We start from the raw sequence: 54,712 nt of genomic DNA, 5'->3' as shown, positions 1-54,712 counted from the left end.
GTACCCGCCGGCCGGTTGGCCGTAGCCACCCTGGTCGTACCCGCCAGCCTCCGGGCCGCCGTACCCCGCGGTCGGCTCAGCGGCGCGACCACCGTACGGGGCGGGATCGGGCTGGCCGTACGCCTGCCCCTGATCTGGCTGGTAGACGCCGGTGGCGTACGGGTCGGCCGGGGCCGGGTACTGGGTGCTGTCGCCGGTGTACCGGCCGGTCGGCTCGTCGAACCGCTCGCCGTAGGCCGCTCCGCCAGCGGGAGCCGGCGGGTAGGCGGCGGTGCCGCCCGGGGCGTCGTAGTCACGACTGCCGTAGCCGCCACCGGAGGCCGGGGCATTGCCGTAGCCGCCGCCAGAGGCGGGCGCGCCGCCGTAGCCGGCACCGGAACCGGGCGCGGCACCGTAACCGTCACCGGCCGCACCGGCGCCGTAGCCGCCCTCCGGGCCGGGAGCGCCGTAGCCGCCACCCGAAGCGGGCGCGTTGCCGTAGCCGCCGGCACCGTAACCACCGGGCGCTGGCTCGTCGCCGTAGCCGGCACCGCCCCAGCCCTGCTGGCCCGCGCTGCCGTACGCCTGCGCGGGCGCGCCGTACGGGTCCGGCGGAACGTCGTCGACCACCGGGCGGTGCATCATCGTCGGGGCCTCGCTCAGCGCCGCGCCACCGACCATCGTCGGGTCCGGCCCACCGCCGGGACGACCGCCGACCACCCGGGTCTGGTCGTCGGCACCGCGGAATCCGCCCCGCGAGGGCGGCACCACACCGCCGCCACCGGCGGCGTCCGGAGCGTCGTCGTCGCCGTTCTCGCGGCGCTTCATCCAGAGCAGCACGATCGTGCCGACACCGGCGGCGACCAGGAGACCACCGAGCAGGATGATGAGGTACGAGCCGATGCCGCCGCTGTCCTCGGTGTTCGCGGCGTTCGCCGGAGCACCCTGGCTGGCCTCCTCGGTGGGTTCCTCCTCCTCGGTGCCCTCCTCGACCGGCTCATCGCTCGGAGTGGCCTCGGGGGTGGCGGACGGGGTAGCGCTGGGCGTCACCTCGACCCTGATCGCGAGGCTGATCCGTTGCCCGGTGACGGCCTGTCCGGCGGCGGCGTTGATGGTCTTGGTGGCCACCACGTTGTCGAAGCTGGCGCCGAGATCGATCCGGCCGGGTGCGATCGGCTTGTCGGTGGTGCCGGTGAAGCGGAAGTCGCCGCTGCCGTTGCTGGTGGTGTCGAGCTGCCGGCCGGTGCTGTCACGCAGCATGACCACCGCGTTCGCGACCGCCTTGCTGTCCGCCTGCGAGATCACCTTGCCGGAGATCGACCGCACGGTCTGGTTCTGCGGCGGCGGCGCCGCCTTGGCGACCAGCGTGACGGTGGTCGACGCCTCTTCGCTCTGCTTCACGACCCCGGTGGAGTCCGTGGCCTTGACGGTGATCGTGGCGCTGCCGTTGGCGACGTCATCGGCGGCCTTGAAGGTGGCGTCGAAGGTGCCACTCGATGTCACCCGGCCGCGAGAACATCCGTCAACACAGGTCAGCTTCGAGTTGCTCGAGCTGAAACTGATGTCGGCAGGCCCCGCGTCACCCTCGAAGGAAAGCCGGTAGCTGATCTTCGTGGTCTTGCCGGCCTCGACACTGCTCGGCGAAGCCGAAACATCTGTAACGTTGGGCGCGGCCATGGCCGGTGTGGCGGGGACGGCGAGCAGAGCGCCGGCAACCAGCGCTACGACCACACCGGCCCGCTGCTTCCAGGCACGTCGGTGTGTTGACACGTCCACCGCCTTCCGGGCTGACTTCCCTCTGACCGGCGGGGCGCCGGGCCGGGGATCATCACGGTACGAATACGCCGTCGGCAACTATGCCTTGTCCGACTGCATGAGCGCGACCCAGGGCCAGCGTCGCGTCTCTGGCCCGCGGGTCGTATCGTCCCGTCGTGTCCTCTCCGCACAGTAAGTCCGCTGCCGTTACGGCCGCGTTGTCGGCGCTCGACGAGGGGCGTACACCCGAACGGCCGGTGTTCCGCGAGGCGGTCCGGTCGTTGTTGGCCGTCCTCGCGGAGCGCGCCCCCGGCCGATCGGTGGAGGTGCGCGTACCACCATACGGGGCGATCCAGTGCGTACCGGGGCCTCGACACACCAGAGGAAACCCACCAAACGTGGTCGAGATGGCCCCGAATACCTGGTTGGAGCTGGCGACCGGCAGGGTTGGCTGGGCGGAGGCGGTCACCGACGGTCGCGTGCAGATGAGCGGCAACCGCGCGGACCTGTCGGCGTATCTGCCCCTCTAGTCGTCCGGATGTCCCACTCAGCGTGACGCTCAGCAGGGAAATCGTGACTATCTGTACTGACGGCGATTCGCGTACACTGTCAGGCGACGACAGTGGTCCCGGCAGAGGAGTGTGGATCCGCCCGTGATCCCCGCCCGGCCCGGTCCAGACCCAGCATGAGGGAGCGGTAGGTGCCCCGAGGCGACGGCCGGCTGAGCCACGACCTTGATCCCCAACGACCTGGCCCCCAGGATGCCTGCGGCGTCTTCGGCGTCTGGGCCCCCGGCGAAGAGGTCGCCAATCTGACCTATTTCGGCCTCTACGCCCTGCAGCACCGCGGCCAGGAGGCGGCGGGCATCGCGGTGAGCGACGGTTCCGGCGTGGTGGTCTACAAGGACCTCGGCCTGGTGGCGCAGGTCTTCGACGAGCCCACCCTGGCGAGCCTGCGCGGTCACCTGGCGATCGGGCACGCGCGATACTCCACCACCGGCGCGTCGAACTGGGAGAACGCCCAGCCGACGATCCGGTCGACCACCTCCGGGACGACCATCGCCCTGGCCCACAACGGCAACCTGGTCAACACCGCCGAGCTGGAGAAGGAGGTCGCCGAGCGCGGCCTCGTCGCGGACGGTTCGACGAACGACACCTCCCTCGTGACGATGCTGCTCGCCAGCCGACCGGATCTGTCGGTCGAGGCGGCGGCCATGGAGGTGCTGCCGCAGCTGCGCGGCGCGTTCAGCTTCGTCTTCATGGACGAGTCGACCCTCTACGCGGCCCGCGACGCCCACGGTGTCCGCCCGCTGGTGCTCGGCCGCCTGGAGCGCGGCTGGGTGGTCGCCAGCGAGACGGCCGCGCTGGACATCGTCGGTGCCAGCGTGGTGCGCGAGGTCGAGCCGGGCGAGCTGATCGCGATCGACGAGAACGGCCTGCGCTCGACGCGGTTCGCCGCGCCGGAGCCGAAGGGCTGCCTCTTCGAGTACGTCTACATCGCCCGCCCGGACGCCACGATCGCCGGGCGCAACATCCACGCGGCGCGGGTGCAGATCGGCCGGCAGCTCGCCAAGGAGCACCCGGTCGAGGCCGACCTGGTGATCCCGGTGCCCGAGTCGGGCACTCCCGCCGCGATCGGTTACGCGGAGGCGTCCGGCATCACCTACGGTGCTGGCCTGATGAAGAACCCGTACGTGGGTCGTACCTTCATCCAGCCGTCGCAGACCCTGCGTCAGCTCGGCATCCGGCTCAAGCTCAACCCCTTGCGGGAGAACGTCCGCGGCAAGCGCCTGGTGGTCGTGGACGACTCGATCGTGCGCGGCAACACCCAGCGCGCCATCGTGCGGATGCTGCGTGAGGCGGGGGCGCTGGAGGTGCACGTCCGGATCTCCTCCCCACCGGTGAGCTGGCCGTGCTTTTACGGCATCGACTTCGCCACCCGGGCGGAGCTGCTGGCCAACGGGTTGGACAACGACGGCATCCGGCGCTCCATCGGCGCCGACACGCTGGGCTTCGTTTCCCTTCCTGGCCTGATCGCCGCGACCGAGCAGCCGAAGACCCGGTTGTGTCGGGCGTGTTTCGATGGGGAGTACCCGATCGAGCTGCCGGCCGGCAACCTGATCGGAAAGCACGTGCTCGAAGGGGTGGGCCGACGCGTCGCCAACTCGACGCCGGAGCCCCTGCCCACCAACGGCTCGTCCGTCGCCACTCCGGGTGGCGTTACCGCAAACCGCCCGTAGCACCAACCGGCGCGGCCCGGCTACCGCCGGCGGCACCGAGAACCAAAGGGGAGAACCGTGACGCACGTGTCCGAGCGCAGCGGCGCAGGAAGCAGCCCGACCGGCGCCGGCGGCGACCGCCAGCCGTGGACGGGCGGCGCAGGCCGCCAAGCGCGCAAACGCTCGGTCTCGTACGCCGACGCCGGCGTCTCCATCGACGCGGGTGACCGCGCGGTGGAGCTGCTCAAGTCGAAGGTCCGGCAGACCCGTCGCCCCGAGGTGCTCGGTGACCTCGGTGGCTTCGCCGGCCTGTTCCGGCTGGACACGAAGAAGTACAAGAGCCCGATCCTGGCGTCCTCCACCGACGGGGTGGGCACCAAGCTGGTGATCGCCCAGCAGATGGACATTCACGACACGGTCGGCATCGACCTGGTCGCGATGGTCGTCGACGACCTGGTGGCCTGCGGCGCCGAGCCGCTGTTCCTGCTCGACTACATCGCCACCGGCGAGGTCGTTCCGGACAAGGTCGCCGAGATCGGCGCGGGCATCGCGGACGGCTGCCGTTACGCCGGCTGCGCGCTGCTGGGCGGGGAGACCGCCGAGCACCCCGGCGTCCTGCGCCCGGACGAGTACGACATCTCCGCGACCGGTGTGGGTGTGGTCGAGGAAGCCGACATCCTCAGCCCCGAGCGGGTCGAGGTGGGCGACGTGGTGATCGCCATGCGCTCCTCCGGCCTGCACTCCAACGGATACTCGCTGGTCCGGCACGTGCTGCTCGGCGCGGCGCGGATGCGTCTGGACATCGTGATCGACGACTTCGGTCGGCAGCGGACCCTCGGTGAGGAGCTGCTCACCCCGACCAAGATCTACGCCAAGGACTGCCTCAAGCTGATCGCCGAGGCCGAGGTGCGGGCGCTGTCCCACATCACCGGTGGCGGCATCCCCGGCAACCTGGTCCGGGTGCTGCCCGAGAACGTCGACGCGGTGGTCAACCGGTCCACCTGGAAGCCGCAGCCGATCTTCGATCTGATCCAGACGAAGGGCCGGATCGACGACCAGGACATGGAGTCGACCTTCAACATGGGCGTCGGCATGTTCGCGATCGTGTCGGCCGAGGACGCCGACCGCGCGCTGGCCACTCTGACCGGCCGTGGCGTCGAGGCGTGGCAGGCCGGCGAGATCATCGAGGGCACCGGCAACGTGCAGATGGTGGGTCAGCACACCCGAGGATGATCACCCTCCGGTGATCGTACGGGCACCTGATCAGGGCTTCACCCGAGTGGCCAATGCCGCCTAGCCTGAAGGGCACCCTCAGGCTAGGCGGAGGAGGGCGATGGCTGCTCGGGGACAGTCGTTCAGCGGGATGCGCGGTCTGGCCGCCGTCCCGTCGTACGTCGTGATGCAGCCCACGACCCTCTGCAACCTCGACTGCGCGTACTGCTACCTGCCGTTTCGGGCGGCCGACCGCCGGATGCCGGTGGCGGTGGCCGAGGCGGTCGCGGCAGCGGTGAACCCGTGGGCGGCGACCGGTCGCTTCTCGGTGGTGTGGCATGGCGGCGAGCCACTGGCCGCCGGTCGGGAGCACCTGGCCGATCTGATCGCGCCGTTCGGGCCCGAGGTCGAGCACCATGTGCAGACCAACGCCACCCTCATCGACGACGACTGGTGTGACTTCTTCGTCCGGCACGAGATGCGGGTGAGCGTGAGCGTCGACGGGCCCCGGGCGCGCAACGGCGACCGGGTCAACCGGGGCGGTCAGCCGGCGTACGACCGGATCCTGCACGGCATCGCGGCGCTGCGCCGGCGCGGTCTGCCCTTCTCCGCGCTGGCGGTGGTGTCCCGCCCGGAGCCGGGGCTCGCCACCGAGCTGTACGACTACTTCCTCGAGTTGGGCTGCGACGTGCTGGGCATCAACATCGAGGAGACCGAGGGTGTCAACACCCGCGACAACCGCCACGACCCGTTGGCGGTGTCGGCGTTCTGGGCGGAGCTGGTCGGGGCGTGGCGCCGGGAGCCCCGGATCCACCTCCGCGAGATCGAGTGGTCGTTGCGCTACGCCGCGGCGGTGCTCGACAACTCGGTGGACGGGCTGCTGCCCCGGCAACTGGACCCGATCCCGACGATCGGTCACGACGGCTCGGTGATCGTGCTGTCGCCCGAGCTGGCCGGCTTCACCGATCCCCGTTACGGCGACTTCAGCAGCGGCAACGTGCTGGCGACCCCGTTGGCGCAGATCCTCGGCGACGCGGCGGCAACGCCGTGGGTGGGGGAGTTCCTGGCCGGGGTGGAGGCGTGTCGGACGTCCTGCCCGTACTTCGGTTTCTGCGGTGGTGGTCACGCCGCCAACCGCTACTTCGAGCTGGGGCGTTTCGACGGTACGGAGACCGAGCACTGCCGCAACAGCAAGATCCGCCTATTGGAGGGAGTGTTGGAGCATGCCCGAGATCACCAGGCACCGGCGGCCTGAGCACGAAGCGGACGACGGAGTGACCAAACGGGTGCGGGACGCGGGTCCCGCGCTGGTCGCGCTGCTCCAGGAGGCAGAGGACGCACGGCGGCTGCGCGCGGAGGTGTCGGGCGGAGACGGCTCCAGCGCGGTCTGCGCATGGAACCACTTCGAGAACATCCCGACGTTCTACAACTGGAACAACCGCCCGCGCTGAGGGGAGCCGTTGTCAGGGGCCTGTCGAGCGGCCGGATGGCTCCGGTCGGGCCAGGCCCCTGATCGTCGGCGACTGCACCTGCACAGGACGTGCGTGAGCACGCGGGGGTTACCGCGTGCTCAGCTGCGTCGAGAGGTCAGCGGGTCGGACGGACCCAGGGATCCGGATCGTCGTCCGCGTGATCCTCATCATCGTCGTCGACGAACTCTTTAGAGTCGTCGTCGAAGTGGTGCTCAGACTTACCAGCACCCGCCAGTTCGCGCTGCAAGGCGGTGAGGTCGGTGTTCGGGGAGTGGTACTTCAACTCCCGCGCCACCTTAGTCTGCTTGGCCTTAGCACGGCCGCGCCCCATGGCTCGACCCCCTCGCACAGAATGCGGGGCAGCCCGAAGGCGGGCCCCGATGACGTCAGGCATCTCTCGTGGCTCTTACGGTACATGGGGATGCCAACGTTCGGCACCTCGGGTTACCGTCAGCCGGCTCTGCGCGTCGCGTCGATCCGGCCGTCACCCAGTGTACCGGGTAAGGAGCGGAACGGTTAGCGCCCGTGACACCGGACAAACCGCATCAAAATTGACCCAGGCTCAGCTTACCCAGCCATGCCGGCAGCCGGGGCCCGGAGGCGGATCTCGTCGATCCGCCTCCGGGAAGGCTCAGCGCAGGTGGATGGCGCGCAGCCGGCCGACGTCCGCCATCCGCCGCTCGGCCAGCCGGTCGGCGGCCACCGCCGGCGGCACGCCCTCCGCGTCAGCCAGGTGCAGGATCTCGCGGGTGGTGTCGTAGATCCGGGTCGCCCGCAGCTTCGCCCGCTCGAAGTTGAAGCCCTCGATCTCGTCGGCCACCTGGATGACGCCGCCCGCGTTGACCACGTAGTCCGGGGTGTAGAGGATGCCCCGGTCGGCCAGCAGCTTCTCGATGCCCGGGTGAGCGAGTTGGTTGTTCGCCGCCCCCGTCACCACCTTGGCGCGCAACGCCGGCACGGTGTCGTCGTTCAGGGCGCCGCCCAGCGCGCACGGTGCGTACACGTCGAGATCCGCGGCGACCAGCGCGCTGGAGTCGTCGACGAGGGTGACCTGCGGGTGGTTGGTGCGCACCCACGTCAGCGCCTTCGGGTTGACGTCGGTGGCGACCACCTCGGCGCCGTCCTCCAGCAGGTGCCCGGTGAGGTACTTGCCGACCTTGCCCAGGCCGGCCACGCCGACCCGCCGGCCGCGCAGGCTCGGGGTGCCCCACACGTGCTCGGCCGCGGCGCGCATCCCCTGGAAGACACCCCAGGCGGTGAGGATCGACGAGTCACCGGCCCCGCCGTGCTCCACGCTGCGCCCGGTCACGTACCGGGTCTCGCGGGCCACGACGTCCATGTCCGCCACGTAGGTGCCGACGTCGCAGGCGGTGTAGTAGCGGCCACCCAGCGACTCCACGAAGCGGCCGTACGCACGCAGCAGCGCCTCGCTCTTGATCTGCTCCGGGTCGCCCCAGATGACCGCCTTGCCGCCGCCCAGGTCCAGCCCGGCGAGCGCGTTCTTGTACGCCATCCCCCGGGACAGGTCCAGCACGTCGGCGAGGGCCTCGTCCTCGCTCGCGTACGGGTAGAAGCGGGTGCCGCCGAGCGCCGGGCCCAGCGCGGTGGAGTAGATCCCGATGATCGCCTTCAGGCCGCTCTGCTTGTCCTGGCAGAACACGACCTGTTCGTGACCTGTCGATCCCGGGTCGTCGGTGCTGGCGAATACGCCCATGGTTGGCTCCTACTGTGGTGTGCGTCCTTGTGGGGCGCGGACCTGGTGGACCCCGGCGGGGATGCTGCCGGTGTGATCGAGCCTAGTATCGGCCGCCGTGCGGGCGCTCGACACGCCTGCGCCGTCCCACGGTGCGGCGCGCGTGCTCCGGCCGCTGACCGCGTACGGGCGTGGTTCGTGGGAGGATCGCGCGGTGCCGTCGCTCTTCGCTTCTTACCTGCGCGTGTACGAACCGTTGGCCGCCTTCGATCGAGACCGGCAGAGCTACTGGCGCCGGTACGTCTCGGAGGGGCGCGCGATCGGCCCGGTCGAAGGGCCCGGTCGGCAGCGGACGGCGGTGATCGAGGCGCTGGGCGCCGGCTGGACCCGGCTGCCCGACCTGCCGGAGGAGGCGTACGTCCTGGAGACGGACGACAGCCTGCTGGTCTGCCCGTGGAACTTGCGCATCCGGGTCGCTGAGGCCGCGCTCAGCGCCCGGGACGGGGTGCCCTCGGTGCTCGCCGACGCCTTCGTGCCGCCGGTGCTCGCGGGGCAGGCCAGGGCGGTGGTGGATGACTGGCGCAGTGGCGCCCGGGTGCTGGAGCACGGGGTGCCCCGGGTGCACGAGCAGATCGCCACCTGGGGCGTACCGCTGCGGTGGTTCGTGCTCTTCGACCCGACGGAGCGGGACCTGGTCACCCAGCCGGGCCGGCGGGCGCTGCGCTACCGCACCGAGATCTCCAAGGCCCGACGCCGTTCGTCCCGGGCGTTGTCGGTGCTGCGCAAGTCGGTGGGCGAGGCGCCGATCACCGAGGCGGTGGAGGAGGCGGCCCGCTGGCTGGAGGAGTTCCACCCACGGTCCATGGTCGAGTTGGACTACGGGGGTCTGGTCGACCTGCTCTCCGACGAGACCCTGGCCGCTGACGACTCGCCCGAGCTGGTCGCCGGCGGCCTCGCCGGGCTGTCGCGCGGCGAGGCCGAGGAGGCGTCCGCCGCGTACGACAAGTTGGTGGCACGGTGGCGCGCGGTGCAGCTGCTGGAGCGGTGCAACTAGGGCATATCACCCTAGGAGCGCTCCCAAGGTGAGTTGCGCTCGTAGTTGACGCATCACGAACCGTGATCATGAGTCCCAATAAGGTACTTTCTGCCGTGTAAAAGTCGTAAAAATCGGGCATGGTTCATCCGTCCGTCTAGGGACCTTCATCCGTTCGGCCCATGTCGGACATCGGGGACTAGCCGGACCATGGGAGACGCGTCGGCCGGCGGGACCCCGGCCGATGTCTATACATGTGGAGGAGTGACCGATGGCATCGCGAACGCACGAACCAGAGCCGCTACTCACGCCGGCCGAGGTGGCGTCGATGTTCCGGGTCGACCCGAAGACGGTGACCCGTTGGGCCAAGGCTGGCAAGCTCAGTGCCATCCGCACCCTGGGTGGCCACCGTCGGTACCGCGAGTCGGAGGTCAGGGCGCTGCTGCAGGGCCAGATCCCGCAGCAGCGGCAGGGCGACTGAGCCGGCAACAGTTTTTGGTCAGGGGCGGTGGATCTCGATCCGCCGCCCCTTTCCATGCCCGCCGAGCACGACGCCGGCAGCGGATCAGCGCCGCGGCTCGGCCAACGTCACCCGGATGCCGACCGTGCCGCCCTCGCCGCGGCGCAACCGGCTGCCCAACAGGCTCAGCCGACCGATCAGGCGGTACTTGTGCTTGAGCAGGTCGCGGACCCGACCGGTGTCACCACCTCCGTAGATCGTCGCGTGAGCTGACACCTCCGCCCCGTGTGGCCGACCGCGCACGTCGCACGGCGCCACCGTCACGTCGCCATTGCGGCGGATCCGCTTCACCTTCCCCGAGTCGGCCCGGGTCCAGACCGCCAACGCGTCACCGTCGCGTACCGCCCAGACCGGGGTCGGCACCGCCCGACCGTCCTTACGGAAGGTCGTGAGCAGGATGTACTTCTCGGCCGACAGCCGGTCCAGCATGGTCACGCCGCCAGGATACGACCGGCGCGGGCCGCTGAGTGGCCAGATAGCGTGAACGTCGTGACGGTTGAGCCTCTAATCGGTGACGTGATCGGCGAACTGCTGCAGGACACGCTCGCCGTGGCCACCGGAGTGGGCCCCCGACCCCTGGTCGGTGGCCGGCTACCGCGACCGGTCATCGAGATCATCGAACGGGACGACGGGCTGATCAACGGCGCTCCGGCCGCGCACTACCTGGACGGGCCGGCGCAGTGGCAGCCGTACGACCACCGCGCGGTGGACCGGTCGCACGGCGAGACGCTGGACATCGGCACCGGAGCCGGCCGCATCGCGCTGCACCTCCAGGAACGCGGCGTACCGGTCACCGGGCTGGACACCTCCGCCGGCGCGCTGGAGGTGTGCCGGCGGCGCGGGGTCCGGCGGCTGGTGCACGGCACCGTCGAGACGCACGTCGCCGACGGCGCCCGGTACGACACGTTCCTGCTGCTCGGCAACAACCTCGGACTGTTCGAGGGGCGGGAGCGCGCCCCCGGGTTCCTGGCCGCGCTCGCCGCGCTGGCCCGACCCGGGGCGCAGATCATCGCGCAGGGCACCGACCCGTACGGCACCCGCGACCCGGTGCACACCGGCTACCACGAGCGCAACCGTCGGCGCGGTCGGCTCGGTGGCCAACTGCGGCTGCGGCTGCGCTACCGCGAGTTGAGCACCGAATGGTTCGACTACCTGGTCTGCTCGGCGGACGAGTTCGCCGCCCTGGTGCACGGCACCGGCTGGCGGTTGACCGATGTGGACGACCGCGACGCCCCCTACTACCTGGCCACCCTGCGCCTCGTCGGCTGAGCGACGGCCCCCGCGTTCCGCGGCGCGGAGGCGGGGGCCGTCGTACGTCTCAGACCTGGACGGTCGGGGGGAGCTGCTCGGGCGGCAGACCGCCGTCGCCGTCGACCACCTCGTCCGGCTGGCCGTCCTCGTCGATGTCGACCATGGTGATGTCGACCTTGCCGTCGCCGTCGGTGTCGAACTGGAACAGGTCGGCCTTACCGTCGCCGTCGGTGTCCACCACCCACACGTCGGTCTGACCGTCGTTGTTGGTGTCGGCGCGCAACAGTTCGACCCGCTCGTCGCCTCGGGTCTCCACGATCTCGCCGTCGGTGACGCTCTCCGGTGCCTGGCTCATCTCGATGCGGTCCTTCCCTCGGTTGACGGGCCGTCAGTACCCGATCCGGCGCTCCCCCACGCATGGGCCGGGTCGTCGCGCTGTCTACTGTCGCAGCATGAGCGAGCGGAGCGGGCGGGACACCCGGGCCGGCGTGGCGGCGACCCCGCGCGTCGGCGGGCGGGGCAGGGAGGCGTGATGAGCGATCGTTTCGTGGTCGTCGGGGCCGGCACCATGGGGCTCGGAATCGCGTACGTGGCGGCCGGCGCCGGACACGCCGTCGAGGTGGTCGAGGTGGACCCCGAGCGGGGCGCGGCCGCGCAGAACCGGCTCGCCGAGCTGTGGGAGCGGGCGGTGCAGCGCGGGAAGCTGAGCGCCGACGAGGCCGCCGCGAACCGACAGCGGGTGACGCTGCGCCCCACCCTCGCCGAGGTGGCACCCGCCCCCCAGGTGATCGTGGAAGCGGTGCCGGAGCGCCTCGATCTGAAGCGGGCGGTGCTGCGGGATGCCGCCGCGCTGCGCCCGGAGCTGCTGGGGAGCAACACCTCCAGCATCGCCATCGGCGCGCTGGCCGCCGGGCTGGACGCGCCCGAGCGCTTCCTCGGCCTGCACTTCTTCAACCCGGTCTGGGCGATGACGCTGCTGGAGATCGTGGTCGGCCCGGCCACCGCCGAGGAGACCACCGCCGCGGCCGTCGCGCTCGCCGGCCGGCTGGGCAAGGACCCCGTCGTCGTACGCGACCTGCCCGGCTTCGCCACCTCCCGGCTCGGGGTCACCCTCGGCCTGGAGGCGATCCGGATGGTCGCCGACGAGGTGGCCAGCCCGGCGGACATCGACAAGGCCATGGTGCTCGGCTACCGGCATCCGATCGGGCCGTTGGAGCTCACCGACCTGGTCGGCCTGGACGTGCGGCTGGACATCGCCCGCACCCTCCAGGCCGCGTACGGGGACCGGTTCGCGCCGCCGCCGCTGCTGGAGGAGATGGTGGCCGCCGGGCGGCTGGGTAAGAAGTCAGGGCACGGCTTCTACCGCTGGGAAGGCGGTGTCAAACAGTGAGCGGGCTGCGGATCGAGGAGCGGCCGGACCGGCTGGTGGTCACCCTGGACCGGCCGGAGAAGCGCAACGCCATCGACGCCGACCTGATCGCCGAGCTGCACCAGGTCTGCGCCGAGTTGGAAGCCCGTCCGCGTCTGCTGCTGCTCACCGGTGGCGCGGCGGGCATCTTCGCCGGTGGCGCCGACATCGGCCAGCTCCGCGAGAGGGGTCGCACCGACGCCCTCGCCGCGATCAACTCGGCCGCCTTCGCCCGCATCCGGGCGCTGCCGATGCCGACGGTGGCGGCCGTCGACGGCCCGGCGTTGGGCGGTGGCGCGGAGCTGGCGTACGCCTGCGATCTGCGGGTGTGCACGGGCCGGGCGGTCTTCGGGCAGCCGGAGGTGCGGTTGGGCATCCTGGCCGGCGCCGGCGCGACCCACCGGCTGCCCGCGTTGATCGGCGAGGGTCGGGCCAAGGAGCTGCTCTTCACCGGCCGGCGGGTGGACGCCGAGGAGGCGCTGCGGATCGGCCTGGTGAACCGGGTGGTGGACGAGCCCGACGAGCTGCTGCCGGTGGCGCACGCGGTGCTGGACGAGATCGCCCTGGGTTCACCGTTGGCCGTGCGGCTGACCAAGCTGGCGGTGGACGCGCCGGCCGCCGCGCACCCGCACCTCGACCTGGTCAGCCAGGCGGTGCTCTTCGAGGACGAGGAGAAGCACCGCCGGATGACCGAGTTCCTGCAGCGCCGCCGGCCGCGCTGACCCCGTACCCGAAAACGGCCGCACCGGCGGGAAGCCGGTGCGGCCGTCGTGGGCCTCGGATCCTGCTTACTGCCCGATCTGCACCCCGGCGTCGGCCAGGCCGCGGATCACCTGGGCGGACTCACCGAAACCGATGATCAGTACGGCGTCCGCACCGAACTCCTTGATCTCCTTCGCGCCGCCGCTGAAGTCGACCGGGGCCGCCTTCGCGTCGGCCGGCGGCTCGTACGTCAGCAGCTTGAGCCGGTCGTCGGGAATGCCCGCCTTGGCCAGCTCGTCGCGGACGGTGGCCTGCAGGCCCTCGCCGTAGGAGTCCTTGCGGGCGACGATGACGATCTTCTGGGACCCGTCGCGGAGGATCACGTCGGCCAGTGCCCGGCCCTGGAGGCTGTCCGGCGGGGCGGTGCGGAAGTAGAGGCCCTTGTCCTCCACATCGGTCAGGCCGCTGTCGGTGTTGGACGGGGAGAAGAGGATCTTCCCGGCCTGCACCACGTCCGGCAGCACCTCCCGGGAGATACCCGAACCACCCGCGCCGATGATCACGCTGACGCCGTCCGTCACGTGCTTGGCCACCGTCGCCTTGGCCACCGCCGGGCTGGTGCCGTCGTCGCCGTCCTTCCACGTCACCGGCTTGCCCAGGGCGCCACCCGCGGCGTTGATCTCCTTGATCGCCAGCGCGGCGCCGGCGGCCATCGGGGGATAGGCGATCGCGAGGTCACCGGTCTTCGGCAGCAGGCCGCCCAGGACCAGCGGCTCCTGGTCGGGGTCCCCACCGGCGCGCTGCTTCTTCGGCCTCGGCGGCGTCTTGGTGCTCGCCGCCGACTCGATGCCGGCGCCGACGAACTCGGTCTTGCCGTCGTTGATCTGCTGCCCGTCGAAGGTCAGCGTGGCGTAGCTCGCGGTGGCCGGCTCGCCCTTGTCGGTGAACCCCGCCCGGGTCAGCGAGACGCTGCGGTACTCGATGTCCTGCCCGTTACGGGCCAACGCGAGACAGCTGGCGGGGTCCTCGCAGCGCTGCCCGTCGTTGGTCACACCGACGATCTGCTTGGCGATGTCCGCCGGGTTGGTGCTGCCGGCCAACTGCGCGGCGAGCACGGCGATCACCACCGCGTCGTACGTCTCGGCGGAGTAGAGGTAGTCCGTCAGCGCCGGATTGACGGCCCGTAGCCGGCTCTTGAAGTCGTCGGGCAGCGGGGTGAGCGGCGTGGTGCCCTTCATCCCGTCGACGAGGCTCGCCCGTTCCTTCAACTCGGCAGGATAGGAGTTGAGCATGTTGCCGTCCGTGCCGTAGAGGCGCACCTGTTGGGCGCTTGCCTCCTCGGGCTTGTCATCCCCGCAAGCGCTCGTGGCGAGCAGGATCGTCGCGCAGGCAGCCAGTGTGGCTACCCGCGAGCGGCGTGTTACGAACATGGGTCGTCCTTCCTCCGGCGAAGGTCCGCTGCGCACATTAGCGTGCCGAGGCCGGCGGCGGGACCGTGGAGGCGGCGTAATGCGCAGGTCGCTCGCATTGAACACGGACAGTGACGGTTACTGGGGGACTTGACCACCCGTCCTACTGTGCGCTGAGTGACCGACCTACCACAGCAGACGTTCGATGACGCGGCCGCCGTGCTCCGTTCGGCGCTGACCGGCGATGGAGACGCGGTGGTGGGAGCGTTCGACGCGGTCGTCGACCGGGCCGGCCTGAGCGGCGCGTACGGGGTCGCCTGGTGCCTGGCGGCGACAATGCTCGGTGACGCGCCGGCGGCGAGCGGGGCGGCGCTCGACTTCCCGGGGATCGACCAGGCCGGGTACGACACCCGCTGGGTGGCCCGCTTCGTCAGTGCGTACGCGAATCAGGACGAACCCACCGGTGAGGCCCTGTTCGGCGCGGCGGCGGCGGATGGGCTGCTCCCGGACTGCCTGCTGACGCTTGCCGGCTCGACGATCGCCACCCTGCGCAGCCGCGCCGGCTGACGCGTCGGCCGGCCGCGGCGGGTGCGGCGTTGTCGGCGGGTCGCGGCGTCCGTCGGGGGGCGGACGCCGCGACCGCGTGGGTCGGTCAGAACGCGTGGTACGCGATCAGCGGCTCGTACTCGTAGCGCAGGTTCTCGAAACGGACCCGGAAGTTGACGCCGTCCTTGACGTTGGTCGCCACCGTGATCCAGCCCGAGTTGGCCGGCAGGTAGGTCCAGTAGTTACAGGCGCTCGTCTTGTCCACGAAGATCACGCATGCTTCGGTGGCGTACACGCTCGCGTTGCGGACGTTGATGTCGCGACAGCGCGTCGTGGTGCGGTACTGACCCGCCGAGCCGCCGTAGCGGCCCGTCTCGAAGTACGACCGGACCGCCCCGCCGTAACAGGTGGCGAGCGGGGCGAACGCGTTCGGCCCGGAGCTGACCGGTGTGGTCGGTGTTGTCGGCTCCGCCCGGGCGGGCGTGCCGGCGGCGATCAGTGCGGTGGCGGTGGCGACGGCGAGCAGGCGAGCGGTCGGGGATGGCATTCGTTCCTCCGGAAACAGGTAACTGACCGTCCGTATAGGACTGATCATCTGATCGTGACGATGATACGTATCGATCGATTCCGGCGCGGCCCCGACGATGTCCGGCCGGTGTGGTAGCTCTGTAGGCATGTCCGAGGCCATCCTCAGCAAGGTGCGCAAGCTGCTGGCCCAGGCCGAGGATCCAGCCTGCACGCCTGCCGAGTCGGCCGCGTTCACCGCCAAGGCGACCGACCTGATCGCCCGCTACGGCGTGGACCGGGCCCTCCTCGCCGCCCGCGACCCCACCACCGACCCGGTCGGCGACCGGGTGCTGGACATCGTCGCCCCGTACGCCCGCGACAAGGTCGGCCTGCTCGCCGCGGTGGCCGAGCCCCTGCGCTGCCGCTGCGTACGCCGCCGGCAGGGCAACGGGTTCACCCTGCACCTCTTCGGCTTCGCCAGCGACCTGGAACGGGTCGACCTGCTCTTCACCTCACTGCTCGTGCAGGCGGCGCACGGCCTGGCCGCCACCGAGGTGCCGGCCGACGACCACCCCGCGGCCTTCCGGCGCTCCTGGCTGGCCGGTTTCGCCGAGGTGGTGGGCGGCCGAATCTGGGCGGCCGAAACCGCGGCGGCCAGCGAGTCGGGTACGCCGTCGATGGCGCTGGTGCTGGCCGACCGGTCCGACCGGGTCCAGCGGCGGCTCACCGAGGAGTACCCGCGGCTGCGCACCGCACCGCCGCGCCGGTTGGGTGGCACCGGCTTCGGCTCGGGGGCCGAAGCTGGCCAACGCGCCAACCTCGGTGGTCGGGACCTCGGCGGCGCCGCTGCCGGTCGGCAACTCGGCCGGTGATCTCGTGGGCCGTCAGGCCGTCGTGGTGGGGCGGTGGCGCGACACCGCGGCGACGTAGCGGGTGAGCAACTCGTGCCAGCCGGCGGTGAGCGCCTTGCGGTAACCCTCGGCAGCCTCGCCGTGCCGGTCGAAGTGCCGATGCTCCAGGTCGACCCGGGTGCGTTCCGGCCCCTCGGAATGGAACAGCACCTCGACCTCGCTCGCGCGGGCCGGGTCCGGCACCGGTGCCCGATCCGGGCCGATCTGCCAGACGAAGACAAGCCGGCGGGGCGGATCCCAGGTGAGCACCCGACCCCAGTCGGCGCGGAAGCCGTACGGGCCCAACTCGTAGAGCATGCCACCGGCCCGCGGCTCCATGCCCAGCTCGGCCAAGGCGTCCGGGCCGGACCAGGTGTACTCGGTGACCCACCAGTCGGTCAGCTCATCAGTGAAGACCGCGAACGCGTGCTCGGCGGAGCCCGGGACGACAAGGCCGCACCGGAGAGAGAATTGGCCGACGTCCTGCCGGATGTCGGCCGGATCAGTCAATTCCTGTCCCATAGGCCCGGACCATACCGGCTGATGCCCGGCTGTGCAGCTTCGCGCGGTGCCCGGTTCCAGACAGAGTGTCGCCGGGTCGTCACGGACGGGATGCCGCGCCGGAAAGCGGGTAACCGCGCCCAACGGCTCGGACGACCGGGCCGGAACGCAGGCGGGGCGGGAGAGCATGAGCGAGAGCGGACAGCAGCGGGAGCCGGACCGGAACGTCGACAGCGGGAACCCGGACGTCCTGCTCGACATTCCGAAGGTCTCCGTCGACTCCATCCGACTGGCGGTCGACGGCCTGGAGGCCGACCTGTCGCTGCGCGCCCGAGTGGCCAACCTGCTCCAGGTCGACGCCGGCGTACGGGTGCACCTCAACGGTGGCGAGTTGAACGTCAACGGGGTGAACGCCGAGGCGCAGCTGCGGGTCCGGTTGGAGCAGCTGACCAGGATCCTGGGGCGAGCGCTCGACACACTCGACAACAACCCACAGATCATCGAGGCGCTCGCGCACACCGCCGTCGACGACGTGGAGCGCAGCACCCAACAGGTGACCTCGGGCGCGGCGGAGATCAAAGCGTCGAGCCGGCACTCGGACCGCCTACGCGACGAGCCGGGCCGGCAGGTGGGCGCAGCCGGACCGTCAGTCGACCGTGGTCGGCCGGCTTCCGCTCGGCAGGTTCTCGGTCAGCCGGGTTCTGACCAGCCTGAACCTGGTCGGCCGGGTTCTGATCGGCCTGCGTCTGGTCAGCCGGGGCCTGATCAGCCGGGGCCTGGTCGGCGGGGTTCTGATCGGGCGGATGCGGGTCGTGAGGATGCCGGTCGGTCCGGGGTCGGTCCGGCCGGGTCGGCACCAGATGCTGGCGGCCCCGGACCGCGAGCTGGCGGCCCCGGGTCAGCTGACCAGGGGCATCCGCAGGGACAGCGGCCGGCCGGGGAGGGCCAGGGGCCGCAACGCCCCGAGGGGTCGGCGGGGACGGCGGCCGCAGAAGGCCGCGGCAAGCCCGATCAGTCGGCTGGGGCCGGCCCGAGCCCGTCCGGGGATGGCGACGGTGGTCTGCCGGGCGCGGCGCAGGCGGCGGCCCAGAGCGCCGCGCAGAGTGCGGCCCAACTCGCCGAGCAGGCGGGGGAGACGTTGCGACAGGCCGGACGCAGCGTGTGGGAGGCGATTCAGGGCGGCGTCGCGCAGCACCGCCCGCAGGGTCGCCGCGACTGACACCGCCCCGCCGCCCGCCCCGGTCGACGTTGCCCCGCCGCCCGCCGCGACCGACTGGTAGCCGCGAGGCGTGGGTGATCGACTCGGTTTCCTTGATATCGCGGTGTCGCGCGCGCTGGGACACCGCGATGTCACGAAAGTCGAGTCGATCAAGCGGACCCGGGGTGGTGCTGATCACGCAGCCGGGTTGGGCTGGGCGTGTGGGCTGGCCGGAGGTCGTCGGCGCAAGCACCGGAAACAGCAAGATCCCCACCTGCGAATCCGCTGGTGGGGACCTTTGTAGCCCGGCGAAAGGCTATGTGGCCAGGGGCGGGGTCGAACCGCCGACCTTCCGATTTTCAGTCGGACGCTCGTACCAACTGAGCTACCTGGCCGTGCCGCTCGGCTCATGTTACCCGGCAACCGGACGAACCGGTGGCAAGGCGACCTGCTCCGATACGCAGAACGCCGCGCGGGGCGCGGCGTCAGCGCTGCGGTCCTGACGGGACTTGAACCCGCGACCTCCGCCTTGACAGGGCGGCGAGCACTCCAACTGCTCCACAGGACCTAGCTTGTGTTGCTCCGGCTTGCGCCGGTCGTGCCCCCAACGGGATTCGAACCCGTGCTACCGCCTTGAAAGGGCGGCGTCCTGGGCCGCTAGACGATGAGGGCGGCCCCGCCATCATTGCACACTCGCAACTTCAAGCGGACTTGCTCCCATCCGGCCCCGCCGGAGGCTTCGAAAGCATACGTGATGCCCGGCCGGTCGACAAAATCGGTATCACCAAGGGCTTGGGGTGGGTCATAACGGCAGGTCAGGGCGGTTCTAGTGGAGTCGGGTGATGCCGAAGCGCCGCTTCAGATCGGCGATCATCTTCGGGCAGGCGGCGAGGGTCGCGGCCCGATTTCCGCCACCGTCGTGCAGCAGCACGATGGCCCCGGGGCGGGTGGCGGCGTGCACCCGTTTGCCGATGGTGGCCGCGGTGGGCTTGTCCCAGTCCTGCGGGTCGACCGACCAGTGCAGCGGGCGCATGCCGAGGTTCTTGGCCACCCCGAGCACCTCCGACGTCCACCGGCCGCCCGGTTGCCGGTAGAACGGCACCTTCGCGCCGGGAGAGGCCTTCTGGATGGCCTTGTTGGTGCGGTCCAGGTCGGCCCGAATCTCGGCGACGGGTCGGCGGGCGAGATCGAGGTCGTGTCGCCAGCTGTGGTTGCAGAGCTGGTGTCCCTCCCGGACGATCCGTCGGACCAGCTCCGGGTGGCGCTGCACCTCCCGACCGACGACGCAGAAGGTCGCTGTCACCTTGGCGGCCTTCAGTTGGTCGAGCACCTTGGGTGTCCAGGCTGGGCTGGGCCCGTCGTCGAACGTCAGGGCCACCGGGCGTACGCCGGTGTTGCGACCCAGACCGGCGGGCAGCTTGGCCGGCAGCGGCCGCAGTGGCGGCTTGGCCGGCTTGGTGACACTGGGGTGCGGTTTCGGGGTGGGTGGCGCGGTCGATTCCGGCGGTGGGGCACCGACGGGTGCGATGGTGCGGTGCGGCTGGGCACAACCGGACAAGACCAGCGCCACGGCGAGGACGGACGCCAGGACGGCGCGGGCTTGCATCTGCTCGCTCCCGGAGGGGTCGGGGTAGGCGGACCCGCCCGACGGTAGTTCACGCCGCCAGCCGGCGACAGTGCGATCAGTCACGCCTCGACTGGTGCAGGGCGTCGCGCACGGCAGCGGAGAGTGAGACCGCCTCGGCCAGGTCCACCGGCCGCACCACCCCGGCGGGCAGGGTGTCGGCGCGCCAGCCGGGGCCGGCGGCGAGCACCAGCAACGGGCGCCGGGGTGCGGCCAGGAGCGCGCTGAGTTGGGCCGGGTCGGCGGTGGCCCGAGTGTGTGACCAGAGCACCACGGCGGCCGGTCCGGTCCGGTTGACCGCCTCGACGAGCGCGGCCACCGGCACCCGGGCGCCGAGCATCCGGTAGCTGACACCGGCCTCCGCGAGTGCTGCGGCCAGCGCCTCCAGCGGCAGGGTGTGCTGTTCCTCGTCGGCACAGGAGAGCAGGATCCGGGCCGGCCCGGTGGGGACCTTGGCCCGGCTGGCCGCCGCGAGCGCTTCCGAGACGCAGCGGGACATGAGGTGTTCCACCTCGATCAGGCCGGAGGTGGCGGCGTGCCGTTCGCCGATGCCGGCGAGGACCGGGCGCAACAGGCTGTCCCAGGTGGCGACGACGCCGTCGGCGGCCAGGGCGTGCGCGATCGTCTCGCTGATCGCCGCCGCGTCCAGGCGCATCGCCGCCCGGGCCAGTCCGCGGGCCGCCGGGCCGGCACGGCCGACCGGGATGGTGCCGCCGCCGTCACGGCCGGTCGGGTGGATCCGGGTGGGGGTGACGGTGCCGTTGGCCGTTGGATCCGGAGCCTGGCGGGCCCAGCGGGCCGCCTCGGCGGGGCTCACCCCCTCGGCGGTGAGTCGCCGCATGATCTCGAGGCGGACCAGGTCGGAAGGGGTGTACCGGCGGTGGTGACCGGGGATGTGTTCGCTGGGACCGAGCCCGTAGCGCTGGTGCCAGGTGCGGAGGGTCGTCACCGCGACCCCCAGCCGGCGTGCGACAGCGCCCGCGCTCAGCGCCTCATCGACCACCCGACCGCTCCGCCGTGTCATCCGCCGACGATCCGGGCGGGGTCATGACCGGACCGGTTGCGCCCGACCGGGACCCCGAGGGGCGGAGCAGCCGGTTCACCACCCCGCCCAGCCAGGGCGCGTACGACCGGGGGTCGAGGGACAACTCGGCCTCCAGCGCGGTGGGGTCGGCCCACCGCAGCTCGGCCACCTCGTCCGGGTCGGGCAGCAGCGGAGCGCCGGGCAGGAACTCGCCTCGCAGCACGTGGTCGTACTCGAACTCGACCCGACCGGTGGCCGGGTCCTCGGCGTAGTAGACGTAGATGCCGACCTCGGTCAGCTCGACCGGGCCCGCGCCCAACTCCTCACTCAGCCGGCGGTTGGCCGCCTCGGCGAGCGACTCCCCGGGCTGCGGGTGGCCGCAGCAGGAGTTGGCCCAGCGCAGCGGGAACCGGGTCTTGGCGGCGGCCCGACGCTGGAGCAGCACCTGGCCGTCCGGGTCCATCAGTAACACCGAGAAGGCCCGGTGCAGTTGCCCCGGGGGTTGGTGCGCGGCGGCGACGGTCGTCTCGCCGTGGGCCTTGCCGGTCTCGTCGACGAGTTCGACGAGATGTTTTTCGCGGCTGCTCATCGACCTTCTCCGGTGATTCGGCCGGCGGCGAGCTTGCCGGAGATGAGCACCATCGGTACGCCCACGCCGGGCTGGGTCCCGGAGCCGACGAACACCACGTTCGACAGGTCGCGGTGCAGGTTGGACGGGCGGAACGGGCCGGTCTGGAAGAGGGTGTGCGCGGCGGCGAACGGGGTGCCCGCCGCCATTCCCTGCTCCTCCCACTCGGCCGGGGTGACCGCCCGTAGCACCTCGACCCCGGCCCCGAAGCCGACGTAGCCGCGCTCCTCCAGGGTGCCGATCAGCTGCTCGGTGTAGCGCTTGGTCAGGTCGCCGCGCCACTCGAACGGCGACCGGTGCAGGTTCGGCACCGGGGCGAGCACGTAGTAGGTGTGCCGGTCCGCCGGGGCCACTGCGGGGTCGGTCCGGCTCGGGTTGGTCACCAGCAGCGACGGATCGGTCATCAACTCGCCCCGCCGGATGACCTCATCGAAGGTGCCCTTCCACGCGCGTCCGAAGTGGATGTTGTGATGGGCGATCTTCGCATAGGACTGTCGGGAGCCGACGTGCAGAACGACGCAGGACGGCGAGTAGGTGAGCCGACGGCGCGGCTCGGCGGGGAGCAGGTCCCGGTAGGCGACCGGCAGGTCGGGGTTGAGCACCACCACGTCCGCCGGCACCAGCTCGCCGTCGGCGGTGAGCACGCCGGTGGCCCGACCGTTCGCGGTCTCCACCCGGGTCACCGTGGTGTCGTACCGGATCTGCACGCCGTGCTTCTCGGCCGCGCCGGCCATCGCCCGGGAGACCGCGTGGATGCCGCCGCGCGGGAAGTAGACCCCGGCCACCGAGTCGAGGTACGCGATGACCGCGTAGATGGCCAGCGCGTCGTGCGGCGCGAGGCCGGCGTACATCGCCTGGAAGGAGAAGATCCGCTGGGTACGTGGGTCCCGGAAGAACTGGTTGATCTTCGTCTGGAGGCGTCGGAAGGCCCCGCCGCCGAGCAGCTTGAGCAGGTTGCCGGTGATCAGATCGGTCGGCGCGTCCAGGTTGCGCTCGATGAAGTCGGTGCGTTCCAGCCGCCACAGCTCCCGCGCGTACTCGACGAACCGCAGGTAGCCGTCGGCCTCCCGAGGCCCGCAGACCCGGGAGATCTCGGCCGCCATCCGGGTGGTGTCGGTGAGCACGTCGAGGGTCGAGCCGTCCGGGTAGTACGCCCGGTAGGCGGGATCGATCGGGGTCAGGTCCAGCCAGTCGCGCAACTCCTCGCCGACCGCGCCGAGCGCCTCGGCGATCAGGTCGGGCATGGTGAGCACTGTCGGCCCGGTGTCGAACTCGTAGCCGTCCACGCCCAGCCGGCCGGCCCGCCCACCGGGCACCGGCTCGCGTTCCAGCACTGTCACCTGTCGACCGCTGCCGGCCAGGTGCAGGGCACAGGCGAGCCCACCCAGCCCGGCTCCGACGACCACCACCCGGTCCGTCCGTCCGCTCACCGTCCGCACGTGACCACCTCCTTGCTCAAGTCGCTCATCAGGCCCGCCGGTTGGTTGCGGCGGTGGCCAGCCCGGTCAGCGCGGTGCGCGCCGTCTGGTCCACGGGTGCGGCGTCGAGCGCGGCCAGCGCGTCGCTCACCCGTTCGGCGATCATCTGCTCCACCCGGGTCACCGCGCCGGTCTCGGCGACCAGCCCGGCGAGTTTGTCGACCGGTCCGTCGGCGGCCCGCTCCAACGCGGTGAGCTGGGCCGGGGTGGCCAGCTCCCGGGCCAGCATGAGCAGCGCTGTCGGTTTGCCGGTGCGGAGGTCGTCACCGGTCGGCTTACCGGTGGCCGCCGGGTCGCCGTAGACGCCGAGCAGGTCGTCGCGGAGCTGGAACGCCTCGCCGACAGCCAGGCCGTAGCGGGTGTAGGCGGAGACCAGCGGCTCGTCGGCGGGCACCCCGGCCAGGGCGGCTCCGAAGAGCAGTGGTCGCTGGACGGTGTAGCTGGCGGTCTTGTAGCGGGCCACCCGCAGCGCCCGGTCGACCGACCAGCTGGCTGGGGCGTTCTCGCCGAGCACGTCGAGGTACTGCCCGGCGACCGTCTCCACCCGCATCTGGTCGTAGCAGCGGCGCACCTCGAAGAGTCGGTTCGACGGCACCGAGGCGTGGGCCAGCAACTGGTCGGCCCAGACCATGCAGAGGTCGCCGACGAGCACGGCGACGGCCTCGCCGAACCGGCCGGGGTCGCCCCGGTGGCCGGCGGCGAGGTGCTGTTCGGCGAGCGCGACGTGTGCGGTGGGCCGGCCACGGCGGGTGGTGGACGCGTCCATCACGTCGTCGTGCACCAGCGCGAAGGTGTGCAGCAGCTCCAGCGCGGCCAGCGCGGGCAGCACCGGCGGCAGCGCTGCGGTGCCGCCGACCGCCCCGCGCCAACCCCAGTAGGCGAACGTGGACCGGATCCGTTTGCCGCCGGCCAGGACGGCCTCCCGGGCGGTGGCGGCGAAGCTTCCCATCGATGGGTCGATGTCGTGGAGGGTGTCAACCTCGGCGGTGAGGAAAGAGTCCAGGGTCTCGTCGACCGCCGTTACCAGATCGTGGGTGTACGCGGCCAGAACGGCGCGGACCGGATCGTCCCCGTCCGCCGGCCCAGCCGGCGCCACGCGGGTCACGTCACCCGCAACTGCGTCGTTGGCCATGTGGCCGAGCGTACCCTAGGCTACGGGTTGCGTCGATTGGTGCGTCGATAAATTAGAGGAGGGCCGGTGGAAACCGATCTCACCGCTGCCTATGACCGGTGTCGTGAGCTGCACAAACGCCACGGCCGCACCTACTATCTCGCCACCCGCCTGCTTCCCGCTTGGAAACGACGGCATGTGCACGCCCTCTACGGGTTCACCAGGTACGCGGACGAGATCGTCGACCGCACCGAGGCACTGCCGCCGGCCGAGCGGGCCGCCCTGCTGGACAACTGGGCCGGCCAGTTCGTGGCCGGTCTGCACGGTGCGTCGGTCGACGACCCCCTGTTGCCGGCCGTGCTGCACACGATCGCCGTCTTCGACCTCGACCGGGACGACTTTGCGTCGTTTCTGAAGAGCATGGCGATGGATCTCACCGTCACCGCGTACCCGACCTACGACCACCTGCTCGACTACATGGAGGGCTCGGCGGCCGTCATCGGCACCATGATGCTGCCGATCCTGGGCAGCTCCGACCCGGTGGCGGCTCGGGAGCCGGCCCGACAGCTCGGCTTCGCCTTCCAGCTCACCAACTTCATCCGGGACGTCGCCGAGGACCTCGACCGGGGCCGCACCTACCTGCCGGACGAGGACCTGGCGAAGTTCGGTGTCACCCGCGAGGAGTTGGTGGCGGCCCGCGACCGGGGCCGCGGTACGCCCCGGATCCGCGAGCTGATCGAGTACGAGGTGACCCGCGCCCAGGCGCACTACGCCGCCGCCGCACCGGGCATCACCATGCTCGCGCCCGCCTCGCAGGCCTGCATGCGCACCGCGTACGCGCTCTACGGCGGCATCCTCGACGAGGTGGCCGCGCAGGATTACGACGTCTTCGTTCGGCGGGCCCTGGTGCCACAGCGGCGACGGATGGCGGTGGCCGCGCGGGCCCTGCTCACCCCGACCGGGACCCCGGTCGTCATTCCCGGGCCGGCGATCCACCCGCAGAGCCGGTGACCGCGAGTACGGCGGTCGTGCTCCTCACCCGCGACCTGCGGGTGCACGACCACCCGGCGTTGGCCAGCACCTGCGCGGCCTTCGACCAGGTGGTGCCGCTGTACGTGCTCGACCCGGTGCTGGCCGGCCGGTCCGCCAACCGCACCCGCTTCCTGCACCAGGCACTGGCCGACCTGCGCGCCCAACTCCGCGACCTCGGTGGCGACCTGGTGGTCCGGCACGGTGACCCGGTGACCGAGACGATCCGGCTGGCCGCCGAGGTCGACGCCACCGCCGTGGCGCTCTCGGCCGACGTCAGCCACTACGCCAGCCGGCGGGAGCGGCGACTACGCGCCGAGTGCGAGCGGCACCGGCTGCACCTGCGACTGTGTCCCGGGCTGACAGTGGTCGAGCCGGGTGCGTTGCGGCCCGGTGGCGGCGGTGACCACTACCGGGTGTTCAGCCCGTACCACCGGGCCTGGGCGGCCCACCGGTGGCGCGAGGAGCTGGCGGCACCGCGCCGGATCGCGCTGCCCGCCCGGGTCCGGGTGGGCCAGCTGCCGGCGCCGCCCGCCGGCGACTCGCCGGAAGCGGCCGTCGGTGGCGAGCGGGTGGCCCGGCAACGGCTCACCGACTGGCTGCCCGAGCTGACCCGGTACGGCGATCAGCACGACGACATGGCCGGCGACGACACCTCGCGGCTGAGCCCGTACCTGCGCTTCGGTTGCGTGTCGCCGCTGGCGGTGGCGAACCGTGCCGGGGACCGGTCCGGCCCGTTCGTCCGGCAGCTCTGCTGGCGGGACTTCTACTACCAGGTCACCGCCGCTTTCCCGGAGATCTCGACCACGGCGTACCGGCGGGGAGCCACCGAGCGGTGGCGTTACGACGACGACGCGTTGGCGGCCTGGACCGAGGGCCGGACCGGGATGCCGATCGTCGACGCCGGGATGCGGCAGTTGCGGACGCAGGGCTGGATGCACAACCGGGCCCGGCTGATCACGGCCGGCTACCTCACCACACACCTCGGTCAGGACTGGCGCTCCGGGGTGGCGGTGTTCTTCCGCTGGCTGCTCGACGGGGACGTGGCGAACAACTCCGGCAACTGGCAGTGGGTGGCCGGTACCGGCAACGACACGAAGCCCTACCGGGGGTTCAACCCGGTCCGGCAGGCCGAACGGTACGACCCGGCCGGCGACTACGTGCGTCGGTGGGTGCCGGAGCTGGCGGGGGTGCAGGGCAGGGCGGTGCACCAGCCGTGGAAGCTGCCCGACCAGCTCCGGCGGGCGGTGGACTACCCGCCACCGTTGTCGGTGCCCGGCACCGACCCGGTCTGGCTGCGCTGACCACCACGTCAGAGCACCGAGTGCAACGCCTCGACCAGCTCGTCCACCCGGTCGTGTTCGGCGAGGTGCGCGGTGGCGTACGCGAAGGTGTAGCCGCGCTCCGGGTCGGCCCACGCGCTGCTGCCGCCGATGCCGCCCATGCCCCAGCTGCCGTCCGGCTCGCGTTGCATGCCCAACGTCCACTGGACCGGGCGGTCCAGCACCAGGTCCGGCCCGTCGTACTGGACCCGGGTGGTCTCCGCGATCAGCGCCGGGCTGACCAGCCGGACACCGTCCAGGACACCGCCGGCCAACAGCCCGGCGTAGAGCCGGGCCAGGCTGGGCGCGGTGGCGTGCAGGTTGACCGCGGGCATCTCGGCGCCCCGCCACAGCGGGCTGTTCAGCACGGCGAGGTCCAGCCCGCCGGCCGGGTTGCCCAGCGCCCGCGCCCGCAGTGACAGCGGTTCGCCGAGCTTCCGAGCGGGCCACTGCGGGTCGCCGTACCGCAGGTCAGCGCAGCGCAGCTGGTCCGCCTCGGCCAGCCCGAAGCCGAGGTCGAGCTGCCAGGGGTCCGCGATCTCCTCGGCCAGGAACCGGCCCACCGACCGTCCGTCGACCCGGCGGACCAGCTCGCCCACCAGATGCCCGTACGTCCAGGCGTGTTCCCCGGCGACCGAGCCCGGTGACCATTCGGGGTCGGCGGCGGCCAGGTCACCGGTGAGCAGCGCCCAGTCGGCGATCGCGGTGGCCGGTCGGGGCACCGGGAAGGCCGGCAGCCCGGCGGTGTGCGACAACACCTGCCGCACTGTGGCGGGAGTACGGAACTCCGGCCAGTACCGGTCCATCGGTGAGTCGAGGTCGACAGTTCCCCGGTCGACGAGCAGCAGCAGGCAGAGCGCGGCCACCGGCTTGCCGACCGAGTAGACGTTGACCAGCGTGTCCGGCAGCCACGGCGCGGCGCCCGGCCGGTGGCCGCCGCGCGAGCCGCCGACCAGGTCCACGACCGGCTGCCCGTCGTACCAGATGGTCAGGGCGGCCCCGGTCTCCCGTCCGGAGGCGAGCAGGTCGTGGAAGTGGTCCCGGACCGGAGCGAAGCGTGTGTGCATCCGGTCACGGTAGGCGTCCGGGCCGGTGCGCGTGCCGGCTTTTCCGCCGACCTCGGTGGCCGGGGTGGTGTCGCCGGGGGATGCTGTTTGGTGTGGCGGAGCCGGAGCTGGTTGATGTGGTCGTGGTCGGGCTCGGAGTCGGCGGCGAGGAGGTGGCCGAACGGCTCGCCGAGGCCGGCCTGAGCGTCGTCGGCGTCGAACGGGATCTCGTCGGCGGGGAGTGCCCGTACTGGGGCTGCATCCCGAGCAAGATGATGATCAGGGCGGCCAACGCGCTCGCCGAGGCCCGCCGGGTCGACGGGCTCGCCGGGACGGCGCAGGTCCAGCCGGACTGGGCGCCGGTGGCGAAGCGGATCCGCGAGGAAGCCACCGACACCTGGGACGACACGGTCGCGGCCGAGCGGTTCATCGGCAAGGGCGGCCGGCTCGTGCGGGGCAGCGGGCGGCTCGACGGTCCGCGCCGGGTCCGCGTCGGTGACCAGGTGTTCGAGGCCCGGTACGGGGTGGTGCTGGGCACCGGTACCCGTCCGTCGGTGCCGCCGATCGACGGCCTGGCCGACACGCCGTACTGGACCAACCACCAGGCGATCGAGGTCGAGGAGCTGCCGGAGTCGCTGCTCGTGCTCGGCGGCGGCGCCATCGGTCTGGAGTTGGCGCAGGTCTTCGCCCGCTTCGGGGTCCGGGTCACAGTGGTCGAGGCGCTCGACCGGGTGCTGGCCATCGAGGAGCCCGAGGCGTCCGAGGTCGCCGCCGCGGCGCTGCGCGCCGACGGCGTGGAGATCCACACCGGGGTACGCGCCGAACGGGTCGAGCACGACGGGACCCGGTTCACACTGCGGGGTGAGGGCGGCGCGGAGTTCACCGCCGACCGGCTGCTGGTGGTGACCGGGCGCAAGGCCCACCTGGCCGAGCTGGGTCTGGACACGGTCGGGCTGGACGCCAGCCAGCGGTTCCTGCCGGTCGACGACCGTCTGCACGTCACCGAGCATGTCTGGGCGGTCGGCGACCTGACCGGCGAGGGCGCCTTCACCCACATCGCCATGTACCAGGCGGGGATCGTGATCGCGGACGTCCTGGCCCACGCTCGGAAGGCGAAGGCCGGGGCGGACGCCAGCGGCACCTCCAGCGTGGTCGGCGGAGCGATGGGCGCGTCCAGCGCACTGGCCGCCAGCGGTTCGAGCGGATCGGCCGGCACCGTCCCGCGAGCCGACTACCGCGCGCTGCCCCGGGTGACGTTCACCGACCCCGAGATCGGTGCGGTCGGGCTCACCGAGCAGCAGGCCCGTGAGCGCGGCATCAACGTGCAGGTGGGCTTCACCAAACTCGGCAGCTCGACCCGAGGTTGGATCCATCGGGTCGGCGACGACGGTTTCATCAAGCTCATCGCGGACGCCGACCAGGGCGTGCTGATCGGTGGCACCTCGGTCGGCCCGGCCGGCGGTGAGGTGCTGTCCGCACTGGTGGTGGCGGTGCACGCGGCGGTGCCGCTGAGTCAGCTCCGGCACATGATTTACGCGTACCCGACCTTCCACCGGGCCATCGAGTCCGCCCTGCGCGATCTGTCCTGACCCCCTGCCCGGGTGTGCGCCGCTCCGCGCCCCTGCCCCGCACCCCGCAAGATCGCGCAACATCCAGGATGTAGTGGGCATCCCGGCGTTCCGTTGCCAGTACATCCTGGATCGAGCGTGACCTTGCCGGCCGTCGACGTGGCGACCCGTACCCGATCGGCCGTCGGAGGCATGCGCCGCACGCGCGAGCAGCCGGCCAGCAAGCGCGGCGCAGTTTGCTGTTCATTTCTTTCATGCAGGTGACGTACGATTGCGGCCGTGACCAAGCGGTTGACAGAAGTTGCCAAGAAGGCGGGCGTCAGCGAGGCCACCGTCAGCCGGGTGCTCAACGGCCGGGACGGCGTCTCCGAGGCGACCCGGACGGCCGTGCTGACGGCGCTGGACGTGCTCGGTTACGAGCGGCCGACCAAGTTGCGTGGCGAACGCGCCCGGCTGGTCGGGTTGGTGCTGCCGGAGTTGCAGAACCCGATCTTCCCGGCGCTGGCGGAGGTCGTCACCGGCACGCTCGCCCAGCGCGGCTACACCCCGGCGCTCTGTGCCCGCACCATCGGCGGCGTCTCCGAAATGGACTACGTGGAGATGCTCCTCGACCACCAGGTCTCCGGGGTGATCTTCGCTGGTGGTTCGTACGCGCTCGCCGACGCCCGGCACGACCACTACCGCCGGCTGACCGACCGAGGGCTTCCGGTCGTGCTGGTCAACGCAGGTGTCGACGAGCTGGGGTTCCCCCGGGTCTCCACCGACGACGCGGTGGCGGTGGAGCAGGCGTACGGGCACCTGCGCTCGCTCGGGCACGAGCGGATCGGCATGGTGCTCGGCCCGGAAGGGCATGTGCCGTCCCGGCGCAAGCTCGACGCGATGATCCAGGCTGCGGGCTGGGGCGAGGGCGACGCTGAGTGCGTCGAGCGCTCCAGCTTCTCGATGGAGGGGGCGCGGGTCGCCGCGACGAAGTTGGTCGAGCGGGGCGTGACCGGCATCATCTGCGCCAGCGACGTCCTGGCGTTGGGCACGATCCGCGCGGCCCGGCGGCTGGGCCGTTCGGTGCCGGCCGACGTGTCGGTGGTGGGCTTCGACGACTCCGCGTTCATGACGTGCACCGACCCGCCGTTGACCACGGTGCGGCAGCCGATCGAGACGATGGGGCAGGCCGCCGTGGATCTGCTGGTCACCCAGATCGAGGGTGCCGGCGTGTTGCAGGACGAGCTGCTGTTCGAGCCCGAGCTGGTGGTACGCGGCTCCACCGCTCCCGCCCCTCGTCGCTGACCGACCCGGGGTGATCCGCCCCCGCTGAAACGACGCTTCGGCCGTCGATCGCCTCGCGCGGTCGGCGGCCTTTCGTCGTTGCCGGAACCGCGTCGGCCGGGTCCGAACCGCCGCCCGTCCATAACTGTCCAAAAGCCACCAAGTCAGGGCAGTTCCAGTGTTCCGTCGGCATCTGTCGTTAGTAAGTCGTGTCCTTTCAGAACACGATCGAAACCTTGCTGGAATGAGTCGGTCTCGCTACAGTGACTCCACTCACACCTGGCTCCGACGCAGCTACTGGGCGTCAGGTCGTATCACCGCAGATCAGCGAAGGTCATTGGAGACACCCGTTCCCGAAGGGATGGACAGATGTCCGTACCGCAATACCGAAAGGCTGCGGCGGTCGCGCTCGTGGCCGGCCTGGGGCTCAGCCTCACGGCGTGCTCCACGAAGAGTGACGACAAGGGCGCGACCGCCGGCGGCAAGGTCACCATCACGGTGGACTGCCAGCCGGTCGGTGCCCAGAAAGAGCTGCTGAAGAACTGGAACGACGACGTCGCCGAGTTCCAGAAGCAGAACCCGGACATCGTCATCAAGAGCGTCAGCGTTGGCGAGCAGTGCAACAACCCGCCGGACTTCACCGCCCGTCTGGCCGGCGGCACCGTGACCGACGTGTTCTACGGGTACATGACCGACCTCCAGCAGGTGCTCGACTCCGGTCAGGCGATGGACATCAGCCAGCACGTCAACAAGGACGCGATTCCGACCTGGGACAGCGTCGACCCGGCGCTCAAGGAGGTCTTCAGCGACGGCGGCAAGCTCTACGCCGTTCCGGTGAAGAACTACTCGATGGGCCTGGTCTACAACAAGGTCCTGTTCCAGCAGGCCGGGCTGGACGTGAACAACCCGCCCAAGACCTGGGCCGACGTCCGGGCCGCCGCCAAGAAGATCTCCGCGCTCGGCAACGGCATCGCCGGCTACTCCGAGTACAGCGCCGGCAACACCGGCGGCTGGCACTTCACCTCCCTGCTCTACTCGCAGGGCGGCCGGGTGCTCAGCGAGGACGGCAAGAAGGCCGACTTCAACAACCCGATGGGCAAGCAGGTCCTGCAGAACCTCAAGGACATGCGGTACGGCGACAACAGCATGGGCGCCCGTCAGCTGCTCCAGTGGGGCGACCTGCTGACGAACGCCGGCGCGGGCAAGGTCGGCATGTTCATCGGCGCGCCAGACGCCACCCAGGCGATCGTCAGCCAGTTCCAGGGCAAGTTCCAGGACTGGGCGATGGCTCCGCTGCCCGGCCAGGACGGTGCGGCGAAGGGGACCCTCGGTGGTGGCGAGGGTTACTTCTTCAAGAAGGACCTCACTCCCGAGCAGGTCAAGGCCGGTCTGAAGTGGATCGCGTACCAGAAGCTCACCCCGGGCAAGGGCCAGTTCGACTACGTCCGGGCCAAGCCGCAGAACTACCCGGTGGGTCTGCCCCAGCCGCTGCTCTTCGCCAACGGCAGCGACGCGCAGAAGCAGGAGCTGGAGCTGCGCAAGGCGAACGCGAACGTCGACACGGCGAACTTCGCGCTCTTCGAGGCGACCCCGGTCCCGATCAAGGGTGAGCCGCGCAACGCCCAGGCCATCTATGCGGTGCTCGACGCCGCGATGTCGGGTGTGCTGACCAACCCGAACTCGAACATCGACGCCCTGCTCAAGACCGCCGAGGAGAAGGTCAACCAGCTCCTCGCCGCCGAGAGCTGACCGCTCGTGTGGGGGTCGGGACGCCGACCCGACCCCCACGCCACTCGCACCACGCCTCGACGTCACCGACTCACCCAGGAGTTGCCTTGGCGATCACCACCGTCCCGGAGACCCCCAGGAAACCGGGCCGTCCGCCGTCGCCGTACTCGGCGAGGCCGCAGCGCACGGGCCTCGGCCGCAAGGTACGGGACAACCTCACCGGGCACGCGTTCCTGATCGGTGCGGTGCTCTGCTTCGTCGTCTTCTCCTGGTACCCGATGGTCCGCGGCATCGTCATGAGCTTCCAGCGGACCCGGCGCGGCGAGACCACCTGGGTGGGCTGGGACAACTACACCCGTCTCATCGCCGACCCGAGCTTCTGGCCCGCGTGGAAGAACACGTTCTACTTCACCGGGCTGGCGCTCGTCCTCGGGTACGCGGTGCCGTTCTTCGTGGCGATCCTGCTCAACGAGTTCCGCCACGGCAAGGGCTACCTGCGGATCCTGGTGTACCTGCCGGTGATGCTGCCGCCGGCCTCCGCGCTGTTCCTCTTCAAGTTCTACGCGTACGACCCCAGCGAGGCGGGGCTCTTCAACGCGATCCTCAAGGCGTTGCACCTGCCCACCTCGCAGTGGATGCAGTCGCCCGAGATGACCATGCCGGCGATGGTGGTCGCGTCGACCTGGATGAACATGGGCGGCGCGGTGCTCATCTACCTGGCGTCGCTGCAGAACATTCCCGGCGAGCTCTACGAGGCCGCCGAACTCGACGGCGCCGGAATCTGGCGGCGGATCCGTCACGTGACCATCCCGCAGACCCGGTTGATCCTCGCGCTCCTGGCGATGTTGCAGATCGTCGCCACGATGCAGCTCTTCATCGAGCCCCTGATCCTCGCCAACGGCGCGGGCGCGGAGGACTCGGCTACCTCGGTGGCGTACCTCATCTACCAGCACGGGTTCTTCCAGAACGACCTCAACGGCGCCGCCGCCCTGGGCGTGATCATGCTCGTGGTGCTGGCCGGCTTCTCCGCCGTGTACGTGCGGCTGACTGCGAAACAGGACTAGGACGGCGAGGAATGGCACAGGACTCCGCAACCCGGACCCTCATCTCCCAGACCCAGATCAGCCGGGGGCGTGGCCGGATCATCTACTGGACGCTGCTGGTCGTCGTCGTGGCGGGGTTCACGCTCGTCTTCCTCGGGCCGCTCTACTGGATGGTCACCGGCGCGCTCAAGTCCGGCCAGGAGATCGCCCAGACTCCGCCCTCGCTGTTCCCGAAGGACCCGCAGCCGCAGAACTACATCGACGCGTGGAACAACCTGGACCTCGCCAAGCTGCTCTTCAACACCTTCTACTACGCGATCGGCGCGGTGCTGTTCCAGCTCGTCCTCGACACCGCCGCCGCGTACTCGTTGTCCAAGCTCCGGCCGATCTTCGGCAACGTGATCCTCGCCCTGATGCTGGGGACGCTGATGATCCCGGCGATGGTCCTCATCGTCCCGCAGTACGTGACGGTGATCGACCTGCCGATCGTGCACATCAACCTGCTCGACTCACCGTTCGCCATCTGGCTGCCACTGGTCGCCAACGCGTTCAACATCTTCCTGCTGAAGCGGTTCTTCGACTCGATCCCGGAGGAGTTGATGGCGGCCGCCCTGATGGACGGGGCGACGTCGCTGCGCACCCTGTGGTCCATCATCCTGCCGCTGTCGCGTCCCATCCTCGGCGTAGTGTCGATCTTCGCGGTGACGGCGGTCTGGAAGGACTTCCTCTGGCCGAAGCTGGTCATGCCCTCGCCCGAGACCCGGACGGTCAGCGTCGGCATCTACGCCTTCGCCGGCGGTACGCCGATGAACGTGGTGATCGCCGCGTCGGTCATCGCCGCGATCCCCACGGTCATCATCTTCCTGATCTTCCAACGCAACATCATGTCCGGTCTGACCACGGGCAGCATCAAGGGATAGCCATCACCGGATCCCTCCGCGCGGCGAACGACGACCGTTCGCCCGACACATGACCAGGTCCGGCGAACACGCCGACGTACTGACGCAGAAAGCAGGTGCTCGTGTCCACAGCTGACAGAAGTCCGTGGTGGCGGGGAGCGGTGATCTACCAGGTGTATCCCCGGAGCTTCGCCGACGGCAACGGCGACGGCATCGGCGACATCGCCGGCATCCGGTCCCGGCTCAACCACCTGTCCGCGCTCGGCGTCGACGCGATCTGGTTCAGTCCCTGGTACCCGTCCCCGATGGCCGACGCCGGCTACGACGTCTCCGACTACCGCGACATCGACCCGGTCTTCGGCACCCTGGCCGAGGCGGAGGCGCTGATCGCGGAGGCGCACGAGCTGGGCATCCGGACCATCGTCGACGTGGTGCCGAACCACTGCTCGGACGCGCACCCGTGGTTCCAGGCCGCGCTCGCCGGCGGGCCGGGGGCACCCGAACGGGACCTGTTCTGGTTCCGGCCCGGCCGGGGACCCAACGGCGACGAACGACCCACCGACTGGGTCGGCGAGTTCGGCGGCGAGACCTGGACCCGCACCACCAACCCGGACGGCACCCCCGGCGACTGGTACCTGCACCTGTTCGCCCCGCAGCAGCCGGACTTCAACTGGGACCACCCCCGGGTGCGGGAGGAGTTCGAGGACATCCTGCGGTTCTGGTTCGACAGGGGCGTGGACGGCATCCGGATCGACTCGGCCGGGCTCCTGGTCAAGGACGGGACGCTGCCCGAGGTCCGACCGGACCAGCCGCACCCGTTCCACGACCTCGACGGGGTGCACGACATCTACCGGGGCTGGCGTCGGGTCGCCGACGAGTACCCCGACCGGGCGCTGATCGGTGAGGTGTGGCTGCCGGACCGGCAGCGGTTCGCCAACTACCTGCGCCCGGACGAGCTGCACGCCGCGTTCAACTTCGACTTTCTCGGCTGCGCGTGGGACGCCGCGGCGCTGCGGGAGAGCATCGACGGGACGTTGAGCGCGCACGCGCCGGTCGGCGCGCCGGCCACCTGGGTGCTCTCGAACCACGACGTCACCCGGCACGTCACCCGCTACGGCCGGGCGGACACCCGGTTCAGCTTCGCTGCCAAACGCGAGGGCATCCCCACCGACCTGGAGCTGGGCACCCGCCGGGCCCGGGCCGCCGCGCTGCTCTCCCTGTCGCTGCCCGGTGCCGCCTACGTCTACCAGGGCGAGGAGTTGGGCCTCTACGAGGTCGAGGACATCCCGTACGCGCTGCGCCAGGACCCGATGTGGGAACGGTCCGGCCGGATCGACCCCGGTCGGGACGGCTGCCGCGTGCCGCTGCCCTGGGCCGGGGACGAGCCGCCGTTCGAGTTCAGCCCCGAGGGTGCCGCCGCGCCGTGGCTGCCGCAGCCGGCGGACTGGAAGGACCGCACGGCCCGCGCGCAGACCGGCGACTCGGCCTCGATGCTGGAGCTGTACCGGGCGGCGATCCAGGCGCGGCGGGCCGAACCGGCGCTCGGTGACGGCACGCTCACCTGGCTGCCGGCCCCGGACGGGGTGCTCGCGTTCAGCCGCGGTGGTGGCTTCACCTGCCTGGTCAACCTCTCCGACACGGCCGTGCCGTTGCCCGCCGAAGCGGAGTTGCTGCTGGCCAGCGGGCCGCTCGACGAAGGGCTGCTGCCCTGCGACACAGCGGTCTGGCTGCGTACCCCCGACGTGGCGGACGGGCCGCGCGCGGCGAAGGGAGCCGACCAGACCTGACCGCCTCGGTGCCGGCGGCCCCGTCCCTGCCGCCGGCACCACCTCACCCCAGGAAGGAGGAGCGACGGGCGTACCCCCGCACCCGTCGACGGGCAACGCACCGACACCCACCCCCGAAAGAGGTGTAGCGACCCATGTCCAGAACTGGCACCACACGAGGCACGCCGCAGAGCGGCCCGCCCCACCCCGTCCCCGCCACCACCCGCACCGGTCGACGGCTGCTCGCCGGTGCGCTCGCCGGAATGCTTCTCGTCACCGCGCCGGTCGTCACCCCCACGGCCAGCGCGGCACCGAAGGCCGACCCCTCCGCCGCAGCCGCTCGCGTGGCCATGCTCGCCGGCCTTTCCGCGACCATGACCGCCAGCAGCTACAACCAGAACTACGTCGCGGTCAACGCCAACGACGGCAACGCCTCGACCTACTGGGAAAGCGCCAACAACGCGTTCCCGCAGTGGATCCAGGCGGACCTGGGCGCCACCGTCACCGTGGACCGGGTGGTGCTGAAACTGCCGCCCTCGTCGGACTGGCAGACCCGCACGCAGACCCTGTCGGTGCTGGGCTCGACCAACGGCTCGTCCTTCACCACCCTGAAGGCGTCCGCCGGCTACACGTTCAATCCGAGCAGCGGCAACACCGCCACCGTCAGCTTCACCGCCGCCAGCACCCGCTACGTACGCGTGCAGGTCACCGGCAACACCGGCTGGCCGGCCGCGCAGTTCTCCGAGGTGGAGGTGTACGGCGCCACCGGCAGCACCGACACCCAGGCCCCGAGCGTCCCGGGCAACCTGGCGTACACCCAGCCGGCCAGCGGGCAGATCCGGCTCACCTGGTCGGCGTCGACCGACAACGTCGCTGTGACGGGCTACGACATCTACGCCAACGGCGCGCTGCGCGGCAGCGTCAACGGCTCGACAGTGACGTACACCGACAACCAGGCGGACAGCGCCACCGTCTCGTACTACGTGCGGGCCAAGGACGCGGCCGGCAACCAGTCGGCGAACAGCAACACCGTGACCCGGACCGGCACCGGCACCCCACCGACCGGGAGCAACCTGGCGGTCGGTAAGCCGATCACCGCCTCCGGGTTCGTGCACACGTTCGTGGCCACCAACGCCAACGACAACAACGTGGCCACCTACTGGGAGGGCAACGGCAACCCGAGCACGCTGACCGTGCAGCTCGGCGCGAACGCCAGCCTCAGCCAGATCGTGCTGAAGCTCAACCCGGACTCGGCGTGGGGCACGCGTACCCAGAACATCACGGTGCTCGGCCGGGACCAGGCCTCGTCGTCCTTCACCACACTGGTCGGCGCGGCGAACTACACCTTCAACCCGGGCAGCGGCAACACGGTGACCATCCCGGTCTCCGGCGCGGCCGCCGACGTACGGCTCTCGATCGCCTCGAACACCGGCGCACCGGCCGGGCAGGTGGCCGAGTTCCAGGTCTTCGGCACCCCCGCGCCGAACCCGGACCTGACCGTCACCGGCATGTCCTTCAGCCCGTCCGCCCCCGTGGAGACCAGCACCATCACGCTCTCCGCGACGGTGCGCAACGCCGGTTCGGCGGCCTCCGGGGCGACGAACGTCAACTTCTACCTGGGCGCCACCCGGGTCGGCACCGCATCGGTCGGCAGCCTCGCGGCCGGCGCGTCGACGACTGTCAGCGCCAGCATCGGCACCCGCGACTCGGGCAGCTACCCGCTGAGCGCGAAGGTCGACGAGTCGAACACCGTCGTCGAGTCCGACGACACCAACAACAGCTACTCCAACCCCAGCCCGCTGGTGGTCGGTGCGGTGGCCAGCTCCGACCTGGTCGCCTCGGCCGTCGACTGGTCGCCGGGCAACCCGCCGCCGGGCAGCACCGTCACCTTCTCCGTGTCGATCCGCAACGCCGGCAACCAGGCGTCCGCGTCGGGCGCGCACGGCATCACGCTCACCGTGCTCAACGAGTCCGGCACCGCCGTCCGGACCCTGACCGGCTCCTACTCCGGCGTGATCAACGCCGGTGCGACGGTCGGACCGGTCAACCTGGGCACCTGGACCGCCGCGAACGGCAAGTACACCGTCCGGGTGGTGCTCGCCGTGGACGGCAACGAACTGCCGGTCAAGCAGACCAACAACACCACCGACCGCCCGCTCTTCGTGGGGCGCGGCGCGAACCTCGGCTACGACATGTACGAGGCCGAGGATGGCACCACCGGCGGCGGCGCCGGGCAGGTCGGCCCGAACCGGGACATCGGCAACCTCGGCGGTGAGGCGTCCGGGCGTCGGGCGGTCACCCTGAACAGCACCGGCGCGTACGTCGAGTGGACCACCCGGGCGGCGACCAACACCCTGGTCACCCGCTTCTCGATTCCCGACGCACCGGGCGGCGGCGGGATCGACTCGACGCTCAACATCTACGTCAACGGCACCCTCCACAAGCCGATCAACCTGACCTCCAAGCACATCTGGTTGTACGGCGCGGAGGCCAGCCCGAGTGACTCGCCGAGTGCCGGCCCGCCTCGCCACCTGTACGACGAGGCGAACGTGATGCTGAACTCGACCATCCCGGCCGGCAGCAGGATCCGTCTGCAGAAGGACCCGGCCAACACCACCACGTACGCGATCGACTTCGTCAACCTGGAGCTGGTCGCACCCCGGGCCAACCCGGACCCGGCCCGTTACCGGGTGCCGTCCGGCTTCAGCCACCAGGACGTGCAGAACGCGCTGGACGCGGTCCGGATGGACACCACCGGCAACCTGGTCGGCGTCTACCTGCCGGCCGGCACCTACGAGACCGCCCAGAAGTTCCAGGTGTACGGCAAGCCGATCACCGTGACGGGCGCGGGCATGTGGTACACCCGCTTCCAGACGCCGACCGGCCAGCAGAACACCGACGCGGGCTTCCGGGTGGAGTCCTCGGCCAGCGGGTCGTCCTTCTCGCACCTGGCCTTCTTCGGCAACTACACCAACCGGATCGACGGGCCGGGCAAGGTGTGGGGTGAGCTGAAGGACGTCGACAACATGACCCTGGACAGTGTCTGGGTCGAGCACACCGTCTGCGCGTACTGGGGGGTGAGCGTCAGCGGGCTCACCATCAAGAACAGCCGCTTCCGCAACACCTTCGCCGACGGGGTGAACCTGACCAACGGGAGCACCAACAACCTGATCACCAACACCGAGGGGCGGTCGAACGGCGATGACGCGTTCGCTCTCTTCTCGGCGACCGACCAGGGTGCCTCGGTCGGCAACAACGGCAACGTGTTCGAGAACCTGACGGCCACGCTGACGTGGCGGGCGGCCGGGTTGGCGGTCTACGGCGGCTACAACAACATCTTCCGCAACCTCTACATCGCGGACATGTTGACGTACTCCGGGATCACCATCAGCTCGCTGGACTTCGGCTACCCGTTCATCGGGTTCGGGGCCAGCCCGCCCACCCAGTTCCAGAACATCTCGATCGTCAGAGCCGGCGGACACTTCTGGGGCTCCCAGACGTTCCCCGCGATCTGGGTCTTCTCCGCATCCAAGGAGTTCCGCGGCATCCGGGTGTCCGACGTGGACATCGTCGACCCGACGTACACCGGGATCATGTTCCAGACCAAGTACAACGGGTCGCAGCCGGAGAACCCGATCACCGACACGGTCTTCACCAACGTCTCGATCAGCGGCGTCCGCAAGAGCGGTGACGCGTACGACGCGAAGTCCGGCTTCGCGATCTGGGCCAACGAGATGCCGGAACCCGGTCAGGGCCCGGCGGTCGGCTCGGTCACCTTCACCAACCTGCGGCTGACCAACAACTACCAGGACATCCGCAACACCACGACAACCTTCACCATCAACCGCAACTGAGCTAGCGCGTGGTCGACGCCGTCGGGAGGGTCCCCTCTTCCGGCGGCGTCGTGCCGTGCCGGCCCGCGCCGGCGGCAAACCGGGCCGCACCGGCCAGCGCGTCCGCCGCCAGCGAGTCCATCCCGTACGCCAACTCGGTCGCCAGCGCCTCCGGCTCCGGCCGCCCCGCGCCGGCCAGCACCGCGGCCCGGTCGTTGCGCAGGCAGGTCTGCGGGTGCCGGGCGATCGACGCCGCCAACTCCTCGGCCGCCGCCCGCGCCTGGCCGGGTGGCACCACCCGGTTGACCAACCCCATCGTGTACGCCTCGTCGGCCGGCACCGGGCGGCCGGTGAGGATCAGGTCCATCGCCCGGCTCTCGCCGATCAACCGGGGCAGCCGGACGGTGCCGCCGTCGATCAACGGCACTCCCCAGCGGCGGCAGAACACCCCGAGGGTCGCATCGGACTCGGCGACCCGCAGGTCACACCAGAGCGCCAACTCCAGGCCGCCGGCCACCGCGTACCCGGAGATCGCCGCGATCACCGGTTTGCTGAGCGTCATCCGGGTCGGACCCATCGGGCCGTCCCCCTCCGGCTCCACCCGATTGCCGCTCGGCGTGCCGATCGCCGTGAGGTCGGCACCGGAGCAGAACGTGCCCCCGGCACCCCAGAGCACCGCCACCGCCGAGTCCGGGTCGGCCTCGAAGGCCCGGAACGCGTCCGCCAGCGACCGCGCGGTGGGACCGTCGACGGCGTTCCGAGTCGCCGGCCGATCCAGCACCACTGTGCTGACCGGTCCACGCCGCTCCACCCGCACACCCATCCCGCCAGCATGCCCGGCCCGCCGCACCCCCACAATCCCCGTCGATCTTGCACTTCCGGGTGGCGTTATGCGGATTGTGCCCCGGACCCTCGGCGCAGGGCCTGCGCGATCGGCGGCGTGGGGGTGCGGCAGGTTTGTCGCCGCCGACCGGTTTGCGACGACGATCGCCGGGAAGTCGGTACTCGTGCGAGCACTATTGACGAAAGTTGAGCAGGACTCCCGGCTGGATGGCGCGGGTGACCGGTTGCAGAAGGTCGTCCTGGGGACCCTGCGTCCGCGCCGGCTGCGCGATCTGCTGCACGGGGTGACCCTCGGACACCCGCTGCACCCGGCGATGGTGCAGGTGCCGGTCGGTGCGTGGATCAGCGCCGCGGTGCTGGACCTCATGCCCGGGCAGCGCCGGCCGGCCGCCGTGCTGGTCGGTCTGGGCACGGTCAGCGCGCTGCCAGCGGCCGTCGCCGGTCTGAACGACTGGGCGGCGCTCGCCCGGGACCAGCGTCGGGTCGGCCTGGTGCACGCCGCCGCCAACACCGTCGGCATGGCGATCTACGCCGGCTCGCTGGCCGCTCGGATGTCCGGCCGCCACGGGATGGGCCGCGCGCTCGGCTTCCTCGGGCTCTCCACCGTGAGCCTGGGGGCGTACATCGGGGGTCACCTCGCGTACAAGCAGGGGGCGCAGGTCAACCAGAGCATCTCCGAGCTGCACCGGATGACCGACGGTTGGCACTCGTTGGCCGACATGGCGACGTTGCCGCAGCGCACCCTGATCACCCGGGAGGTGGACGACAACATCTCGGTGATCCTCTACCGGCACGGTGACGAGGTGACGGTGATGTTGGAGCGCTGCCCGCACCAGAGCGGGCCGCTCGGCGAGGGCGAAGTGCAGGAGATCGACGGTCACGCCTGTGTGGTCTGCCCGTGGCACGGCAGCGCGTTCCGGCTCAACGGCGGCGAGGTAGTGCAGGGGCCGTCCGGCAACGACCAGCAGGTCCTGCCCACCCGGATCCAGAACGGCGTGCTCCAGACCCGCCTGCCCTGACCATCGGCCGCGACCGCTGCTCTGGTCGGCGGCGATGCTTGTGCACGGACCCCATGGAGCGGGCCGGCCGCGACACGTCGGCGCACCTGGTAACACTCCGTGGCGACCCCGGAGGCAATGACACGCTCGACGCCGATGCCTGTGGGTCATCTTTATGACTCACAGGCATCTCGCTTCCCGAGGAATTGCCTCGGGGCGCTCCCGCTGCGGCCGGGTGACCAGACCGTCGCCACCGTGCTGGCCGGTCGCCGTGGCCAGGCGGCACACCCCCGCACCAGACGCGGAGCCTGAACAGGGCCAGCCGTGCGACAGCGTCGCGCGGGTCGATCTCCTCAGCTGCGTCGGTGGCGGCCGACCGGCGGTCCGTCCGGTACGGAATCCAACCCGTGCTCACCGTTGAACAGCCCGCCTTCGGCACCGGCGCCGGCCCAGCCGTCGTCGCCACTCCACTCGCCAGCGCCGTCGGTAGCCATTCCGCCGCCGGCGGGTGCCGCGCCGCCGCGGGAGGATGCCGTGCCGCCGCCGGCGGGTGCCGTGCCGCTGCCGGTAGGTGCGACGCCGCTGCCATTAGGCGTCATCCCGGTGCCGCGAAGTGCGAGATCGTTCCCGCCCGGTGCCGCGCCACCGGTCGGTGTCGAGGGGCCCTCGATGGCCGCCGCCCGGCTGGCAGCCCACGCGGCCCCGCTACCGGCCGCCCCACCACTGGTCGGCCGGCCCGCCCCGCCAGTGCTCAGCCCTGCCCCATCGCCGCTCCGGCCCGCCCCGCCAGTGTTCCGGCCCGCCCCGCCGCTGCTGCTCCGGGCCGCGCCGCCTCGGGGTCTGCGGGAGGGAGCGGCCAGCCGGGGAGCGCCGGCTGCGGTGGCCGGGCGGCGGCGCAGCCCCAGCACCGCGCCGATCTGGGCGCCGACGATGCTCGCCACGGCCAGTACGGCGGAGACCGCCAGCGGGCGGTTCACCCGATCGACGTCACCGGCCCGGGCCGCGCCGACCGTCATCGCGGGCGGCTGGCCCGTCGACTGCGTACCGCTGGGTGGTGCCGGGGTCACCCGCGGGGGTGCGGCCTGCTCGGGTGCTGGCCGGGGCGCGGGCGGCTTCGGCGCCGTGGGCCGGTCGACGAGCCGGCCGGTGGCGTGCTGCCGGGCCCCCTGGTCGGTGGCCTCGGTGGGCAGTCGGAGTAGTTGGCCGGGGCGGATCCGGTCCGGGTCGTCGAGCTTGTTGAGCTTGGCGAGCTGCCGGTAGTCGCCGAACTCGTCCAGGTACCGCTCGGCCACCTCCCCGAGGTAGTCGCCCCGCGCCACCCGGTACACCGGTGCGGCCTCGTCGGTCGCCGCCGGGCCGCCGGGTGCGGCGAGCCCTGCCCCGGCCAGGCCGAGCAGCCCGCCCTGGGCCACCGGCGCGGCAGTGTCCGGTGTCGTCGCGGCGCGGGTCGGCGCGGCCAGCGTGGTGACGGCCGGTGCGCCCGGATTCGCGTACGCCGGAGCTCCATAGACCGCCGCGGCGCTGGCGGCGGCCGGGCTCGCCACCAGGATCAGCGCCACCGAGCCGACCAGCGCGGCGGCGGCCTTCTGCTGGCGGCCCATTCCGGGCAGCTTCGGCGCCGGCCGGCGCAGGGTCTGCGCGCCCAGCTCGACGAGGACGGAGAAGGCGAACGTGGCCCAGCCGAACCAACCCGCAACGGCCAACGCCCGCAGGAAGAGCTGGCCGTCGTCCCGGCTGGTCAGCGCGGTTCCCACCTCCCCGAGGGTGGGCAGGTGATCGGGCAGGGGGTTACCGGCGAAGGCGAGCAACGCGATCGGCGCGCCGACCAGCAGCACCAGGAGCACGGCCAGTGCGCCGATGCCGGTGAGGATTCGTCCGGTCCGCCGTACCACGGACCCACCCGATACGGGCATGGCTGCCTTCCTTCCTACGGTGCTGCGGTGATGGCACGTGCGGTCGCCTCGCCGGTGACGGTGACCGTCTTGTCCTGGACGAACGGTCCGAGCATCGAGCGGTGGTAGGTGATGGAGACGGTCACCCGGATCAGGATCTCCCCGTCGACCTCGGGAAAGCTCACGGTGTGGCCGGCGGCCTTCGCGGCAGCCAGGTAGTCGGCGACCGCCACGCGTGCCTGCGGCTGGTCGATCCGTTTCGGGCCGCCCTCGATGGCGGTGGCCCGGTCGATGGCCTGACCGCCGGCCCGAGCCGCCTCGGCGGCCAGGTTCTGAGCCCGTTGCAGGGTGCGGAGCTGACCGGCGCCGTCGAAGGAGAGACCGATGATGGCCAGTACGCCGATCATCGTCACCGCGAGAAAGATGCTCACCCGGCCGTGCTCACCGGCCCGCGCGGGCCCGGCGGCCGACGTGGTGGCCGTCATCGCCGACTCCGGTAACGGTCGAGCGGGGAGGTGAACTGCCCGGTGATCAGCCGTTCACTCGTCATCCCAGGCAGGATGTCGAGGGTGATGTCCCGGAAGGACACCCGGCAGCTGATCGTCACCGTCACCGTGGCGTCCGTACCGACCGAGCTGCTGAAGGCGTCGTCGAACCCGGAGTCCTTGCCGGCGATCGAGCCGGTGAACGTCGGCTCCAGGTCGTTGGCGCAGGCCAGGCCGTGCCAGTCCAGCTGTTTCCGGGCGGCCTCCAACGCCGCCGTTTTGGCGGTGGCGGAACTGCGGGAGATCGAGGCCGCCCGGGCGGCGTCGTGCGCGGCCGCGTCGAGCGCCTCCGCCGCCACCGCGCTGCGCCCGACCACGCCGGCCAGCACCATCAGCGCGATGAACGCGGGCGCCAGCACCGCCACCTCGATGGAGACCGAGCCCCGCTCGGCGGCCCGGGTCATGGCGGGGTCACCCTCTCCACCGTGCCGTGGGCGGTCTGCTGTATCGCGAAGTCCACGCCGGGCACCACGGACAGCGAGCGGCCGCTCACCGTGCAGGTCACCTCGGTCGGGCTGGTCACGCAGGTCGGGCCGGCCTTGTCCCAGCCCACCAGCCAGCCACCGGCGGCTCGCAGGAAGCGGGAGGCGCTCTCCACCCCGGCGCCGTCGGGCGCCTCATAGGTCCGCTGCGCGTTGACGCCACTCTGCGCCGCGTTCAACGCGGTGGAGCGGGCCAGGAAGACGGCCGCGACCTGGATCGAGGCGAAGAGCAGCACCAGGATCAGCGGCATCATCACGGCAAGCTCCACCGGGTTGGCCCCCCGCTCACGGTCGTCGGCCGCGAGAGGGTGCCGGGCGGCGGTGACCGCCCGGCTCCACCTCGACGACATTGCTCGACTCACGCCGGCTACTTCGGGGGCGAGTAGCCCGGGATCTTGGTCATCCAGTCGTTGGCCTTGGTCAGCGCCAACGCGGTGACAGCCATGGCGACGGCGACCAGGCCGGCGATGATCACCGCGGTGGGCACCGGGCTGTCGCCCCGCTCACCGTCGCGGCGCAACTCGGCCAGGCGCGTCGTCAGCACGACGTGCAGATAGCTGAGGATGGACATCGCGTTCTCCTTCAAGGGGGTGGGGTCAGACACGGGTGATGAACGGATAGAGGACGAACCCGAGCAGCACGAAGACGAGCAGCGCGCCCGGGATGTCGAGCTTGCTGGTCACCCCCTCGGCGCGGGTGAGGTTGTCGGTGCGGATCTGGTCGCGCAGCGAGTCGGCCCGACTGCGCAGCGTCTCGTGCACCTGCGCGCCCTCGCTGCCGGACGAGCGCATGATCGCGCCGACGTCCCCCAACTCCGGAATGCCGACCTTGTCGGCGAGGTCGCGGAGTTCGTCCCAGGGCGCGTGCATCTGCATCTGGGCGATCCGCAGCGACTCCTGCAGCCGGTCGAACACCCAGCCGTCACAGACCGCCGCCGCCCGCTCCAGCGACTGCACCGGCCCGTGCGCCGCCGAGAGCTGCAACGCCACCAGGTCGAGGTAGGTGCAGACGGCCTGGCGGAACTCGTCACGGGCGGCATCCGCCTTGGTCAGCACCGCCCGGTGCGCCAGCAGACCGCCCAGCAGCGCCAGGCCCAGGCTGCCGAGCACCGGCACCACCAGCGGGAACGAGACGCCGAGCGCCCACAGCGTCACCCCGAGCAGCGTCGGCGTGGCCAGCCCGATCAGCGTGGAGAGCAGCACCGACAGCGCGTACTGCTCGGGCGTCTGACCAATCAGGGCCAGCTGCCGCTGCGGCGGTCGCAACCAGCGGGACAACCCGGTCAGCGAGTCGAGCCGCCGGGACGCGGGCGTGGCGACCCGGCCGGTGCCCGGTGGCTGGTGTAGCCGGCGCAGCGCCGGCCCGAGCGCCGGTGTCGCCGGCACCAGCTCCCGGACCACCAGGAAAACACCCAGACCGATCCCGGCGCCACCGCAGACCGCGACGGCCAACTGCCAGTTCAGGACCACGGGAGCCGCCTTTCGTTCGCGACCGCCGGGCTCCGCTGCGCCCTCACGCGATCACCTCGGCCGGGTCGGGCGCCGGCAGGAACCGGGCCGGACGTCGCGGCTGGCTCATCGACCGCACCCAGGCCAGCAGGCCGATGAACGCGGCACCGAGGGCGGCCATCACCAGCTGACCCACCGGCGTGCCGTACGGCTTGATGTACTCGATGTTGATCAGCCCGTACGCCAGGGTCGCCAGGGTCATTCCGGTGAGGAAGCGGACCGCGAACCGGGGCTGCGTGCGCTTTGCCTCGATCTCCCGACGGGTCGCCACCTCGGCGGACGCCGCGCCGGCGATCGAACCGAGCACGTCACCCAGCCGCTCACCCCGGTCCGACAGGTGCAGGATCAGCGCCGCCACCACCTGGTCGCAGACCGGGTCGGCGATCTCGTCGGCGAACGCCAGCAGCGCGGAACGGGCCAGCCAGCCGGCCTGTAGACGGGCGGCGAGCAGCCGTACCTCGTCCTCGATGCCGGGTGGCACGCTGCCGATCGTGCCGATGATCGACTGCTGGAGACCCTGCCCGGTGCCGGAGACGTCCTTGAGTCGGCGGGTCCACTCGCCGACCGCCTCGATCCGGGCGATCGCCCGCTGTTCGGCCTTGCCCACCCCGAACAGCCACGGGGTGCCGGGCACCGCCACCGCCACCAGCAGGCCCACCACCGGCAGACCGGTCAACAGGAACGCCAGCGCGCCGGCGGCCACCGCGGCGACCAGCAGCGCCTGGTAGGCCCGCTGCTCGGCCGGAGTGCTGCCCGGCCCCCGCCACAGTCGGCTCAGCCCCGGGCCGCCGCCCGGGGTCGGCCCGGGCGGCCGGCGGGTGCCGACCAGCGCGACCACGACCAGCAGCAACCCGGCCACACAGGCGGCCCCGGAGATCACCGCGATCAGTTCCAGGCTGCCGAGCATCAGGTCACCGCCGGGCCAGTCGGGTCTGCCGGGGCCGCCGCCACGCGCCGGCACCGGCCTCGACCCACCGGGTCAGCAGCCGCGCGTCGTAACCCACCCGCAGCAACTGGTCACGGACCCGCTCCGGCAGGTGCCGGGGGACCGCACGACCGTCCGGGCCGGGCCCGAAGACCGTGGTGGTGGTGATCCGACCGGCTTCGCCGGCCCCGATCACCTCCTCCACATGAGAGACGAACCGGTGTTTGCGCCCACCGATCGCGGTCTCGTCCTCGACGGTGACGTAGACGATCAGGTCGAGCGCGTTGCCGGCCATCCGGCGGGCCTGGTCGACTGTCATCTCCCGGCCGTGCGCCAACGCCAGCTCGACGATCCGTTCACCCACACCCGCCGCGGTACGGGCGTGGATGGTGCACATCGACCCCCGGCTGGTGGTCATCGCCTGGAGCATCGGCACGATCTCCCGGGACCGCACCTCACCCACGATGATCCGCAGGACGCCCATCCGCAGCGACAGCGGGATCAGGTCGGCGATGGTCACCTCACCGGCCGGGCGGCCGTCGAAGCCGCGTTCGCCGTGGCCCTCCCGGGCCTCGAAGCTCATCACCGCCCGGTGCCGTTCCCGGCGGCGGGCCGGGAGCAGCTCCCGACTCTCCTCCAGCAGCACGTACGGCTCGTCGGGTGGGATCTCGTTCATCAGCGCCCTGATGACAGTGGTCTTTCCGGCACCGGCCAACCCGGCGACCATGATGTTCAGACCGGCGCGCATGGCCGCGCGGAGAAAGTCGCGCAGCAGCGGGTCGATCATCTCGTCCAGGTCGTTGCGGGCGCCCGCGATGTCGTCGAGGCTCACGTCCAGGGTGTTGTGCTTGCGGATCACCGCGTACGGGCGGTGGCTGACCAGGAACACCGCTGCCAACCGGCTGCCGTCGGGCAGTTGCAGGTCGAGGGTCGGCTTCACTGTGGACAGGGAGCGCTCGGTCGCGCCCGCCCGCCGGGCCGCCGCCTGGAGGATCTCCACCAGTTCGGCGTCGCTGTCGGCGATCGGCTCGGCCCAGTCCACCCCACCGCCGTGCCGGGTGATGCGTACCTGGTCGCAGCCGAGGATGTGCACCTCCTCGATGGTGTCGTCGACAAGCAGGGTCTGTAGCCGGCCGAGCCCGACCAACTCGGCGGTCACCTGGTCGAGCAGCAGACGTTCCTCGCTGGCGGCCATCGGCGTACCGGCCCGGCGCACCGAGTCCGCGTACGCGGCGACGACGGTGACAGCGAGGCGGGCCCGCTCGGTGTCCTCCTCGTCGACGGTGAACTCCCGGCCGCGCTGCCAGAGGGTGAGCCGTTCGGTGAGTTCCCGGCGCAGCTCCCGGACCACCTGGAAGTCCATTCGCGGCCGGGGCGGCGGCTCCGGCGGCGCGGTGACCGCGGGCATCGGCTGCGGCACGGACTGGTGGTGCCGGCCGTTCGGCACGGCCAGTGGCGGCGCGGTCGAGGTCACGCCGGGTGGCTGCTGGCGCGGATCGGTGGAGACCGGCTCAAACCGCATCCGGCACCCCCTGCTGCACGGGCCACGCCAGGCGGGCCCGTCGCCGCTCCAGGAGCGCCCCGATCGGGACCTCCAGCGCGGCCGCCGCGCGCATCAGCGGCCGACCGGCGCGCACGGTCCCGCCCAGGGCGAGCACCCGGGCGGTACGCGGATCGTGCGGCAGCCGTGCGATCACCGGCAGCTTCAGCGCCCGGCTGATCTCGGCCCGCCCGTGACCGTCGCCGACCAGCAGCAGCCGCAGGGTGCCGGGGGCCACCCGGTGCTCGGCGAAGTCCCGTTCGATGGTGGTGACCACCGCGCGGGTGCCGGAGAGGTCCGGCAGGTGCGCCCGGGTCACCAACAGCACCACCGACGCGGCCCGCAACACCGGCCACGGCGGCCCGGTCACGTGCAACCGGCCACAGTCGACAAGCACGTCGTAGCCGGGTGTGCCGCGGTCGAGGGCGTCGAAGTAGTCGGCGAAGCGCTGCCAGAGCGGGGTGACGCTGCCGCTCTGGGCGGGGTCGACGAGGCCGGGCAGCAGCAGCCGTTCCCGGTGGGGCGCGTCCAGGTCGACCAGCTGCGACCAGAACCCGGTCTCCAGGTTGCCGTCGCGCAGCTCCCCGACGGCCAGCTCGCCGATGCCGCGTGGGCCGTCCAGTTGGCCGCCGAGGTAGCCGGCGAGGATCGAGCCGCCGGCCGGGTCACATTCGGCGACCACCAGCCGTCGGTGCCAGGCCAGCGCGCAGGCCAGCGCCGAGGTGGTGACGCCGGGTGAGCCCTTCGCGGACACCAGCGCGATGATCGCCATGCTCAGGCCGCCTCGGTCAGCACGACGGCGAGCCGTTCCTGTGCGGCGAGCGCCACCACGGCGGGCACGTCACGGGTGAGTAGCGCCAGGTACAGGACCTTGTCGTCGTTGCCGGGGCTGACCATGTCGATGACGGTGGCCGGGAACCGGGTGCCGGCGGCGGCGGGCGGGTCTCCGTTGGTGCTGGTGTCCGGGGTGCTGACCAGCAGGACCTTGTCGCCGGGGTGCAGTTCACGGGCCGGCACCTGGGCGGTCTTCAGACCCAGCGCGATCTGCTGCTGGCCGGGGCCGAGCAGCGGGTCGTCGGTGACCTGTCCCAGGGTGAGCAGCGTGCCCGGAAGCAGCGCGACAGCTGCCCGTTTGCCAACCACCTCGTCGAGCCGTCCGGCGGGCACCGGGCGCAGCCCCTGCCCGCCGGCGACCTGCACGGTGACCAGGTCCGCGGCGCTGATCTCGCGGCCCACCTCCACCGGGCGGGCCACCGCCAGATAGCTGCCGGTGGCCCGGACCGAGGTGACCGCGAACGCCGCGCCCAGCCCGCCCAGGGCGATCAGGAGGACGGCGAGACCGAGCAGCCCGGGGCGGACCCGCCGCTGGCGGACCACAGTGGGCGGGTTGACGGGCGCGTCCACGGATCCGGTCCCGTTGCGGGTCGCGAGGCTCATCGGGTCACCACCTGGAGTTCGTTGATCTGGATCGGCACCGTGCCGCTGTTTCGGGTCACCGGGATCACTCCGCTCTCGCCGCCGCCGCTCCAGGTCACCGTCCAGTACGTGGTGGCGGTGACCTGGTAGGTGTCGGCCTTCTGGTAGCCCTTGTCGTAGCCGCAGTCCGGGGAGGTGCCGCCGGCCCGGTCACCCTTCGGGTCGTACGGGGTGCCGGGGCCGTCGCAGGAGACCTGCTCCTGGTTGCCCATGTCCCAGACGATCTCGCGGACCTTCGCCTCGATGGAGACGGTCACGTCCCGGTCGGACGCGGACGCGGTCAGCGGCCCGAAGTAGCTGGTGCTCGGTGCCGCCCACATCCACACGGGCAGGCCGACGAGTCCGGGGCCGATGCTCTTGCGGGGCGCGACCCTGAGCGGCGCCGGGAGCAGCTTGATCGACGCCAGGGCGCGGCGGGCCAGCTCCTCCGGGTTCGGCGGTGCGCCGAAGCCGGCCGGCGGGTCGGCCAGCGTCACCACGTCCTGGGCACCGAGGTCGCCGCCGTTGCAGGTCTGCAGGTACCACTGCTCGCCCTCGGGTGGCTCGGTCGGCCCCTCGGTCAGCTTGTAGTAGCACCCGTCGCCGTTGTTGAACCAGCCCAGGTCCTCGTCGTAGCAGGGAATGGTCCGCCCGTTCCACTGGCAGACACCGCCCCCGCCGCCACCGCCGTCTCCACCCCCACCGTCGTCTCCGCCGCCGGGACCGCCCGGGTTGCCGGGTTCGTCGTCCCAGACGCTGCAGTCGGGCTGATCGGGCGGGCAACCGGCCCCCGGGTCGGCCCGTCGAGCGGCGGTGGCCGGCAGTGTGGCACCGAGCACCAGCAGGAGTGCGAGGCCGATCCCGGCGAGTGCCCGCCGGGTTGTCCCGGACCGGGTCAGCACGGCTGGTCCCGGTGCGTCGCGCCATAGTTGATCAACCAGCGGCCGTCCGGGTACCGGGTTGCGGTGGCGGTGGAGAGGTGCCGGCCGCCGCCGCTGCCCGGCACGGGACGTTTGTCCTTGGCGTAGACCAGCCGGTAGCCGGTCGTGTCGAGACAGTCCTGAATCTCCACGGTGGCCGGCTTCGCGTCCAGGCTGACGGCTGTCACGGTCGGGTCGGACTTCACCGTTCCGGTACGCATGGCGCCGTGCTCCTTAGCCTCGCGAATGGACACCCGAACCCGAGTCAGAAGTGGATCAGCGAGAAACCGGGACAGTTCCGGCGCGCGCGGATCACTGCGTTGGCCCGCCTTACGGGAGGCCGTGAGATAACCGGAGTACGCGTCAAGCGCCGCCTTTTCCGCAGCGTGCCGATCGACGTCGGGATTGGTCCGGTGCCCGTCGTCGCGTACCGGGGTCGGCCGTTCGACCGTTCCCCGTCCGCTGGCGCAGGCGGTGGCCGGTATCGCCGCCACGATCGCCAGCAGGCAGATTGCCGCTCGTCTGAGCTGCCGTCCGCGCACCGTCGAGCCTCCTCGTGGTCGCCCGGGGCGGTGGCTGTTCACCGCCGCCGGGCATGCGGAAGCGCGCCCGGATCAGCACATCCGGAGCCGTTCATTGCGCTTCGGCATTCACCGTTACGGATCTTTTGCGTATTCAGGTTCCTGTGTCGTCCGATGGCGAAGGTGAGGCTTGCGTCACACCCAAGGGGCGAGCATAGGCTGACGCTCGCCAATGCAACAGAGGCAATTCAAGTGAACACTCTGCGTGATGACAGGTGGTGGTGGCGGGTGTTCGCACCGCGCCCGGAGCGAAGGCCGAGCGAAAGGTCGTTATTGATGGGACGTCGCTGGGTCGAACGGGCTCATCGGAGTCTCGCCACGGGTCGCGGGAGTGGGACATCGTGGCGTCATCCCGGCATTCGAACGGGGTCGCCGGCCGATCAGCAGGCCGCCCCGCCCGACGCCGAAGCGGTCGAAAGCACCCCCGCCGGCTCAGGTCGGCAGGTCGCTTTCCGCGCCATCCGTCACACCACAGCGATACCTCGATCACGATCCGTGTTCACCGTGGCGAGGTCGCGGCTGGCCGTGCTCGCGATCCTCGCGGTCAGTCCGCTGATGCGGTTGGCCGCGCTGCGCTACGCCGTACCCCCGGGTCTGCCCAGCCGGACCGGCTGCGACGCCTGCGGCGCGCCGGTCGGCCTGACCCGCCCCTGGCCGGCGCTGGGCCCGGCGGCCCGGTGCGGGCACTGCCGCGCCCGCGTCGGCCCACCGCCGGGCACCGTCGAGGTGGCCGTGCTCGCGGCGGTGCTGCTGCTGGCGGTCGGCGGCCCGTCGGACGGGGCGCTACCGGCGTTGATCTGGTGGCTCGGCTGGACGATCCCGGCGATCCTCGTCGACCTGGCCGTGCACCGGCTGCCGGATCGGCTCACCCTTCCCGCCGCGGCCGGGACCTGGCTGTTGCTCGGCGTGGCCGCGCTCGACGCCGACCCGGGGCACTGGCTGCGGGCCGTCACCGGCGGCACCGGGCTGGCGCTCTTCTTCGCCAGCACCGCCGTGCTGCTCGGCCGCCGCGGCTTCGGGCTGGGCGACGCCAAGCTGGCGCTCAGCGTCGGGGCGTTGCTCGGCTGGTACGGCTGGCCGGTGCTGTTGTTCGGGATGCTGCTCACCTTCGGGCTCTCCGCAGTGGTGAGTCTGGGCCTGCTGGCCACCCGCCGAGCCAAGTGGAGCAGTCACCTGCCGTTCGGCCCGTTCCTGCTGCTCGGCACGGTGGGTGCCGTCCTGCTGGCGGCCTGACCCGGCGGGCGGCGACCGGCCGGGTCGCCGGTCACTGTCGCGAGCGGCCGGCCAGTTTGGGGACCGGGCTGTCCTGACGGTCGGCCCGACGGCGCAGCACCTCGCCGATCGGGCGGGCCAGCAACGGGGTGATCACCACGGCGACCAGGGCGCCGAACAGCACCCCCGCGATCACGTCGTGCGGGTAGTGCACGCCCACGAAGACCCGGGAGAAGGCGGCGAGCGCGGCCAGGGGCAACGCGACCAGGCCGAGGCGGCGGGAGAGCAGCAACGTGGTGACCGCCAGCGCGCCGGCGATGGTGGCGTGGTTGCTGGGGAACGACCAGTCGCCCGGGGGCGGGCAGGCGCTCGCGATGATCTCCCGGCCGATGGTCCGGCAGGGGCGCTCCTCGTCCACCACGGTCTTGAGGAACTCGCTGCCCACGTACGCCAGGATGGCCGGCAGCGGCGCGACCAGGGCGAGTGCCCGGTCGTGCGAGCCGCCGGAGCGGCGGCTCAGCGCGGCCATCAGCAGCAGCGCGCCGAGCAGCAGGATCACCCCCTCGGTGGCGTGTCCGACGAACCACTGCACCGGCTCTGGGCTGCCGGCCGCGGCGTCGACGACGTCGCGGTACCACTCGGCGCTGATCTCCGGAACGTCAACGCTGCCGTTGTCGACCATGCATCACCTCACTTCACGTTCATACCTCGTTCACCTGGGGGACACCCTAGGAACGCGGCAGCGGGCACTGCCGCTGTCGAAGGTCGAGTGGCTTTGGCGACCTTCGTCCAGGATTCGTCCAGCTGGCTCTGGTTGGCTGGTGCAGGACATCGGCCGACAGGAGACTTCGTGCAAACCGGTTCGACCACCGATCAACCGCAGTCCACCGCCGGCTTGGCCGACGACGAGACCTGGCGGATCCGGCGCACGGCGGCCGACCAGGACCGGCTCGGCGAGACCGAGTCGATCTTCGCGTTGAGCAACGGGTGGATCGGCTGGCGCGGGGTGCTCGACGAGGGTGCCCCGTGCGGGATGCCGGGCAGTTACGTGAACGGCTTGCACGAGCGGCGCGAACTGAGCTACCCCGAGGAGGGGTACGCGTTCCCGTCGGCCAGCGACACCGTCATCAGCGCACCAAACGCCGCGCTGATCCGGCTCTGGGTCGACGACGAGCCACTCGATCTCCGGACCGGGACGCTGCGCCGCCACGAACGGGTGCTCGACCTGCGCACCGGCGTGCTGACTCGGGAGACCGAGTGGATCTCACTCGCAGGTCGGGGCGTGCGCCTGCGCAGCACCCGGTTGGTGTCCCTGCCGCGTCGCCCGGTGGCCGCCGTCCGGTACGACGTCGAGCCGTTGGACACCGCCGTCGAGCTGCGCGTCTGCTCGGACCTGCTGGCAAACGAGAAGGTGCCGGAGCGCTCGGACGACCCTCGGGCCGCCTCGGTGCCCACCGACCCGTTGACCGCCGAGACGTACCAGGCGACCGGCCTCGACGGCGTGCTGGTGCACCGCACCGAGCGCAGCGGCCAACGCGTCGCGGTCGCCGTCAGCCACCTGCTGGACGGGCCGGACACGGTGACCACCACCGGCGACTGCACCCCGGACCGGGTACGGCTGACCGTCACGGGTCGTCTGCACCCGGGGGAGCGGTTGCGGCTGACGAAGTTCGCCGCCTACGAGTGGGCGGCGGTCGACGAGACGCCCGCCGACGAGTTGGCCGCCCTGGTCACCGCCGAGGCGGACGCCGCCCGCGCGGACGGCTTCGACGCCCTGCTCACCGACCAGCGCGCCGCCCTGGACGCGGCCTGGCAGGTCGCCGACGTGCGGCTCGACGGCGATCCGGAGCTTCAGCAGGCCGTTCGGTTCGCGATGTTCCACCTGATCCAGGCCGGTCGCCCGGACTGCGACCGGACCATCTCGGCCAAGGGGTTGACCGGCAACGGCTACGACGGTCACGTCCTCTGGGACACCGAAAGTTACGTCCTGCCGGTGCTCACCTACCTGGCCCCGGCGGTGGCCCGGTCGGCGCTGACCTGGCGGCGCGCCCACCTCCCCGAGGCGCGGGAGCGGGCCGCCGAGCTGCGGTTGGCCGGCGCGACCTTCCCGTGGCGCACCATCGGCGGCCGGGAGTGCTCCGGCTACTGGCCGGCG

The 54,712-nt window shown here is 71.4% G+C and carries 51 protein-coding genes, 3 tRNA genes and 2 pseudogenes (1 of these 56 cut by a window edge); 25 read left to right on the top strand and 31 right to left on the bottom strand.

The features are described 5' to 3' along the window. Positions 1-1,482, bottom strand: a 1,482-nt coding sequence (locus AB0C03_RS15105) for a carboxypeptidase-like regulatory domain-containing protein (protein WP_357637157.1), incomplete at its 3' end; no start/stop codon positions are given. 428 nt (positions 1,483-1,910) lie between these two features. On the opposite strand from AB0C03_RS15105, the gene AB0C03_RS15100 reads away from it, so the two are divergent. The 5 genes from AB0C03_RS15100 (at position 1,911) to amcA (ending at position 6,615) form a co-directional block, all read left to right on the top strand. Next, positions 1,911-2,264, top strand: a complete 354-nt coding sequence (locus AB0C03_RS15100) for a sterol carrier family protein (protein ID WP_030332202.1) — start codon at positions 1,911-1,913, stop codon at positions 2,262-2,264. A 170-nt stretch (positions 2,265-2,434) separates the two neighbouring features. Continuing rightward, complete coding sequence (purF, locus tag AB0C03_RS15095; RefSeq protein WP_357637153.1) at positions 2,435-3,973, top strand: amidophosphoribosyltransferase; 1,539 nt, start codon at positions 2,435-2,437, stop codon at positions 3,971-3,973. 57 nt (positions 3,974-4,030) lie between these two features. After that, positions 4,031-5,185, top strand: a complete 1,155-nt coding sequence (gene purM / locus AB0C03_RS15090; RefSeq protein WP_030332204.1) for a phosphoribosylformylglycinamidine cyclo-ligase — start codon at positions 4,031-4,033, stop codon at positions 5,183-5,185. Positions 5,186-5,315: 130 nt separating this feature from the next. After that, complete coding sequence (amcB, locus tag AB0C03_RS15085) at positions 5,316-6,419, top strand: cyclophane-forming radical SAM peptide maturase AmcB (protein WP_357637418.1); 1,104 nt, start codon at positions 5,316-5,318, stop codon at positions 6,417-6,419. After that, positions 6,388-6,615 (top strand): multiple cyclophane-containing RiPP AmcA, encoded by a 228-nt coding sequence (gene amcA / locus AB0C03_RS15080; RefSeq protein WP_030332206.1) that lies wholly within the window; start codon positions 6,388-6,390, stop codon positions 6,613-6,615. The genes amcB and amcA overlap by 32 nt, the downstream gene beginning before the upstream one ends. A gap of 136 nt (positions 6,616-6,751) precedes the next feature. On the opposite strand, the gene AB0C03_RS15075 is transcribed toward amcA, so the two are convergent. After that, entirely contained in the window at positions 6,752-6,967 is a 216-nt protein-coding gene (locus AB0C03_RS15075) for a DUF3073 domain-containing protein (RefSeq protein ID WP_030332207.1), read from the bottom strand. Between the two features lie 300 nt (positions 6,968-7,267). Further along, the gene (locus AB0C03_RS15070) at positions 7,268-8,350 is read right to left on the bottom strand and encodes a Leu/Phe/Val dehydrogenase (protein WP_030332208.1); all 1,083 of its coding nucleotides are present in this window, start codon (positions 8,348-8,350) and stop codon (positions 7,268-7,270) included. A gap of 193 nt (positions 8,351-8,543) precedes the next feature. Here AB0C03_RS15070 and AB0C03_RS15065 point away from each other — a divergent pair, with 193 nt between their 5' ends. Both AB0C03_RS15065 and AB0C03_RS15060 read left to right on the top strand, forming a co-directional pair. After that, complete coding sequence (locus tag AB0C03_RS15065) at positions 8,544-9,383, top strand: DUF8083 family protein (protein WP_030332210.1); 840 nt, start codon at positions 8,544-8,546, stop codon at positions 9,381-9,383. Positions 9,384-9,633: 250 nt separating this feature from the next. Further along, the gene (locus AB0C03_RS15060) at positions 9,634-9,843 is read left to right on the top strand and encodes a BldC family transcriptional regulator (RefSeq protein WP_007073996.1); all 210 of its coding nucleotides are present in this window, start codon (positions 9,634-9,636) and stop codon (positions 9,841-9,843) included. 84 nt (positions 9,844-9,927) lie between these two features. Here the strand turns inward: AB0C03_RS15060 and AB0C03_RS15055 are convergent, their stop codons facing one another. Next, positions 9,928-10,317 carry a PPOX class F420-dependent oxidoreductase gene (locus tag AB0C03_RS15055; RefSeq protein ID WP_030332212.1) on the bottom strand — a complete coding sequence of 130 codons (390 nt, stop codon included), beginning with the start codon at positions 10,315-10,317 and terminating at the stop codon, positions 9,928-9,930. Between the two features lie 54 nt (positions 10,318-10,371). On the opposite strand from AB0C03_RS15055, the gene AB0C03_RS15050 reads away from it, so the two are divergent. Beyond that, the gene (locus AB0C03_RS15050) at positions 10,372-11,151 is read left to right on the top strand and encodes a class I SAM-dependent methyltransferase (protein ID WP_210858203.1); all 780 of its coding nucleotides are present in this window, start codon (positions 10,372-10,374) and stop codon (positions 11,149-11,151) included. A gap of 49 nt (positions 11,152-11,200) precedes the next feature. Here AB0C03_RS15050 and AB0C03_RS15045 read toward each other — a convergent pair whose 3' ends face one another. Next, the gene (locus tag AB0C03_RS15045; RefSeq protein WP_210858202.1) at positions 11,201-11,488 is read right to left on the bottom strand and encodes a hypothetical protein; all 288 of its coding nucleotides are present in this window, start codon (positions 11,486-11,488) and stop codon (positions 11,201-11,203) included. Between the two features lie 177 nt (positions 11,489-11,665). On the opposite strand from AB0C03_RS15045, the gene AB0C03_RS15040 reads away from it, so the two are divergent. Together AB0C03_RS15040 and AB0C03_RS15035 are read left to right on the top strand one after the other, a co-directional pair. Next, positions 11,666-12,523, top strand: coding sequence for a 3-hydroxyacyl-CoA dehydrogenase family protein (locus AB0C03_RS15040; RefSeq protein WP_210866973.1), 858 nt, complete (start codon positions 11,666-11,668; stop codon positions 12,521-12,523). After that, positions 12,520-13,263 carry an enoyl-CoA hydratase/isomerase family protein gene (locus tag AB0C03_RS15035; protein ID WP_357637146.1) on the top strand — a complete coding sequence of 248 codons (744 nt, stop codon included), beginning with the start codon at positions 12,520-12,522 and terminating at the stop codon, positions 13,261-13,263. Before AB0C03_RS15040 ends, AB0C03_RS15035 begins: the two co-directional genes overlap by 4 nt. Positions 13,264-13,329: 66 nt before the next feature. On the opposite strand, the gene AB0C03_RS15030 is transcribed toward AB0C03_RS15035, so the two are convergent. Continuing rightward, positions 13,330-14,673: an ABC transporter substrate-binding protein gene (locus AB0C03_RS15030; protein WP_030332221.1), complete on the bottom strand. Its 1,344-nt coding sequence runs from the start codon at positions 14,671-14,673 to the stop codon at positions 13,330-13,332. 156 nt (positions 14,674-14,829) lie between these two features. Between AB0C03_RS15030 and AB0C03_RS15025 the strand changes: the two genes are divergently transcribed. Further along, on the top strand, positions 14,830-15,219 hold the full coding sequence (locus tag AB0C03_RS15025; RefSeq protein ID WP_030332223.1) for a hypothetical protein: 390 nt from the start codon (positions 14,830-14,832) through the stop codon (positions 15,217-15,219). 85 nt (positions 15,220-15,304) lie between these two features. Here AB0C03_RS15025 and AB0C03_RS15020 read toward each other — a convergent pair whose 3' ends face one another. Next, a complete protein-coding gene (locus AB0C03_RS15020) occupies positions 15,305-15,745 on the bottom strand; it encodes a hypothetical protein (protein WP_051708467.1) in 441 nt (146 codons plus the stop codon). Between the two features lie 127 nt (positions 15,746-15,872). On the opposite strand from AB0C03_RS15020, the gene AB0C03_RS15015 reads away from it, so the two are divergent. Next, entirely contained in the window at positions 15,873-16,577 is a 705-nt protein-coding gene (locus tag AB0C03_RS15015; RefSeq protein ID WP_357637141.1) for a DUF2786 domain-containing protein, read from the top strand. 12 nt (positions 16,578-16,589) lie between these two features. Here the strand turns inward: AB0C03_RS15015 and AB0C03_RS15010 are convergent, their stop codons facing one another. Then, complete coding sequence (locus AB0C03_RS15010; protein ID WP_030332229.1) at positions 16,590-17,117, bottom strand: SRPBCC family protein; 528 nt, start codon at positions 17,115-17,117, stop codon at positions 16,590-16,592. A 166-nt stretch (positions 17,118-17,283) separates the two neighbouring features. On the opposite strand from AB0C03_RS15010, the gene AB0C03_RS15005 reads away from it, so the two are divergent. Beyond that, positions 17,284-18,315, top strand: a complete 1,032-nt coding sequence (locus AB0C03_RS15005; RefSeq protein WP_357637138.1) for a hypothetical protein — start codon at positions 17,284-17,286, stop codon at positions 18,313-18,315. Positions 18,316-18,615: 300 nt separating this feature from the next. Here the strand turns inward: AB0C03_RS15005 and AB0C03_RS15000 are convergent. The 8 genes from AB0C03_RS15000 to AB0C03_RS14965 all read right to left on the bottom strand — a co-directional run bounded on the left by AB0C03_RS15000 (position 18,616) and on the right by AB0C03_RS14965 (position 24,180). Then, positions 18,616-18,689 (bottom strand) — tRNA-Phe (locus AB0C03_RS15000). Positions 18,690-18,788: 99 nt separating this feature from the next. Next, positions 18,789-18,862: transfer RNA gene (locus tag AB0C03_RS14995), tRNA-Asp, on the bottom strand. Positions 18,863-18,893: 31 nt separating this feature from the next. Beyond that, a tRNA-Glu gene (locus tag AB0C03_RS14990) sits at positions 18,894-18,966 on the bottom strand. Between the two features lie 154 nt (positions 18,967-19,120). Beyond that, entirely contained in the window at positions 19,121-19,900 is a 780-nt protein-coding gene (locus AB0C03_RS14985) for a polysaccharide deacetylase family protein (RefSeq protein ID WP_030332233.1), read from the bottom strand. 76 nt (positions 19,901-19,976) lie between these two features. Beyond that, complete coding sequence (locus AB0C03_RS14980) at positions 19,977-20,921, bottom strand: MerR family transcriptional regulator (protein ID WP_030332235.1); 945 nt, start codon at positions 20,919-20,921, stop codon at positions 19,977-19,979. Then, positions 20,911-21,531, bottom strand: coding sequence for an isopentenyl-diphosphate Delta-isomerase (idi, locus tag AB0C03_RS14975; protein WP_030332237.1), 621 nt, complete (start codon positions 21,529-21,531; stop codon positions 20,911-20,913). Before idi ends, AB0C03_RS14980 begins: the two co-directional genes overlap by 11 nt. After that, positions 21,528-23,009 carry a phytoene desaturase family protein gene (crtI, locus tag AB0C03_RS14970; protein WP_030332239.1) on the bottom strand — a complete coding sequence of 494 codons (1,482 nt, stop codon included), beginning with the start codon at positions 23,007-23,009 and terminating at the stop codon, positions 21,528-21,530. Before crtI ends, idi begins: the two co-directional genes overlap by 4 nt. Positions 23,010-23,037: 28 nt before the next feature. Beyond that, positions 23,038-24,180, bottom strand: coding sequence for a polyprenyl synthetase family protein (locus tag AB0C03_RS14965; RefSeq protein ID WP_030332241.1), 1,143 nt, complete (start codon positions 24,178-24,180; stop codon positions 23,038-23,040). A 66-nt stretch (positions 24,181-24,246) separates the two neighbouring features. Here AB0C03_RS14965 and AB0C03_RS14960 point away from each other — a divergent pair, with 66 nt between their 5' ends. Continuing rightward, on the top strand, positions 24,247-25,170 hold the full coding sequence (locus tag AB0C03_RS14960; RefSeq protein WP_210858181.1) for a phytoene/squalene synthase family protein: 924 nt from the start codon (positions 24,247-24,249) through the stop codon (positions 25,168-25,170). Further along, the gene (locus AB0C03_RS14955; protein WP_357637130.1) at positions 25,167-26,492 is read left to right on the top strand and encodes a cryptochrome/photolyase family protein; all 1,326 of its coding nucleotides are present in this window, start codon (positions 25,167-25,169) and stop codon (positions 26,490-26,492) included. The genes AB0C03_RS14960 and AB0C03_RS14955 overlap by 4 nt, the downstream gene beginning before the upstream one ends. 8 nt (positions 26,493-26,500) lie before the next feature. Here the strand turns inward: AB0C03_RS14955 and AB0C03_RS14950 are convergent, their stop codons facing one another. Further along, complete coding sequence (locus AB0C03_RS14950) at positions 26,501-27,577, bottom strand: serine hydrolase domain-containing protein (protein ID WP_357637127.1); 1,077 nt, start codon at positions 27,575-27,577, stop codon at positions 26,501-26,503. A 92-nt stretch (positions 27,578-27,669) separates the two neighbouring features. On the opposite strand from AB0C03_RS14950, the gene AB0C03_RS14945 reads away from it, so the two are divergent. The 7 genes from AB0C03_RS14945 (at position 27,670) to AB0C03_RS14915 (ending at position 39,677) form a co-directional block, all read left to right on the top strand. Next, complete coding sequence (locus AB0C03_RS14945) at positions 27,670-29,145, top strand: dihydrolipoyl dehydrogenase family protein (RefSeq protein WP_081883834.1); 1,476 nt, start codon at positions 27,670-27,672, stop codon at positions 29,143-29,145. Positions 29,146-29,403: 258 nt separating this feature from the next. After that, complete coding sequence (locus AB0C03_RS14940; protein WP_030332250.1) at positions 29,404-30,408, top strand: LacI family DNA-binding transcriptional regulator; 1,005 nt, start codon at positions 29,404-29,406, stop codon at positions 30,406-30,408. A gap of 348 nt (positions 30,409-30,756) precedes the next feature. Further along, positions 30,757-32,136, top strand: a complete 1,380-nt coding sequence (locus AB0C03_RS14935; RefSeq protein WP_030332252.1) for an ABC transporter substrate-binding protein — start codon at positions 30,757-30,759, stop codon at positions 32,134-32,136. Between the two features lie 86 nt (positions 32,137-32,222). Continuing rightward, entirely contained in the window at positions 32,223-33,179 is a 957-nt protein-coding gene (locus AB0C03_RS14930) for a carbohydrate ABC transporter permease (protein WP_030332254.1), read from the top strand. Between the two features lie 11 nt (positions 33,180-33,190). Further along, positions 33,191-34,078, top strand: a complete 888-nt coding sequence (locus AB0C03_RS14925; RefSeq protein ID WP_210858185.1) for a carbohydrate ABC transporter permease — start codon at positions 33,191-33,193, stop codon at positions 34,076-34,078. Between the two features lie 101 nt (positions 34,079-34,179). Then, positions 34,180-35,844 (top strand): glycoside hydrolase family 13 protein, encoded by a 1,665-nt coding sequence (locus tag AB0C03_RS14920; RefSeq protein ID WP_036411527.1) that lies wholly within the window; start codon positions 34,180-34,182, stop codon positions 35,842-35,844. A gap of 134 nt (positions 35,845-35,978) precedes the next feature. Beyond that, positions 35,979-39,677, top strand: a complete 3,699-nt coding sequence (locus AB0C03_RS14915) for a discoidin domain-containing protein (protein WP_357637120.1) — start codon at positions 35,979-35,981, stop codon at positions 39,675-39,677. Between the two features lies 1 nt (position 39,678). On the opposite strand, the gene AB0C03_RS14910 is transcribed toward AB0C03_RS14915, so the two are convergent. After that, a complete protein-coding gene (locus tag AB0C03_RS14910) occupies positions 39,679-40,479 on the bottom strand; it encodes a crotonase/enoyl-CoA hydratase family protein (RefSeq protein WP_210859477.1) in 801 nt (266 codons plus the stop codon). 184 nt (positions 40,480-40,663) lie between these two features. Here AB0C03_RS14910 and AB0C03_RS14905 point away from each other — a divergent pair, with 184 nt between their 5' ends. Then, positions 40,664-41,518 (top strand): Rieske (2Fe-2S) protein, encoded by an 855-nt coding sequence (locus AB0C03_RS14905; RefSeq protein ID WP_030332264.1) that lies wholly within the window; start codon positions 40,664-40,666, stop codon positions 41,516-41,518. 824 nt (positions 41,519-42,342) lie between these two features. Here the strand turns inward: AB0C03_RS14905 and AB0C03_RS14900 are convergent. The 12 genes and pseudogenes from AB0C03_RS14900 to AB0C03_RS14845 all read right to left on the bottom strand — a co-directional run. Then, a pseudogene (locus AB0C03_RS14900) lies at positions 42,343-43,410 on the bottom strand (LysM peptidoglycan-binding domain-containing protein); the annotation flags it as partial. A gap of 14 nt (positions 43,411-43,424) precedes the next feature. After that, the gene (locus AB0C03_RS14895) at positions 43,425-43,874 is read right to left on the bottom strand and encodes a pilus assembly protein TadG-related protein (RefSeq protein ID WP_210859475.1); all 450 of its coding nucleotides are present in this window, start codon (positions 43,872-43,874) and stop codon (positions 43,425-43,427) included. Next, entirely contained in the window at positions 43,871-44,338 is a 468-nt protein-coding gene (locus tag AB0C03_RS14890; RefSeq protein WP_030332270.1) for a TadE/TadG family type IV pilus assembly protein, read from the bottom strand. Before AB0C03_RS14890 ends, AB0C03_RS14895 begins: the two co-directional genes overlap by 4 nt. After that, a complete protein-coding gene (locus AB0C03_RS14885) occupies positions 44,335-44,766 on the bottom strand; it encodes a TadE/TadG family type IV pilus assembly protein (protein ID WP_030332271.1) in 432 nt (143 codons plus the stop codon). The genes AB0C03_RS14890 and AB0C03_RS14885 overlap by 4 nt, the downstream gene beginning before the upstream one ends. 17 nt (positions 44,767-44,783) lie before the next feature. Further along, on the bottom strand, positions 44,784-44,987 hold the full coding sequence (locus tag AB0C03_RS14880; protein ID WP_030332273.1) for a hypothetical protein: 204 nt from the start codon (positions 44,985-44,987) through the stop codon (positions 44,784-44,786). 25 nt (positions 44,988-45,012) lie between these two features. Beyond that, positions 45,013-45,885, bottom strand: a complete 873-nt coding sequence (locus AB0C03_RS14875) for a type II secretion system F family protein (RefSeq protein ID WP_357637115.1) — start codon at positions 45,883-45,885, stop codon at positions 45,013-45,015. Between the two features lie 43 nt (positions 45,886-45,928). After that, a pseudogene (locus tag AB0C03_RS14870) lies at positions 45,929-46,875 on the bottom strand (type II secretion system F family protein). Further along, the gene (locus AB0C03_RS14865) at positions 46,836-48,371 is read right to left on the bottom strand and encodes a TadA family conjugal transfer-associated ATPase (RefSeq protein ID WP_357637110.1); all 1,536 of its coding nucleotides are present in this window, start codon (positions 48,369-48,371) and stop codon (positions 46,836-46,838) included. Before AB0C03_RS14865 ends, AB0C03_RS14870 begins: the two are co-directional and overlap by 40 nt. Then, positions 48,361-49,161, bottom strand: a complete 801-nt coding sequence (locus tag AB0C03_RS14860; protein WP_030332279.1) for a CpaE/TadZ family protein — start codon at positions 49,159-49,161, stop codon at positions 48,361-48,363. Before AB0C03_RS14860 ends, AB0C03_RS14865 begins: the two co-directional genes overlap by 11 nt. Before the next feature lie 2 nt (positions 49,162-49,163). Beyond that, positions 49,164-49,826, bottom strand: coding sequence for an SAF domain-containing protein (locus AB0C03_RS14855; RefSeq protein ID WP_030332281.1), 663 nt, complete (start codon positions 49,824-49,826; stop codon positions 49,164-49,166). After that, positions 49,823-50,746, bottom strand: coding sequence for a hypothetical protein (locus AB0C03_RS14850; protein ID WP_030332288.1), 924 nt, complete (start codon positions 50,744-50,746; stop codon positions 49,823-49,825). The genes AB0C03_RS14855 and AB0C03_RS14850 overlap by 4 nt, the downstream gene beginning before the upstream one ends. Continuing rightward, on the bottom strand, positions 50,740-51,306 hold the full coding sequence (locus AB0C03_RS14845; RefSeq protein WP_357637105.1) for a hypothetical protein: 567 nt from the start codon (positions 51,304-51,306) through the stop codon (positions 50,740-50,742). Before AB0C03_RS14845 ends, AB0C03_RS14850 begins: the two co-directional genes overlap by 7 nt. A gap of 594 nt (positions 51,307-51,900) precedes the next feature. On the opposite strand from AB0C03_RS14845, the gene AB0C03_RS14840 reads away from it, so the two are divergent. After that, on the top strand, positions 51,901-52,578 hold the full coding sequence (locus AB0C03_RS14840; RefSeq protein ID WP_357637413.1) for a prepilin peptidase: 678 nt from the start codon (positions 51,901-51,903) through the stop codon (positions 52,576-52,578). Between the two features lie 31 nt (positions 52,579-52,609). Here the strand turns inward: AB0C03_RS14840 and AB0C03_RS14835 are convergent, their stop codons facing one another. Continuing rightward, a complete protein-coding gene (locus tag AB0C03_RS14835) occupies positions 52,610-53,239 on the bottom strand; it encodes a phosphatase PAP2 family protein (RefSeq protein WP_357637104.1) in 630 nt (209 codons plus the stop codon). A gap of 168 nt (positions 53,240-53,407) precedes the next feature. On the opposite strand from AB0C03_RS14835, the gene AB0C03_RS14830 reads away from it, so the two are divergent. Beyond that, on the top strand, positions 53,408-54,712 hold the 5' portion of the coding sequence (locus AB0C03_RS14830) for a glycoside hydrolase family 65 protein (RefSeq protein ID WP_357637100.1). Its footprint extends 1,095 nt past the window's final position; only the first 1,305 of its 2,400 coding nucleotides appear in the window; it begins with the start codon at positions 53,408-53,410; its stop codon lies off the right edge, out of view.

Origin of the sequence: Micromonospora parva (genome assembly GCF_040649675.1) — a bacterium.
In the GTDB taxonomy this organism is placed as follows: domain Bacteria; phylum Actinomycetota; class Actinomycetes; order Mycobacteriales; family Micromonosporaceae; genus Micromonospora; species Micromonospora parva.
The sequence above is the reverse complement of the archived record's forward strand: the minus strand, read 5'-3'. Positions and strand labels throughout refer to the sequence as shown.

What these genes read in the sequence shown, in the direction of transcription:
- amcB (WP_357637418.1), top strand. Translation starts at nt 5,316, where the DNA reads ATGCGCGGTCTGGCCGCCGTCCCGTCGTACGTCGTGATGCAGCCCACG.
- amcA (WP_030332206.1), top strand. Translation starts at nt 6,388, where the DNA reads ATGCCCGAGATCACCAGGCACCGGCGGCCTGAGCACGAAGCGGACGAC.
- AB0C03_RS15075 (WP_030332207.1), bottom strand. Translation starts at nt 6,967, where the DNA reads ATGGGGCGCGGCCGTGCTAAGGCCAAGCAGACTAAGGTGGCGCGGGAG.
- AB0C03_RS15070 (WP_030332208.1), bottom strand. Translation starts at nt 8,350, where the DNA reads ATGGGCGTATTCGCCAGCACCGACGACCCGGGATCGACAGGTCACGAA.
- AB0C03_RS15060 (WP_007073996.1), top strand. Translation starts at nt 9,634, where the DNA reads ATGGCATCGCGAACGCACGAACCAGAGCCGCTACTCACGCCGGCCGAG.
- AB0C03_RS15045 (WP_210858202.1), bottom strand. Translation starts at nt 11,488, where the DNA reads ATGAGCCAGGCACCGGAGAGCGTCACCGACGGCGAGATCGTGGAGACC.
- AB0C03_RS15040 (WP_210866973.1), top strand. Translation starts at nt 11,666, where the DNA reads ATGAGCGATCGTTTCGTGGTCGTCGGGGCCGGCACCATGGGGCTCGGA.
- AB0C03_RS15030 (WP_030332221.1), bottom strand. Translation starts at nt 14,673, where the DNA reads ATGTTCGTAACACGCCGCTCGCGGGTAGCCACACTGGCTGCCTGCGCG.
- AB0C03_RS15020 (WP_051708467.1), bottom strand. Translation starts at nt 15,745, where the DNA reads ATGCCATCCCCGACCGCTCGCCTGCTCGCCGTCGCCACCGCCACCGCA.
- AB0C03_RS15015 (WP_357637141.1), top strand. Translation starts at nt 15,873, where the DNA reads ATGTCCGAGGCCATCCTCAGCAAGGTGCGCAAGCTGCTGGCCCAGGCC.
- AB0C03_RS15010 (WP_030332229.1), bottom strand. Translation starts at nt 17,117, where the DNA reads ATGGGACAGGAATTGACTGATCCGGCCGACATCCGGCAGGACGTCGGC.
- AB0C03_RS15005 (WP_357637138.1), top strand. Translation starts at nt 17,284, where the DNA reads ATGAGCGAGAGCGGACAGCAGCGGGAGCCGGACCGGAACGTCGACAGC.
- AB0C03_RS14985 (WP_030332233.1), bottom strand. Translation starts at nt 19,900, where the DNA reads ATGCAAGCCCGCGCCGTCCTGGCGTCCGTCCTCGCCGTGGCGCTGGTC.
- idi (WP_030332237.1), bottom strand. Translation starts at nt 21,531, where the DNA reads ATGAGCAGCCGCGAAAAACATCTCGTCGAACTCGTCGACGAGACCGGC.
- AB0C03_RS14965 (WP_030332241.1), bottom strand. Translation starts at nt 24,180, where the DNA reads ATGGCCAACGACGCAGTTGCGGGTGACGTGACCCGCGTGGCGCCGGCT.
- AB0C03_RS14950 (WP_357637127.1), bottom strand. Translation starts at nt 27,577, where the DNA reads ATGCACACACGCTTCGCTCCGGTCCGGGACCACTTCCACGACCTGCTC.
- AB0C03_RS14935 (WP_030332252.1), top strand. Translation starts at nt 30,757, where the DNA reads ATGTCCGTACCGCAATACCGAAAGGCTGCGGCGGTCGCGCTCGTGGCC.
- AB0C03_RS14925 (WP_210858185.1), top strand. Translation starts at nt 33,191, where the DNA reads ATGGCACAGGACTCCGCAACCCGGACCCTCATCTCCCAGACCCAGATC.
- AB0C03_RS14915 (WP_357637120.1), top strand. Translation starts at nt 35,979, where the DNA reads ATGTCCAGAACTGGCACCACACGAGGCACGCCGCAGAGCGGCCCGCCC.
- AB0C03_RS14910 (WP_210859477.1), bottom strand. Translation starts at nt 40,479, where the DNA reads ATGGGTGTGCGGGTGGAGCGGCGTGGACCGGTCAGCACAGTGGTGCTG.
- AB0C03_RS14895 (WP_210859475.1), bottom strand. Translation starts at nt 43,874, where the DNA reads ATGACGGCCACCACGTCGGCCGCCGGGCCCGCGCGGGCCGGTGAGCAC.
- AB0C03_RS14890 (WP_030332270.1), bottom strand. Translation starts at nt 44,338, where the DNA reads ATGACCCGGGCCGCCGAGCGGGGCTCGGTCTCCATCGAGGTGGCGGTG.
- AB0C03_RS14885 (WP_030332271.1), bottom strand. Translation starts at nt 44,766, where the DNA reads ATGTCGTCGAGGTGGAGCCGGGCGGTCACCGCCGCCCGGCACCCTCTC.
- AB0C03_RS14880 (WP_030332273.1), bottom strand. Translation starts at nt 44,987, where the DNA reads ATGTCCATCCTCAGCTATCTGCACGTCGTGCTGACGACGCGCCTGGCC.
- AB0C03_RS14865 (WP_357637110.1), bottom strand. Translation starts at nt 48,371, where the DNA reads ATGCGGTTTGAGCCGGTCTCCACCGATCCGCGCCAGCAGCCACCCGGC.
- AB0C03_RS14860 (WP_030332279.1), bottom strand. Translation starts at nt 49,161, where the DNA reads ATGGCGATCATCGCGCTGGTGTCCGCGAAGGGCTCACCCGGCGTCACC.
- AB0C03_RS14855 (WP_030332281.1), bottom strand. Translation starts at nt 49,826, where the DNA reads ATGAGCCTCGCGACCCGCAACGGGACCGGATCCGTGGACGCGCCCGTC.
- AB0C03_RS14840 (WP_357637413.1), top strand. Translation starts at nt 51,901, where the DNA reads ATGCGGTTGGCCGCGCTGCGCTACGCCGTACCCCCGGGTCTGCCCAGC.
- AB0C03_RS14835 (WP_357637104.1), bottom strand. Translation starts at nt 53,239, where the DNA reads ATGGTCGACAACGGCAGCGTTGACGTTCCGGAGATCAGCGCCGAGTGG.